Raw genomic sequence first — 44,157 nt, forward strand, 5'->3', positions numbered from 1 at the left:
GAAATACGCGAAACGGGGTTGTTCTATCTTTAAATTTAATTACGCAACAAAGCCGATGTAACATGTACTGTATTAGATGAAGATTTAATATCAGAATTAGAAGCTAATACAACGAAAGCACTTTTTGAAATAAAAATAAGAGAAGACATACTTGATAGGTCGATGGATATGCCAATATCTTCAGGGGCATCGTCTGTATTACTTCAGAAAAACGCATTGCTTATATTAATAGAGACTTCACAAAAATTGGCAAAGGAAGCCCCTGCTTACCGAGATATGATCGAGGAATTTCAAGAGTTTCTATCGCCTAGACCTGGCAGGAAAATAATAGGTTTAGAAAATAAGCTTATAGAAGGTAATCGAACTGATTTATTAGAAGATGCTGAATATTTGGAAAACAAATTTTCTAGAAAGGTATCTAAGAAACAGCTATCCGACAAAGAGCAGATAGTCTATTTTCATTGTTTGAGTAAGATAAACTCATATTTTAAGAGTTATATAAAACCATTAATAGTACAACAAGAAATAAATAGTAAGATTGATAATGAAATCCAAGATAGAATTATAACTCCCTTGTACGAAGAAATTCTTGTTGTTCAACCAATGTCAATGGAGATGATTAGAGGTATGCTCTATTTTTTGACTGGTAAGTGCCATTTGAGGTGGAAATAATGATAATATATCATCCATATAAAGATGCTAATCATTGTGCTTATAGACTGCTCAGTATTTTGAGTGCATGCAGCATTCCAGTGAGTATAAATTATCTTCATATTGCTGACTTCTATTATCTTTTCCCAAGTCAGTTGAAAAACATTGATAAGTGGCCTAGGAAAAATTCAATAATATATAATCATTTACATAGTATACCTGATAGTTATGAGTATATAGAAAATCCAAGGAAAATATTTTTTGAGTTAAAAACTATACGCGCAAATGTATTAATTAGTTTACTTTCAAAAGATCTCATTGAATACACCAGTGATAATCTCATTAAAATTAAACATCACCAACTTCCAGATCCTTTAGCTGATCAAATCGCGAGTGATGAATTTCGTAAATCATTAGAGTTCCAAGTTATCACCACGAAAATGAAAGACGTAAAATTACATGGTGAGTCTGGTTTGAAATCAAAGTCTGGTTTAATGGAGTACAGGTATGACCTATAAAAGATTGATGATTAACCGCTTCATTGCTTTCAAAGGCGATAAGGTGATGTATGACCAGCAATTCCATCAGGGGATCAACATCGTCAGAGGTGAACACTCTGTTGGTAAGTCTACCTTACTAGATCTTATTTTTTATGCCCTTGGAGGAGAGCTAAAAGATAGAGAGTGGAAGGAACCTATTGAAAAATACAATAAAGTTGTCTCTGAAGTCTCTGTTGACGATGCTTTATTAACTCTGACTAGAGGAATTGATACTACAAATAAGAAACCTTATATAGATGTATTTAATGGTTCTTATGAAGATAGCTTACGCAGTGAAGAAGGTTGGTTACACCTAGGCCCTACTCGAAGTGAAAACAAAATGAGCTTCTCAGAGTTTTTCTTTGAGGCGTTGGGATGGGGCCAATCAATTACATCTGATAGTAATAATCTAACGATGCACCAAGTATTAAGGCTTTTATATTTGAGTCAATCATCCGATTCTACGAAAATTTTTAGAAGTGAGGTTGATTCAAGATACGATAGTGCAAGTACGCGACAAGCTATTGGAGATTTTGTTCTTGGTCTTGATGACCTTTCTCTTTACGAAAGTAGACAACAAAAGTGGAAGTTGGTACGTAATATTGACTCAGTAGAATCTGATATTAAGTCCTATAAGCGTATTTTGGAGATTGATGAGTTAACATCACTGAAAGATTACGATGACGCTATCATGAAAAAGCAGAAAGAGCTTGAGATATGCGTCATAGATAAAAATAAAAAGCTTAGTGTGTCTTCAACATCGTTACCAGATGGTTTTACGGATAACATAACCGTTATATCGCAAGGTATTGCTGTTATGACTGGTGAAATAAAACACCTAAAAGAAAAAAGGTTATATATTAAATCGGAAATAACCGACTGTTTGTTATTTGAGAAAAGCCTCGAATTTAGATTGAAGTCTCTACTTGAATCTAAGAATACCTTTAGCTCATTAGGTGAAATGAGCTTTACATATTGTCCAAGCTGTTTCTCCTCTATAAAGGAAGTTGAAACGGAAGCGTGTAAATGTAGCTTATGTAAAAATGATATCCCTAAACACAGCTTAGAAGAAAAATATACAGAGACTCTCTCTGAATTAAAGTATCAACAAAGACAGAATAAAAAAACTATCGATAAGTTGAATGTTAGTTTAGAAGAAGTTAGTGGACTGCTTGCTAAGATCACATCTACTTTACGAGAGGAAGAATCAAAGCTTCGAAACGTGTCTACTTCAACAAATGAACGAGAAATCGTCATTGAAGAATACTCTAAGAAAATAAGTAAGCTTGAGAGTGAGTTAGATGAAAAAATAGATGATAAAGAAACATATCTAAGAATTGATAGCTTACTAAAAGAGAAAAAACTAAAAGAAGATGAGTTGTTAGTCATTAATCGACATATCGAAGAAAATGAAAGAAATAGCAAAGAACGGAGATTCAAGGTTCTTCAATCTGTATCTAAGACAGCGAAGCAACTGCTCGAAGCTGATCTAGGAAATGAGCATAATTTTAGGGAAGCTTCAGCTCTTAGCGACGAAATTAATTTCGGGAAAGATGAATGGTCAGTTGGCGGTCGAGTTACATTTTCTGATAGTTCGAATGTAATAAAGAAGAGTAGTTTGCAGATCTCAATGCTTAATCATGCGATTTTTGACAACGAATCAAGACTTCCTAACTTTATGATTTTGGATTTTGAATGTGGTGACCTTAATGCTTCTAGGAGCCATCAGCTGCAGAAAAATTTAATGGAGACACTAAAAGATAAAGGTGATTATCAAGTGATTATTACTTCCTCAAAGGCATGCCAGGAGTTAAATAACGAAAGTTATGGAGTTGGTCCTTACTATGACACAAATGAATATATCTTCGCCAAATAGGTATTATGCGGTGTAGGAATAATAAAGGGCATGCCTACTTTGTGTATGCCCTCATGATTTAACTACTTTCAACTGCTTTTCTGTTGCACCAAGTTGTGTACTGTTCTTTCCTAATAAACATCCTTGACCCGTCTAAAGCTTCACACTTTATAGTGACTATATTGATTGAGAGGGGCGCTTTCTGTGTTCCCTTTAAAGTAAGTAGAGAGACACTATGAAACGTTTAATTCTAAACATCACACTCTTGGTATTCATGGCACTTGGTAGCTTTAATGCCATGGCTCATGATTCAATGGTTAAGTACGGTATTGCGATATCTCACGGTAGCGAACAAATCGCGTATGGCAAAAGTGGGAGTGGGGATACGGCGCTGATCTTCATCCATGGTTGGAGCTTAGACAGCCGTTCAACACAACGTTGATGAAAGCGGTTCAGTCAGTGAAGTAGGGCGCTGTAGTTGTTAAAGGATAGTGGTTAATCGTTCAGAGAAAAAACCAAGGCCTCGCGTTTGCGAGGCCTTTTTGGTAGTTGGAGGTTTTGCTAGATACATTCATTTTAATTTGCGAGTAATGATCGCATCGTTCACTCGTTTATGGTCCTTAAACGACGGCCTCATAGTTATATAAATGCTCTATCAACCACCTCTAGATACGTAATTAGTACCACTGTTATTAGTAAGGGCTGACCGAATCTAGTGGTGCTTTCTAATGATAATAATTTTAACTATGTGTTTAGGACGTTCTGCTATGGCTAAGAAAATAATATTCATTCATGGTCGCGCTCAAAAGCCCGATAAAGCTCCCCTTCAAGCACTCTGGTACGAGGCCATAGAACATGGTTTGCAGCGAGATTGTGGAGACTCAAGTTCATTACAAGCTTTTAAAGATGTCGATAAACGGTTTGTCTATTACGGTGAACTATCAAACACATTGTTAGAGAAACCAACGGAAGACCCTGCAAGTCGACAGCAAGCGTTGTCTGAACTCAAAAAGTACAAGGCAAGCCAGTTCAATAACACAACGTATAACAAGGTATCTAAAATTGGTTTTCTAAAAGAGGCGTTAGCAGATACTTTTTCATCGCTATTTGGAAAGCTGGGAGTGGCTGAGACACTCATAACCAAGGTCGCGCCGGATATGGAGCATTATTGGTATGAAGATACCTATTTTGGTAGCGATGTCAGGCATAGGCTAATGGTTGAGCTGAAGGAAGCGCTTGATAATCAGGATGATGTGATGATTGTGTCGCACAGTCTAGGGTCGATGATCAGTTATGACGTGTTATGGAAGTTGTCTCATTACGGAGAGTATAGACACGACTATGGTGCGGATAAGAAGGTCAACTTATTGCTGACGCTCGGGTCACCGCTAGGCGATGAAAACGTAAAAGATAGGCTAAAAGGGAGCCGCTTGAAAGATGAGAAGAAGTACCCGTTAAACATTCAGCAATGGATAAACATATCGGCAGAAGATGATTTTATCTCTCATGACAGCAAAATTAAAAATGACTTTAAGGATATGCTCAAACTGGATCTGATACCCGGTGGAATGAAAGATATCCACCCAATCTATAACCTCAATATTCGCAACGGAAAAAGCAATCCGCATGCTTCCATCGGTTATCTCATCAACCCTAAATTCATCACAGTACTGGATGAATGGCTCTCGAGTTGATTTGGTTTACCATCTCAAATTGCTTCGCTGCTTGTTCGTTGGAACGCAGATAAAACAAGGCCTCGCGATTGCGAGGCCTTTTTGTGTTCCGACTAAAACTAAATATTAATCGAGGTTAACGAAAGCTTGGGATAATCGCTGGAATCCCCGGAAGAAGGCCAACCAATGCCATCACACCACTTAGCACAATAAACATAATGCCAGGCAACACCCAACGGCTCATTTTACTCAGTTCACTACTGCGTTCTTTACAACCGACTAAGCCTAAGTTATCCAACAGCATGGTGAGGGCCCAACCAAATGCTGGGTTAACGAGCGCTGAAGAAAATACAACAATCGCTGCCGATTGGGTGGTTTTTCCTTCACGCGTCATTTCCATGCCAGCTTCTAGCAATGGAACAAATACCCCAACAATGAGAGCGACACAAAGTACAGGTTGCCAGATAGCTAGATCCATCGGGTAACCCCAAACCGCGGCGATGATACAGAACAGAGCTGTGAGCAATGCGCCGGCAGGAATAGGGCGTTTAGCAATCGCCGCTGGTACGATGTAAGTACCCCATGAAGACGTAAAGTTAGTACCACCGAGCAAAGAACCGAACGTTTGGCGAATTGAAGCCGTGGTCATGGTGTCGTCAATGTTCATGTGTACTTTTTCGGTACGCTCTGGGTAGCTGATCTTTTGAAATACTTGATGGCCTAAGAAATCTGGCGACCACATCGCCACGGCTAGAATTGCAAACGGCAATACCACCATGAAGTGTTCAATCGTCGGTAGGCCAAGCATCCAGCCTGTATCTTCTCCCCACCAATACATAGGGTTCATGTTAGGTAAGCCTGGCTCTGTGTGGAAAGCGAATGGGGCACCCATGGCAAATGCAATCGTACCACCCAGTAAGCAACTAAGAGGCACAGCTAACCAACGTTTGCGGAAGTGTTCCAATAACGCGTACAAGATAATGGTGCAAAAGATGACGACAAACGCGATGTGGCTCATGCCAATTCCTTCAGCCCAAGCGAACAGCTTTTTCACTTGAGAAGCGGTTCCAACAAAGCCAAGGTAGAGCAATAATCCGCCACACACGCCTTTACTGGTGAGGTTGGCCAACATACTGCCACCTTTACTGATGGCTAAGATTAGGCCAAAAGCGCCAATCAGCAATCCAAACGCCATAGGGTGTCCGCCTGCTGCAACCACAATCGGAATTAAAGGAATGAGTGGGCCGTGTGTACCTGCGAGGTTCGCGGTCGGCAACAGGAAGCCAGAGAAAATAATAATGAAAACAGAGGCGATGAGGAGTTCATAACGAACGTTTTCTAGAATGAAGTCTTCATTTAATCCGAGAGCCCCAGCAAAGGTGGCTGCAATAGCGCCCACCATAACCACTTTACCAATGGTCGCCGCCATCGCTGGGATGGCGTCTTCTATCTCAAATCGATAATCTTTAAACGGCAAATTTGGACGCCAGCGCTTAGGCGACATGATTTGCAATTCGTGTTCTAGATACTGTTCTCGGGAATCAAATTCCGATCTTGGTTTATGTTGTTGTTCATAGGTGAGTTCATCCTCATGGACTTGAGGCTTCTCTGTTTGTATATGTGCGGACTCTAAAGTAGTGCTCATTTTGATTCCTTTCGTTCACACTCTGAGGTGTGTTATTCCAACAAACGTTGTTGACTCACGGCATGAAGTGAAAACAATGCGTCAACTTATCATTAAAAATTCATCAACATTTAGTTGTTAGTACCTTATACCAAACCAAAAAAAACAAATAGACTCAGTCGGTTAGACATTAGTCGTAGAGTCGGACGACTAGTATTAGACCCTGTAGATAGTATGTGTCTGTTTATTTGTAGGCGATGAGCTTTATTGGTAATAAATGAATATCTAACAAGAAATGCTTGGCGTTAAAGCATCAGATAGCATCCATCGATGAGTGGTTTCTGGGGTAACGTTTTTGGTTAAAAACTATTGATAATAATTCTCATTACGTTACCTTGTGGGCTCAAACACACTCATTGTTGCGGAGACCAACATGGAACACTCGGATATTACTCAACTGCTTATTCCAAAGAGCGATTGGGCATCGCCTGATCTCTTTCTCTATGAAGGGGAAGACAAACTTCATCTGAGCTTAGAAGGCGCAATTCAATACAGTGGATTGAACAGCATTGGTGGCGTGGTTCTGGGCTTTAGGATGATCCAACATGCGGTGCAACTCGCGGCGGGTGAGCAGTCTTTGCAACGTGATGGCATCAGTGTTTATACCGCGTTCCCTGGACGTGGTGCTCAAGATGCTTTTGAGTACACATGCCGCGCACTGCGTGATAGGCGCTATTGCTGTGATACCACATTGCATCACCCTGCAGCGCAAACCGGACAACGTGGTCAGTTCTTGTTTACGCTTCGCTTGAATGAACAGTCTATGGTGATGACGCCAGCAGACGGGCTTCCAAGAAAAAGCTATTTTGAGGCCGACAGACACGCACAAGAAGGTCGAGAGGCAGCATTGAGATGGCGTGATGAGAAGATTAACTTCGCCAATACGCTCTTGAGCTTGTCGCCAGAAGAGTGCTTACGCGTGTTGTAATTCTTTGTTCTCACTTACAGAATGAGCTCAAAAACACAATGAACAACAAGAGGTCGCTCGCTTTCAAGTGGGCGACTTTTTTGTATCAAGCGCTAACGGAAAGCAGATTCCTAGTCGCGCTTAGGCTTGCTGGAATGACTCACTTTTAGTTTAGTGCGGTAGTCTAAAGTCTATGAGTTTCAGCAATCAACTTAAGCTGCCCGATCTCAATCCGCGACACATTTAGGCACGCAGGTGGTGCAGTTTTCAAAGCATTACACAGCTTACACTGACACGAAGTGATATAATTTTTGCCCAAAGCTTTGAAGAGCTAATGAATTAAAGGATGAGTACGATGGAAAAAACGATCTCGTTGGTACTTGGCAGTGGTGGCGCAAGAGGCTTGGTTCACGTTGGAATCATCCGTTGGTTAATTGAGCATGGCTACCAGATAAAATCCATCTCTGGTTGTTCAATTGGCGCACTTATCGGTGGTGTCTATGCGGCGGGTAAGTTGGATGAATTTGAAGAGTGGGTCACCAGTATCGACCAATCGGATATGGCGATGATGTTGGATTTTTCATGGCAATCGAGTGGTATCTTCAAAGGGGACAAGATCATCGACACACTGCGTGGATTGATCGGTGAGATTTCAATTGAAGAACTGCCTATCCCTTATACCGCAGTTGCCGCTAACGTCGCCGATGAAAAAGAGGTTTGGCTGCAATCCGGTTCTCTGTTTGACGCCATTCGCGCCTCTATCTCTTTACCACTGTTCTTCACTCCTCATGTGATTAATGGCGAAGTGCTGATTGATGGCGGAGTGCTCAATCCCGTACCGATTGCGCCTACCTTTAGTGATAAGACAGACTTTACTCTGGCTGTGAACTTAGGTGGTGAACCTGAGATGCTTCAACAGGAAGTGATACCGGTTTCCCTACCTACCAAAGAGAGCAATTTGCATGAGAAGGTTGTTCACTTTATCGATAATCTAGGTAGCAGTGTAAAAAGTAAAATGAGCTTTAACTTTGCAGCCTACGACATTGCCAACCAAGCGTTTGATGCGATGCAATCGACCATTGCTCGCCAAAAATTGGCCGCTTATCCCGCCGATATTACGCTTGAGATCCCACGCAATGCTTGTGGCACCTTAGAGTTTGATCGTTCACAAGAGATGATAGATAGAGGATACCATTTGGCACAGGCTAAACTGGGCAATCGACTTTAATGTATTTGCTGCTGAGTATTTATGGAAACTGAACTAAAACTATCTGAACTCAAAGAATTGGTCACAACAAAAGATGTCATCGTGCTTACCAGCTCAGAAGTGGCTGCCGTATCTTGGCTGATAGAGTGCTATCAAGAGAACGCTGATATTCAGATTATCGAGAACGCACACCAGCTAGATACTGAAGCGATTGTGGCGCAATGCCGAGACAGCCTGAGTCAAAATAAAAAGGTCATCCTCACCGCGCAGTTTCGTAGCCAGCTTCCTATTATCAATATCGCTTCACTGTGTAATGAGAAGCGTAAATCACTAATCAATATTGAATTGTTAGGCTGGGACGAAGAAACTCGTCTTCCTCAGTCTTATACTAGTTTCTAGGTCATAGCAGTTTCTAGCTTATAGCGGTTCCTAGTTAACCGCATTCGCTATATAGCAGCCGTTTTAGGTAGCAGACAATGTAAGCGCATTACTTCAAATGTCTGCCGCCATCTAGGTGTAAGGTTCTTCCTGTCATGTAGTGACTGGCCAACACAAACTTGATGCCATCGATTATTTCCTCAAAGCCCGCTTCTGTGGGAATCAGAGCTTTCTTCAGCGCTTTGGTTTTGTATGCCTCATCGTCATGCTCATTAAACTTAATCATGGCTGGAGAGAGGGTATTTACTTTCACCTTGGGAGCCAGCATCGCAGAAAACGACAAAGTCAGGTTATTGAGCGCCGCTTTACTGGCCGCGTAAGCGATGTGTTTTTTACTGCCTTTTTCCGCAACGTAATCACTGATGTGGATGATGTCTGAAGTTTCATCGCCAGACATCAGTTGGTCTTTGAGTGTTAAATTGAACAGATAAGGCACGGTAGCGTGAATCGTCATCATCTGGTGCATGATTTGGGATGCATTGTCACTGGGATTGTTTTTGTTCTCAGGCTTCCAGTCTGAAGCGTTATGTATGACGGCTCGGAGTGTCTTATATTCTTGACCAACATAGTGAAGAAAACTCTCTAGACTACTTTGCTGATAAAAGTCTACATGCTGCAAGTCGGCTCCACTGTCGCGCAACAGTTGCAATTGAGGATAGTCGTTGCGATAAGTGCCAACCACTTTGAATCCATCCGCTAAAAGTTGCTGCGCCAGTGCGAAGCCGAGTCGCTTTCCCACGCCGGTTATTAATATCGTTTCACTCATCGTAAAAACTCAGCTCTGGTTTGAGGGTTAGTTTTAAAAATACCACCGAGAGCGGTTGTTGAGGTTTCAGAGTTTGCATCCATGACGCCTCTGGATTTAACGCAATAGTGAGTGGCTTTAATCGTCACGGCCACGTTTTCTGTTTCCACTAGAGTCTGTATCGCGACTAGGATTTGCTGAGTAAGGCGTTCTTGTACCTGAGGACGCTGAGCAAAGAATCGAACGATACGGTTGATTTTAGACAGCCCAAGAATCTTGTTTTCAGGGATGTAGGCGACTTCCGCTAAACCATCAATAGTAATGAAGTGATGTTCGCACGTAGATGTTAAGTCGATATCCGATACCTTAACCATTTCATCAACCGACATTTTATTTTCTATAACACTGATTTTCGGGAAGTTATCGTAATCGAGCCCTGAAAATATCTCATGGACGTACATCTTTGCAATGCGATGGGGTGTTTCAGCAAGGCTGTCGTCGGTTAAATCCAGCCCAAGCGTACTGACAACTTCCGTCAAAAGTCCTTTGATGCGGTTGTACTTCTGGTTGGGATTCATTTCGCTCGGTGTCATCGGAGTTTCAAGTCCTCTTGCGAGCAAAGCTTCTCTTACTTTTTCGGCTTCTGTGTTCAGCATGACGCACTCCTTATGAATTATTGTCGTTGTCTGCTTCATAGCTCAGAGTGAGCGAAACAGAGTCAGCAAAACGTAGTGCATGAGGCTTGTCGATTCTCACTTGAGCGTATTTCACCCAAGGATGGTCGATACAAATGCCGAGAACGTCACTGGTTAGCTTTTCCAAAAGCAGAAACCTTCCGGATTCGACGTGTTGAATGATCTTCTTGCAGATGTTTTTGTAGTTAAGCGCGTTGTCCACATCATCAGATAGGCAAAGGTTGTTAGCGGGGTAGTGGATTTCTGCGTTAATGACGATGTCTTGCTGCTTAGACTTTTCTTCTTCGTTGAAGCCGATGAAGGTTCTTAGTCTGAGGTTTGTAATAGTGATAATGGCGTTGTGATTCATAACAGTGTCCAATCCTTAGAAAGTGAAGTCAGTTACGTGCTTGTTTTAAGAAAAGATCAGTAAAGCTCAGGTGATTAAGAGTTCAGTCGTTCTTTTTGTAGCCGTTCTTTTTTCAGTCATGGAAAGGCTGAGTGAAACTGATATCGAAAGGGATGGGTTCGGTTTTTTGGCTCAATTGATCGAAGCTTTCCCAGAGCTGCTGAAATGAGATGTCTAGAGTGGGGTGGCGTTCTTGCGCGGCAATATCAACTAACGGCCTGAGTACAAATGCGTACTCGGTGATTTCGCCTCTAGGCAGCTCTACGCCATCAATAATGCCGACTTGATTACCATAAAGAAGGATGTCGATATCCATCGTGCGTGAAGCATAGGCTTTGGTCTGACGCTTGCGATCATTCTCTGCTTCGATTTGATGTAGAACCTGAGCCAGTTCGGCGACAGGGAGGTCACATTCAAACCCAACGACTAGGTTTAGGAAGTTGTCCCCCTCGAAACCGACAGGCTCGCAATCGTAGAAATTAGAAATGTGCAGCGGTGCAAAGCGGTCATTCAATGCTTTGAGAGACTCTGTGACGTGGTGTTCGCGGTTAATGTTGCTTCCGATGCTGACGTAGACGTTGGCCATAGTTTTCCTTCCTTTTAAGGAGCCTATACGTCCAACTCGCGAGGAAGATCAGCTATGTATCCTCTTAGAGGTTGGAGGACAAAAGAAAATACGGTTCTGCCGCAAATCGCGTCTGATAGTGATAGAATCCCCGCATCAGAATTATCGAGAATCTAGGTATTTATAAACAATGTTTATCCATCACGTTAACGGCATCGACTGGCTGGTGATTACAGCTTTTGAAGAACTGAAAACTATGTTTATCGAAGATGCAGGTCCAATCCCATCTTACTTCTCGACCGCCAGTGAATTGAGCCTGATTGATCAAGCCAAGCGCAGCTATGGATTTTTACCTAAACTCCGCGGTGTGATCACCGATACCGGCACGTATCAAAGTGAAAATCTTGACGAAGATTTGAACCCACAGCTTGCGTGTATCGTTGAAGGGCGAGGCCGAGTGTTTATCTATCACGGCGACTACGTGGCTTTTGTCGATGACGAACAAACCTTCATTACCCGAATGGACTGAGAGTGATTCAGTTGGTTTGGAGCGGTTAATTAATTAGCTAATAGGATAATTAGTTAATTGATTGCGATAAATTGCTCTGTACATAAAACTAAGGCCTCGTGTGTGTGAGGCCTTAGTTTTGAGGCTGTTACAATAAACCGATCTCTAACGGGTAATTGGATAGAAGTGTTCTAGTCCATGACAATTAGAGTCGTTACTATCCTTACCAGATATCTTCGATTAAAGAGTCTTTAAGCTGCGCAGCTGCGGCAATGTTTTCTTTCGACATGTACTGTTTCACGTCGATTATCTCTTTCTCTGCATCCGAGTTTCCGTATTCCTGCGCGACTTCAAACCATGCTAGCGCTTTAACAAAATCGCTCCATGTACCGTGACCATTACGGTAGGCGTAACCAACGGAATATTGACCATAATCGTTGCCCTGCATTGCGGCGTGAGTGTAATACTCTAATGCTTTTTTTGCGTCTGTAGTTTTGAAACCACACGGTTTTTTGTATCGCGTAGAAGAGTAAATATCACCCATCTTCACATAAGAAAGTGTATGTTCATCTTCTTCAATGGCTTTGCTAAATAATTGCATCGCTTTAGAGCAACTCTTTTCAACGCCTTGTCCATTTAGGTAAGAAATACCCAAATTGTACATAGCACTTGCATCGCCTAAGTTAGCCGATTGCTCAAACCAATACGCAGATTTGGAGAAGTCTTGAGTGACGCCTTGACCTTCATCGTATGAAAATGCGAGTTGATACATAGCGTCAGAATACCCCGCTTTTGCAGAAGCTAGGTAATAATCGTTGCCTTTCTTTAGGTCGATAGGTGTACCTTCACCATCAAAATACATTACGCCTAATGAGTAGAGCACATAAGGGTCTTTGCTGGTTTCAGCTTTGTGGTACCAAGCCAGTGCTTTTTCGTATTGCTCTTCGTAGTAATAATTATCTGCCAAGGTAATCATCGCTTTTACCTCACCAGATTCCGCTACTTGATTCATGTACTCATATCCGCGTTGTAAGTTCTCTTCATACATTGAATCTTCAATTAAAAGGTTAGCAGCCTGCATTAGCAATTCGTTATCGCTAGACGTTTCTGCGTTCTTTAAAAGTGCGAGTTCTTCGCCTTCAAAAGCTTCTATCTCAAGATCGTATGCAAAAGTGCTAGCGGATAGCAGCAGCGACAGTGACGTTAAAAAAGTACAACTTTGTTTTATCATTTAAGCCATTTCTTATATTAGTAATGTTTCACATGAATATAACAAAACAGCTTTGAAAATAAAGGAAATTTCGGGATATCGAAAACCGAATTCACGACAATGAGACCTAGGGCATCTCAATATACTGGAAGCAACCAAGACTGGTTAATAAACGTTGACCCAAGCGATTAACTCAATGGCTTAGGCGCGGAAATTAGGTGGCACTGAGTCAGTAGCAATGGACAGAGCTCTATATGTGCCGATAATGATCTAGAGGTCTTTAAACCCAAGTTATCGTGACACTCATTACCTGACTGGCAGCTTGGTCTTTGTTTTTACCTGACCGAAGGCGAAGCTGGATTCAATCGAAGCAATATTGGGCAGGCGGGTTAATTGCTTGCGGATAAACTGCTCGTAGCTTTTTAGCGACTCGCTGACTACATGCAATAGGTAGTCGTGATTGCCCGTCATTAGAAAGCACTCTAACACTTCATCAATCACTTCGATGTGCTGTTCAAAGTCTCGCATGTTCTCTTCTGTCGGCTTTTCAAGTTTCACCAACACAAACACATTGACTGGCAGGCCACACGCTTCTTGGTCAACACTGGCGTGATAGCCGCGAATAATCCCTTGTTTCTCTAATGCTCGAACTCGGCGTAAGCAAGGAGAGGGCGACAGTGCTACTCGGTCGGCCAACTCTTGATTAGTCAGCCGAGCGTTGCTTTGCAGTTCAGCCAGTATTTTCTTATCGATCTCATCCATTGGCATATTCCATCAATATTGAATTTAGTTTGGCAATATTATTGCTCAAAGTGTATGTCTTACTTCGTAAATAGCAATTTTTAGCATCTGCACAAAACTAAAATTAAAGGAGGAACAACCAGCATGGAATGACTTAGGAACTATGAATACTTCAACTCAACTTAGCCCGCTGCGTAAAACTACCAAACACGAACAAGCAGAAGCCCTTGCCATTGAGCAAGCCAAGCATTTTGGTATCGACCCAAACAGTGATTACGGCGTCACGCTTATCGAACTGGCGACGACACTGTACAAAGCCAATACCAAGACACACGATCTTTGGGCATTGACGGTTGATGGCCTTTCAGAGCTCGATAAGAGCGACCGAATCGCTTGGTTTAACGCCAAACGTTTTTTGTCATTCCAGATCGCTAAGATCCTCGACAATCTGCAAAACCCAATGCGCGCCACTTACCAGTCTATTGCCACCAATAATGGTAATTTTGCATCCAAAGGTGCGTATCCTATCTTCGATAATGTCGCTGCTATTTTCTCTGCGAGCCCTGTGATTACACGTACCGCGACCTATTTGTTTGCGTGTACAGAATGGATTGAAGATGCGTTTAATGGTAAGGAGCCGCTGCACGATATTTACTCTCGACTGCTTAACCCAACATCGATTTCACTGGCTAACCACATGGTTGATATTGAGGCAGGCTCTAGAGCCAATGAGTACCTCGCATGGAACTTTAACTCGGGGATGGCCGCTATTGATGGGTTGTTGAGCCATCTACTTGGGTATGAAGACATTGTCTTAGCTTCACGCAATATCTACGGCGGTTCTTACCAACTGTTGGAAGATTGGTTTGGCAAGCCTTCGAACCTGAATGTCGCGGTAGAGTGGGTGGATGGTTACTCCGGGGATGAGTTTGCGACGCGACTTGATGAGGTTGCCGATAAATACGCGGATCGAATCGCTGCGGGTAAGAAAATCTACGTCTACCTAGAGTCACCGTGTAACCCGCATGGATACGTGTTAGATGTTGCTAGTATCAGTAAAGCAGGTCACTCTCGTGGTTGGGACGTGATTGTTGACTCGACAGTGGGCACGCCTTTATTACACCCAGTACTGAAACGTGATGATGTGATGGAAAGACCCGATTATGTTATTCACTCTTACACCAAAGAACTGGCGGGTTCTGGCACCACAACTGCTGGGGTCGTGATTGGCCGTAACGAGACCATGTTTATTCCAAAAGGAGAGGAGGTCACTTTCACCAAACCTAACGGCGATGCGGCCACCATTCCATGGAACGAAACGCTGTTTTGGAATGTGTACTACATTAAGGGCGCATTCCTAGACGCAGACAAAGCGTTTGAAGTGCTTAATGGCATGAAAACGTATGAGATGCGAGTGGTGCAAAAAACGATTAATACACTGACTCTCGCGAAGATCTTTGATGCTCACCCAGACATCAATGTGTCGTGTCCAGCTTTGCCAGACAGCGATAACTATGAACACTGCCAGAATAACATGTACTTGGGTTTACCAGCGGCGCTTTTCACAATCGATATGGAAGGTAACGGCGACCGTGCACCAATCAATCGAGATGGGTTTAAACAGTTCTTCGACATGCTTGAGCCAGCAATCGGCATGCAAGTGAGCTTAGGGCAAACCAACACCGTGGCCTTGTGCCCAGCACTGACCACGCACTCAGAGCTCAGCGATGAAGCGTTAAATGAAGCAGGCATCAAGCCAACCACAATGCGTATCTCTATCGGCTTGGAAGATCCGCGAATGTTCATTGCTCATATTGTCGAAGCCGCCAAATTGTCGATTGACCGTAAACATCTCGACTTCTCATCTAGTTTCCCCTGTGGTGACAGTATCGATGAAATTTATATGCAAACCTACATGGATGTGCATCAGAGGTTTGTGAAGAGTTTACCGAAGTTTGAGCAACTTACTCAGTAAGCTGAGTTAATAAGGAAAGGTGACAATCACTTATTTGGTATACGGTGGCCTCTGTTGTAGTCCAGTCATGACACTTAGGGGGATGTAAAAATGCCGGCTAAGTCAGCAGGCATTCATAGATGCTAATTTGCTTAGAAAGCATAGAAAGCATAGAAAGCATAGAAAGCTTAGGAATCTTTGGATGTTTTAGATGCTTCGTGTTGTTCGACCATGAATACAATGGCTTGATCGCTTAGACAAGATTTACTCACATATTGGCGCTGCTTTCCAATATGAAGGATAAAGCCGAGATCGGTCTGTTCAAGTTGGTCGATGTCACGCCAAGCGATAGTATTGGTGGCTTTACGGTTTTTATAACTCACACCATCAGTATCCCCTGAAAAGACCACTTTACTGCCAGCACCTGAGCTGATTTTTTGTCGCCATAACCACCAGGTTCTCTTGCAATATACACTGAACGCTTCAATCACACTCAAAACGATAAAAAACCAGCCTACGTAGCCACTAGGTAACAGTTCAAACTCCAATAGAACCCAACCAAAAATAAGAAACAAAAATGCCTTTAAATAGGCTTTTGGAAACTGAGTCGGAAGGCTAGTTTGATCATAACACTCTGCGAAAAACGTTTTGTCGAGGGTGTATTCTGTGGTGAAACCGGGATCTTTAGGCATGTGTGGCTACTTTGTAGTTCTTTGTTGAGGCGCATTATATCGCTTCACGCTGGTTTGTCTTAGCGGTTTCAATCCTCTTTTGTAAATCAATAATACTGAATGCGCTTGTTCATGCCAGAGTCAGTTGTTATTTCAATTGGTGTTAAATGATGTTGTTGAGGATTTACTTCTTAACTTAAGTATCCATTCTGTAAATCTTATTTCTCATACGATAGTTATTGGCATATGCCAGTAATGGGGCGTATTCTGAATTCCTGATCATCAATAACAGGAAGTTACCATGTTATACGCAATACCTTGTCGCGACCTTCATGTCGGCAACCATTTTGCTCGTTCCCCACAGATCGCGATTGTCGATGAGCAACAACAAATAAAGCATCTTATTCCTTTGGTTGATTCAGACAGCCCGTGCAATAAGAAGAAGCAATGGATGTCCGTCGTTAAATCTTATGATGTGAAAGCTGTTGTGGTTCGTCACATCGGGAAGAAAATGCTGTCGCACTTGTTCAATCATGATGTTCGCGTTTTTACATCTAAAGGAAAAGCCGAAGTTACCACTCTGGATTTTAGCAATCTACAAGAAGTAACCGACCTCGATTATGGTCGCGAGTCGCGCAATAGCGGGTGTAGCAATAAAACGTGCGGCGAGAAAGGGCACAAAAAACAAGCTTCGATTTTAATGGCACAGCCTAATCAGCTAGGCGCTATTCGAGGGTTCCGTAAATGACCTTTTTGTTGACGCTATTGGGGTTTGTCGGAGTCGTTACACTGATGGCGATAGGCGTGATTTTTTCGCGCAAGCCAATCAAAGGCAGTTGTGGAGGACTCGCACAGTTAGACATTGAGCGCGAATGCAATTGCAAGGATGTGTGTGAAGGGCAAAGCCGAAAGTTGTATCAGATTACTGAGCCATCAAGCTAAGTATCAAGTTAAGTATCAAGAGTTCTCGCTCGCTGAGTTAAATAACTTCTGGCTAACACGTGAATTAACTGCCTTGAATCACCAACGCATGGCCGTTGACGATGCACTTGGCGACTTTGGTACGTGCTCGCTTAATGATGTTGCCGAACGTTTGGCGAGACACCTGCATCTGCTCGGCGGCTTCAAGCTGGCTCAATCCTTCTTGATCAGCCAAGCGTAAGGCTTCTAACTCTTCTAATAGCAATTCTTCTTTATGAAGCTCGTCCATAGGAACGCCATTAGGCTTAAAGCATGAGTAAGCCGCACGGGTACATAATTGACGATGTTTTTTTGGTCGAGCCATATCAATCTCTAGGAATCTAAGGGTACACAGGAATAAGGGTAAGTATGAAGGTTTTCATTCCTCACAACCATCGGCGTTGCCAAGTGTGCAGCCAAGGTTTTTTCGCAGACAGTCCCATTTGTTTTGAAGCTATTGGCGAAGGTGAGACTTTGGCTCAGTACGAAACGCTAGCTAAGCATGAAACGCCAGTTAAGCATGAAAATTTAACTAAGTATGAAGCTATAGCCAAGATTGTACCAACAGATAAAGCTGAGGGCTACGACGGTATTATGCAGGGGGGTATTGTTACTGCGTTACACGACAGCGCGATGTTGTATTGCTTGTTCCATAACAATATCAATGCGATGACGGTGAGTTTAACTTCTCGCTTTCACCATCCAATCGCCATTGGTCAGGAACTCGAAATTCGCGCTCAATGGGTGAAAAGCAGACGTAATCTTTATTTCCTCGAAAGCCAAATTACGCAGTGCGGGAAGTTATGTTCGTCGGCAAAGAGTCAGTTCATGTCAGCACCGCCTAGATTTGATCTGAACTAGAAGCTTTGTTCTTTTTGAAGTATTTGAACGCTGTCCAGACGGCATAAGCCGAAACACCTACGATCAACGCTGAGCGAAGTAGAATAGGTGCATCATGCTCAAGTTGACTAACATGCGGCACAATACTAGCGAACAATCGACTGGTAAAAAGCAGCCCCATTACTAACATAACAATTTTATTCATGTGACCTGCCGTTCAATAGGGTACGTTGCACAGAAACAATTATGGGGTGGGCTACACGGCCAAAAAACTATTCTGCTCGAAATAAAATCATGCGCTTCTCAAGCATGGTCGTCAACGCGATATCAGCTTAAAGCCAGTAAGCTAAAGTTTCGTTTTTGAAAGCGAGGGGGATTAAAAGTGAAGAGGGGATTGAAAGGGGGAAGAAGAGTGAGCCGCTAGGGCTTGTTCTTCAAACTAAAATGCCACCGCAAATCTGCAGTGGCATTTGAATGACAACAAACCATCATGTAAATCTTTAATTACAGCTCTAACAGTTTGGCTAATTCACGCTCTTCGAGCAGCTCTTCAATGCGTTGACGAGCCTTAGGCCCTTCTGCTTGTGCTTTGGTTGACTTGCCGGCTTTTTTACTGCGGCTCGTTTTTGTTTTTTCCTTAGTTGTCATCGGTAACCTTCCTTGTATTTTCTATCTTACAGGTTGCATGTCTCTTTTAGTGCTTTACCTGCTTTAAATGCTGGTGTTTTTGACGCTGAGATTTGAATCTCTTCTCCAGTTCTTGGATTGCGACCAGTGCGAGCAGCGCGGCTATTCACTTTAAAGCTACCAAATCCAAGGATAGATACATCGTCGCCATTAGCAAGCGTAGTCGAGATGCCTTCAACGAGTGCATTGAGTGCTGTGCCTGCTTGCTCTTTTGAGATGTCAGCAGAAGTTGCGATGTGTTCAACTAATTGAGATTTGTTCATGTTTTAAATTCCTTGTCGAGTTCGTCTGGCGTTTGGTTTTTGCAAACTATTGGTTAAATATGACCAATATGAACTGAAGTTATGTCATTGCTAGGATTGAACTTTGTAAAGTAACAAACGAAGTTGATTATAAAAACATATCACGCCTCATTCAATGCAAATCATTGACTATTACTTGTTTTCGGCCAGTTATGGACAGTGAGTCATGAAAATGAACATCGTTTTGTTTAAATTAATTCATGATATCAATCGAAAGTTAATATTTTTCTGTATGCAGAACAGACAAAAAAGCCCAGCGTGTGTGCTGGGCTCATGCTTTTTTGAAGCGGTTTTGTACTCGGAGCTAACGCAACGAAAATTATTTAGTAATAAAGATCTGTTCCGTTTCTAGCGAAGTCATCGAGCGAACTTGGCGCCAAATGTAGTAGAAGATACCTAACATCATCAACATACTTGGTATAGCGATGGCCGGGTAGCTGTAAAGTGTCAACTTACCCAATTCTTCATTAAAAGCTGCAGTACCTGCTGGGCTAGTCACAATCCAAGTCGCTAGAAAGTAGTTCATCGCAGAAGAAAACGCGAAGGTACTAGCGAATAGGTAGTTTGACTTCATTAGGCAACGATTAAACTCTGCTTGGTTACCAAACTGTCTTAAACGCTCTTCGATTAGAGATATGTTTAACAGTGCTGGCGTAAAGATAACTTTTTGGATAAACGGGTAGCGAGTGAAGGTTGAGCCAAGAACCGCTAAACCAATTAGGCCGGGTATTAGTGCTTCTTTTAATGCTAACCAACGAGTGTCGAGCTCGAAGAAGCCAATACCGCCGGTTAATAGTACGCTGACAAAGCCAAGTGCCGCGATGAAGTTAAACTTCTTGTTGCGGACTAACTCCATACCACCGTAAGCAATAGGGAAGGCAAGCGCGACAAGTAGTGCTAAGCCAGTTCCTAGGTGCTCCTCTCCACTGAACTTCATTAAGATGAATGAAGGAAGAAAGACGTTAAATACGACTTCGAAAAGAGGACTCGATTTTTTGTTTTCTGTGCTGCTCATAATTTCTAAATACATTATGTTATGGATTTATTCTCAGGGATTGTTGTTTACCTCGCTCAAGATGTAAAGCCTTAAGACGTCATGCTGTGTAACGACATGTGACATCAACGACATCTCTGAACTTATAGAACGCGTAATTCAACACTTTCGTGTCTGAGTTCTCGATTAACTTGGGGCTTATGGTGTGAAAGCAGTTGCTTGCTGAGTCAATTTATATGAACGCCATAGCTAAGCTTTCGCGTTTTTCTGCAGTGATCCACATTCATCAAGTTACCTAAGGCTGCAAACGCATATCCATATAATTGGAAACATGTACGGCAAGTTGCTTGTGATATTTTAGTTATGTTATAACATAACTAAAATATCACTCTTACTGAGAATAACGTTCGTATCGGTAAGAGGAAAACATCAAGCATGTATCAAGGAGATGACGTAATGGATGCCGTGTTAACGAAACCTGTAACAACCAATAATAACCAGCCACCTAACATTGGTTCTGCTGCGAGTATCAAGGAGCAGGCGAATCATGATCCATGCTTTAGCGCTTCTGAGCAGCCAACAGTGCTAGCAGACATCTATCGAAGCGATGTCAATATTGCGATTTGGCAGCGTACATTCGATGAAGATTTAACAATGGCAATCAGTGAATTTATCGCCTTGAATCCAAACTTCAGTAAATCTATGAGCCTGTCTCCAGACAACGCCTATGAGAAATTGGAGTTTGCTACCGACGAAACCGCATCTAAAGCACTACTAGAAAACATGGTAGAGCTGGTGGATATGTTCTGTTGTTTGTTTGATCTTGAAGAAGTAGGGCTCCGTTTAGCGGTTCTGAATAAAGCGATGTGTCCACGCTTCCATGTTGACCAAGTCCCTTGCCGTTTAGTGACTACCTATCATGGTGTTGCCACTCAATGGCTGCCAAACGACTTGGTCGACCGTACGAAGCTAGGAAGAGGGAGTAACGGAAAGCCAGATTCAGAGTCAGGCTTGTACAGTCATGAGTCGGATATCGAGCAACTTTCGAGTGGTGATGTGGCATTGCTTAAAGGGGAGCGATGGAGTGGCAACGAAAACGCGGGTCTGGTGCATTGCTCACCCGTAACTTCATTTAACGAGACGCGATTGTTGCTGACGTTAGATTTTGGTTAGTCGCGCTCTATTCGCGAGACGATTTTTAGAAGTCGTCGGCTTACCCCTTTTGTACATCCGGTTTTATACTCGTCAAACCTATTAATTTACGCCAACACTGTCAGCATAATGATGAGCAGCGCCGCTAAAGCTAGTACGCCTAACGCACGCCATTGAGAAACAAACGCAACACTGCCATTAAGTTCGATTTTTCTTTGGAAGCCAGTGACCATTGCCCAAGTTAATGGTTTTGAGCGTAATTTATAGAACAAAACGGCAAGGACGTGTACCGCAATCAGAGTTGGAAGTACTTTTATCATAGTGAGGTGAATGTTTTCTAATAATGAAAATACGGAGTCATTCAACCAGATATTTGCATAGGGTAAGTGATCAAGAAGCCCTGCTAAGGCTAAACCAGAAACACACTGAATAGTTAAAGCTGATAACAGTGTAACAACCATCCAACCGCCAGCAGGATTATGGCCTGGCTTTTCTTTTTCTTTTCCTAATAAATAACGAACTACTGATTTAGGTGATCGTAAAAACTGTCTGAACCGGCTCGTTTCGCTACCCACCCAACCCCAGACCAATCGCCAAACGATTAATGTCATAAGTGCTAGCCCAAGTTGAACGTGGGGTCCATTACCTGAAATGCCCGATGCCATTAACCCCATGAAAAGCGCCGCTTGCGTCCAATGGTATAGGCGAGTTGATAGATCCCAAATCTTCATAGTTTCACTCTCTCTTTTGTTTATTTAATCTCTGTTCGCTTTACAGTAATTTACACAGCAATAGTTGCAATTGCAACTATTGCTGTGTAAATTGATTTTATCAAGGAAACACAGGCATCAAAGAAACACAGACATCAGAGCAAAACGGAACATCGAAACGAATCATCGATGTCTGTATCGAAACCAGACAACAAAAGCTATATGAAGCGAGGAGAGATCAATATGAACAAGAGAATGATGCACAAGAGATTGGTGAGACTACTGTGTACTACAACCGTTTTACTTAGCACCCACGCTTTGGCATCACAAGATCATTCGAGCCAAATTGAACAGCGCCAATACGCATTTACACAAGTTGAAACCTTGATTGAGCAAGCCAAAGACTCATTAGATGGCAACGATACGAGTTGGCAGGTATTAGAAGAAACGAGTTTAGAGTTAACAGCTCATAGCGAATTGTTATTGACGTCATTTCCGGTGGGCAGCCAAGAGGGAAGTAAAGCTAAAGAGAGTGTGTGGAGTGAGCCTGAAAAATTCCAACGACTACTAAGTCAAATGAATCAAGGGTTCCAAGAACTCTATCAAGGTAGCCAACAAGGTAATGTATCACTGGTGGAATCAGGGTTAGAAGCAGCGCAGGCGACTTGTAAAAGCTGCCATCGTTCATATCGCTCACGTTGGTAATAACATTCAGTCCGCTCAACTAACTAACCCCATTTAACCAGTTAAAACTATTTATCCAAAAAGGAACAAAATATGAAAATGAGTATGTTTATAACACTAGCCGTTTCAATCATGTTTTCTGCTTTCACAAACGCAGCAGACTATGCCGTTGCTCTAGGCTACGCTGATGTGAATGTTCAACATTTGGGCTACAAACTGTCTGTGACGAATAACTAGTAGTCGTTGGTTATTGAGTTAGTATTGGGAAAGTGAAAATACAATAACTGACAAAACTAATAGTTAGTAAAGTAATTAAAGCGATTATTAACTAACCCCAATTTCGGTGAAATCTAAGTAATCGAATATAAGTGTTGATCTGATAGAAATAAGAATGCCGTTAGGTTTAAATGACAAGAAATAAAGGGCTGAACGTTATGTGTTGGGTCCTTTGCTATTTTTCGTCTAGGTAACAACGCTATGCTGAGCGTATTTAACTTAATTGCCCTCCAACAGGCTGTTCGGTATGATTTCTCATACAATCAATAATTTACTTGGTGAATGTCTCGCTATGCGTGCCCCTACTCACATATATTGCTGATATTAGCCTTGGATGGTTTATTAATTTATTTTAAAGCGTAAAATAAATGGTGCTTGCAAACTGTGTTGGTGACAAATTTGTCACCACGGTTTTTACTTCCAAATTATAGGTTTCCTATGTTCAAGAAACTCTCGCTTAAAAATAAGCTGGCGATCTCTGCCAGCATGGCCATTATCCTGGGGGGGATTTTGGTCGAAGTATTGTCTTTTCGTGCTTCATTGCAACGGTTGGATATTGAAGTTGAACAGCGCTTAGAAGGTGCATCAGCTTCTTACAATCAATATGTATCGGATTGGATCTTATCCAAAGAACGTGCGCTTACTTCACTTTCGAAGGAGTCAACACAAGAAAGCTTGGTGACTCACCTGAAGCAGGTTCGTGATTCAGGGGCGTTTGATAATGTGTTCTTAGCGTTCCCTGATGGCTCGCAAAAAAATGCGAATGGCGTAGTGTTGCCACCGGGCAATGATGATCCACGCGTATGGGGTTGGTACACCAATGCGGTTGCGAACCCAAGTAAGGTGTTCATGGATAACCCAACGGTTGCCGCGGCAACTGGGGCGAACGTTGTGTCGTTGGGTACTGCAATGCAACTGCATGGTCAGCAGGTCGTTTTGGGGGCCGATGTAGAAATTACCGACATTCTAAACAGCCTTGAAAAAGTGATTCTTCCAGGTGAAGGCTACATGTTTATCGCGACCAACAAAGGCACGGTTTACACGCACGCTGATACAAAGTTGCTGAACGAGAACATTAGCTCGCTAGGGCTAGATTTTGCTGATGTACAGAAGGCACTGACTAGCGGTAAAGACACGGCTATCGAGTTAAATGGCAGCGACTATGTACTGTACGCACGTGCGATTGATGGAACAGGCCTGATTACTATCAGTGTTGTTAATCATGACTCTTTGGTTGCACCGTTATTTGATGCTGTGTTTGGCCAAGTATTAGTGACACTGTTGGTCGTTATTGTATGTACCATATTGTTTAACCTGCTGTGTACTATTCTGTTCCGTCCGTTGAACCATGTGTCTCAAGCCCTGGCGCAGATCGCTAATGGTAGTGGTGATTTAACTCAGCGTATTCATGTTGAGAACCAAGACGAAGTAGGAGAACTAGCACAGAACTTCAACACTTTTGTAGGAAGTTTACAGCAGTTGATTGGTCATATTCGTGGACAATCAGAGCAGCTTAACAGCCAGTCAGAGAAAAGTACTCAGCGAGCGAATCGTTCGGTGGATGAGCTTAATCATCAACAGCAAGAGATCACCATGGTGGCGACGGCTGTAACGGAAATGGCGAGTGCAACGCAAGAGATTGCATCGCATGCTGAGCAAACCGCAAAAGCGGCACAAGACTCTGCGACAAGCACTAATAGCGGTCACGCCCTAGTTGTCGATACTAAAGGTTCTATCAATAACCTCGCCAATGAAGTGAACGAGGCGGGCAACGTGATCAGCGAGCTAAACAAGCATGCTCAAGAGATTTCAACGGTACTTGCTACGATTCAAGGTATTGCAGAGCAAACTAACTTGCTTGCTTTGAATGCTGCGATTGAAGCGGCGCGTGCTGGTGAACAAGGTCGTGGTTTTGCTGTAGTTGCAGATGAAGTACGTGTGCTTTCTCAACGAACTCACTCTTCAACAGAAGAGATAAAGTCAACGATTGATGTTTTACAACGCACAACGGCTCAAGCGGTTGATCTTATGGAGAGCAGCTCGAAACTGGCAATACATTCCGTCGAAGATGCCGACCGAGCTTCACATGCGCTAGAAGAGATCAACACAGCGGTGGCTTTGATTAGTGATATGGCGACTCAAATAGCTACCGCAGCAGAAGAGCAAACGCACGTGACGGGTGAAATTACTCAGAACATTACGACCATTAAAGATGTTACCGACCACTTAGTTGTGGGCGCACAGGACAGCTTAACTGAGTCGAACGAACTTAAGAGCCAAGCCGCTGGTTTAAGTGACAAAGTGGCGACTTTTAAGCTTGCTTAACTGTTTCACTCACTGATGCCTGATCAGTGAGTGATTGTTAAGCAATAAGTCAAAGCGACGTAGATTACGTCGCTTTTTTTGTATTTGTGAGTAATCAAATTATTTATTAATCAGTTTCTGAAAACTCTTTCAGCGCACTCATTGCAGCTTCTGCTTTCTCTTTCTGAACGAAGATATGGTCATGGTAATAACCAGCAATTACGTTGGCGCTAATGCCGTATGAACCTAGCTTGGTGGCAAAAGCCGCTGTTAATCCAACCGCTTCAAGACTCGAGTGGACCGATAAAGTTATCAGGCTAAATACACCGTCGAAGTCTAACTGAGCTTTGGTCGCAACGCCTTCTTCAAGAACCAGTGTTAAACTTTCCTTTTCACGAAAGGTCGCGATTGGTTCGAGTTGAACATAATCTCCCAATCCCCCGTCTACAGTACAAAAAACATAATCACCTTCAATGAGCTCTGGTGACATGGACTTTAGCAGAATGTCTAAATCGGTAATGGCGGTCATCGTCTTTTTCCCTGCGTAATTGCGTTTGTTTATGGTGTTGTATAATGCAGCCAAGATAGAATTTAGTTCTGCATAAGTAAAATTAATAATACTTATTCCACATCAGTATCGTTAATGTCGAGCTTGCTTGCATCTTGCAGATATTGAAAACGCACTGGTAAGCACAAGCAATCCAACGTCTGTTGATATCTGTGATTACATGAAGAAAGCATACCCACAACTCAAGGCAACAGAAGGCGATCTAGAACTGGGTGCCAAAGTGCTAAGTGGTGAGATGGAGTGGGACTAAACTCATTATCTCTGTTGTGTTTTAGAAAAGCCTGGAGATTGTGTTACATTTAAGTTGATACACAACTGGAGATATCGATGATCTGGCTTTCAGTGAAAGTACTACAGATTGGACTTGTCTATGGATACAGGAAGTATCAAAAAACGAAAAGAGCTCCTATGTAGGGGCTCTTTTTTTAGATGGCCTTGTTCTTATTAAAGTGAGACTTTTTTTTGGAACGTACAGTGTTGAAAGAAATGTTGTATTTGTCCGGTTTAATAACAGGCTATTCCTCTCAGTCTCAGTCTCAGTCTCAGTCTCCAACTCAACTTAGAGAAAACCAAAAAGAAAAAGTATGGCGAAAATAGAACAAGTTACCCCTCATATCGGTGCGCGAATCCATGGAGTCGATCTCGCCACATGCAGTGTGACTGAGCTCGATGAGGTTTATCAGGCGCTGATTACCCATCAAGTAATCTTCCTAGGTGATCAAGTACTCTCACCAGAACAACACTTGATGATTGCAGAGCGATTTGGACAGCTCGAGCTTGCGCATCCCTTCTTTCCTCGCGTCGAAAGCGCACCTCAGGTGAGTGTCATCGAAACAACCCGTGGTAATGCACCCATGGAAAGCTATTGGCATACGGATCTAACCTGGCGCAAAGTGCCATCGAAAGCTTCTTTGTTGCATGCTCAACATATTCCAAGCACCGGTGGGGATACGATTTGGTGTTCGATGACGGCGGTTTTCGAGTCATTAGATGAAGACATGAAAGCAAAACTGAGAGGGTTGTCTGCGACTCATTCGCTGGTGGCTTTCGAGGGAGTTGAGCCAGATCAGATAGAGCTTGATTGGCACAAATCACTACTTAAAACCGCGCAGCAAAATCCACCTGTAATTCATCCTGTTGTTCAGAGCCATCCGGAAACCGGTAAAGAAACACTTTATATCAATGAGCAGTTTACCCGTTATATCAACGAACTTGACCGACAAGAGAGTGATATTTTACTTAACCAACTGTTTGAAATTGCACGACGCCCTGAGTTTCAAGTCCGTTTCAAATGGGACAGGGGATCAATGGCTATTTGGGACAATAGGGTCACGCAACATTACGCGGTGATTGATTACGGCGATACTCCAAGAAAGATGCATCGCGTTACAGTGACATAATGCAAACGAAGAGGCGCAGCACTTGCTAAGGCGCGTTATTGGTGTAGGCGTGAGCGTATAAATCTGAATCACTTAGGGATGTTGTCTGAGTTAAAGTATGAAACCGAGACTTTATTCATCTAAGTCATAATAAAATCAAAAGCGTTGATACATATTTGATTGAAAGCTCACTGCTCTGAGGTGATGTGTAATATACTCAGCGGAAAACATAAGAACCAACATCAAATTTTAGACTTTGTAAACGTTAGGGCTTAGTAAATAAAGTATTTGTATGAACGCGATTCGTAAAGTTTATCAGTACGCAGAACCTAACCTAACCCTTGTGGGTTGGATGGGCTTTGTCGGTTTCCCTGCTTACTACATTGTATGGGAATTCTTGTTTCCGCAACCCTATGAAAATTTAGCCGTGCGTCTGTTTTGCTCGGTATTGTTCCTTGGGATTGTTGTTCGTAATCGTATTCCATTTGATTGGCGAAAGTACCTTCCGGCTTATTATCAAGTCGCTATTACCCTCTGCTTACCGTGTTTTTTCTTTTACATGCTGCTGATGAATAACTGGTCCAACGTATGGGTTATGTCTTTCATGTCGGCTATTTTCCTCCATATTCTATTAGTTCACGTCACCCGAGTGATGTTTGCACAAACCTTCGCCGGGATAGGGATTGCTACCTTGTGTGCGTGGGTGGCACAAGGCTTCTACTTAGAGCTCACCATGGATTGGACGCATGTGCCAATCTTCTTATTTATCTATTTGTTCGGTAACTTATTTTACTTCCGTAATCAGGTGGAACATGAGAATAAGGTGTCATTGGCGAAATCTTTTGGAGCTGGTATCGCGCATGAGATGCGAAACCCACTAAGTGGTTTACTGACATCTATTGATGTTATGCAGTCCATATTGCCGAATCCGAAAAGTGGTGGCCACCAAGGGCAATACGCTTTGAGTAATGAAGAAGTTATACAGTTACGTGAAGTGGGTGATGAAGCGATGGAGATTATTCACTCAGGTAACGAGACGATTGATCTGCTATTGACTTCAATTGATGAAAACCGAGTATCTCGTTCTACGTTCAAGAAACATTCAGCTCAAGCGGTGGTTGAAGGGGCGATAGATAGCTTTAACTATAAGCGCTCAGCTGATAAATCAGCGATCTCTTTAGATGTACAAAGCAACTTTGATTTCTTGGGCAGTGATACCTTGTTGAAGTACGTGATGTATAACTTGTTCAAGAACGCATTCCATCATCGCAGCCCTGAAGATTTTCATATTCATGTCACCATGTGCAGTGATGACGTGACCAATCAAATTATGGTTACCGATAACGGAGCTGGTATTTCAAACGATGTCATTCGACGTATCTTCCAGGATTTTTACACCACCGGCCAATCAGGTAACTACGGCTTAGGTTTGCCATTTTGTCAGAAGGTAATGCGGTCGTTTGGTGGAGAGATCAAGTGTAAGTCTGAGGTGGAACAGTGGACACAGTTCACGATGACTTTTCCATCTTTGATTTCTCACTCTGTGAACGAAATTAAGAGTGAGCTCACTAAGCTAAAGACAGTGTTGATGGTGAGTGACCAGAAAGTACTCTCTGATAAAATTACTGAGACATCACGTTTTATGGGGTTTGACCTCACCGTATTAGACGTTGTATCAGCACTTAAAAATAAGGAATATCAATTTGAGTTCGACTTGATTTTCGTTGATATGGAGAGCTTAGATTTAAGAGCCAATTACCTCGATAGAATTGAATCTTTGCTATCGTTCACTGAAGCGAGAATCATCTATTTGTATGAGCATCATCCCATTAAGCGTGTTCGTAACGTTGCTTTTGAACCGATTTGGGTGGAAACACAAGTTTGGCTACTGAATACCAAAGCCACCATCGAGCGCTTACTTTTCGATTCTAATTACGTGTTGCCATCGGTTGCTGTGAAACCACTAGAGGCGACTAATAAACGTACGATAATGGTGGTGGATGACAACGAATCTTTGCGCCGTTTTACCGCAATGTTATTGGAAAAACAGGGCTTTGACGTTGTACAGAAAGAAGATGGCCAACAAGCGTTAGATGCTTTGGATACCGAGGATGTTGATTTGATTCTGATGGATATCGAGATGCCAATTATGGATGGTATTGAAGCTTCTCGTCGAATCCGCAGTGCAGCCAAAGAATACTCTACAGTGCCGATTATTGCTCACACAGGCGACAGTTCCCCAGTGACATTGGAAAAAATGGAATCGTCAGGCATGTCAGATTTTATTGTGAAGCCAGCGGATAAAACCCGACTGTTCGATAAAATTGCACACTGGATTTGATTGGTTGTACCGTCCGGTTATCCAGCTGAACTAGATGAATAGATAAATAGATGAACACAAGAAAGAGCTCAGCAATTCGCTGGGCTCTTTTTGTATCGCGACATGATAGCGTCTATTCAGTCCTGCCGTTTGTGTTAGTTATAGAATTGGTGTGTACAGAGTTATACGAACTCTAACTCTGGGTGATGGTACGCTTCGTGACAAACTGTGAGCACATGGTCAATGTCTCGTGGTGTCATATCGGCATTCACTGAAAATCGGATGATGTTCTTGTTCTTGCCCGTAGCGGGGCGGCAGAACACCGCACCGAACACATTCCGTTCTTCAAGGAAGTCGCGCACTCGCTCTGTATTTCTCTCATTGCCGCACTCCAACGCAACAATTTGAGACTCGCTGCGGATATTAAAGCCAATTCGTTTTAGACCCGTAGTCAGCGATTTAGCACGCAGGAACAGAGCTTGTCGTTTATCATCTGCACTTTTGATTACCTCTAATGTTTTCTCTAAACGGACCACCTCTTGTGGTAACACGGTCGAGCTGAAAATCGCGGGATAAGCAACAAACGGTAAGGTTTCTGAAAGCAGTTTTGGCCCAAGGATCGCGCCTGCACGATAAGCAAAGGTTTTAGCCAAACTTACGGTGATGAAGTCGACTTGGTTTGTAAGGCCCAATGCGTGAACTATGCCGGCACCATTTTCCCCATGCGTGCCCAATGAATGCGATTCATCAACGACGACGGCACAATCAAACTCCTGCGCCATTTCGTAGATGTCGCGTAGTGGGGCGATGGTCCCAATGGTACTGTAAACCGAATCGACCACAATAACGCCTGAGCCGTGGCGCTCTAGCTGTTTGCGCAGGTGATTCATATTGTTATGCATAAACGGGTGGGCGAGGGCGCCTGCAGCGCGAATGCCTTCCCAAAGCGACATGTGTGCAAAGAAGTCAATGTATACAGGTGTGCCCGGTGGGCAGATGGTTTGCAATAGCCCAATATTGGCCGCCCAGCCAGACTGAGAAAGCAAACAGCTCTCCATTCCGACATAGTTCGCGAGCTCAGTTTCAAACGCAGGTTTAGACTCTTCATCTTGTAAAAAAATTGCAGACATCACTACGTTGTCATCGTGTTCGATAATCGCCGCTTGATGGGCGTCTTGAATCGGTTTGTTGTGTGACAGTGCTAAGTAATCATTGCTCTGCATCACGACGGCGTTGCGCTGAGGTCGTTTACCCAATACCAAGTGCTTTTGGCTTTGGTTCTGGGTAATGAGGTCTTGAATATAGAAGTTCAAGCGTTCTTCGATAAAGGAAGGTAGTGGTTTGTTTGTTGTTGTATCACTCATAATTATTCTCTTCAAATACGGGAAAACGCCAGCGCCGGCGGTTGTATATTGAAGTTAAAAAGTGATGTGTCATTAGTCAGTTTGCATAATTTTGTATGTGCTAGCAAACTCAGTATTTAAAGGTATCGAAGCGAGTCATTTTCCTTACGGTGCGGGGCTTTAACCTAGATCAGATAGGAATGATAGCCTTCTTTTTTATGATAGAAGGCTATTAAAATTCGGTGTTCTAGTGACCATGAAAAAGTCGATTCTGAAAAGCTTTGATGTCCTAGCTGCGTATTATGAACTGGCACGTATTAAGAACTGGAACGTATTAGCTATGAACGTGAATCAGTTCGATTAAGTCGTTCAATTCCTGCTTGGCTTTTCCCTCTAACGAGTAACCAATATTGATGCGTAAGCAATTGCTGTAAAGGTCATGAGTGCTAAACAGGTGCCCAAGCCTGATATCAATGTTGTGGTCGGCAACTGCCTGAGCAAAGCTTGATTGGTTCAAATTTGGTATTTGTAGCCAAAGTACCATGCCACCTTGCGGGTTACTTATCTTTACTCCTTGAGGAAGGTGCTGAGCCAAATAACTTAGGTATTGCTGGCGCAAAGAGAGAAGCTGAGTACACCTTCTTCTAACGTGTTTTGCGTATTGACCAGATTCGATAAAGTCAGCAACTGCAAGCTGAGTGGGTAGGGCGACGCCATAGCTTGCAGCAGAAAACTGAGCCTTGTATTCGTTAATGAACCTCCCTGGTAAGCACCATCCTAATCGGTAACTCGGTGACAAGCTTTTCGATATTGAACCACACCATAGTACATAGCCGCCTTTGTCGTAGTATTTCGCGGGGAGTGGAGTGTGTGAGGAATAAGAAAGTTCCAGATACACATCATCTTCAATGATCGGTACTTGATAGTGATTCGCTAATTCAGCAAGCTTTTGTTTTTGACTAGCCGACATGTTGATCCCTTGAGGGTTCATATGAGAGGTACAAAAAATCGCGGCATCGACTTGTCTATTCTTCAAATGCGCTTCCAATTGTTGCAAGTCGATACCGTCATCCAGAGATGGGATCTCGATGATTTGTCGCGACATCTTTCCGAGCAACTCCAGAATGCCGTTGAAACAAGGTGAACTAATCGCGATGGTGTCGCCTTCTTTGGTGCACGATTCAAGTGCTGCCTTAATCGCAGACATACAGCCTGCAGTAATCACCATCTCTTCAGGTGAAAAGTGTACATCGAGCTTGGCAAAGTGAGTGGATAATGCCTGACGTAACATTGGCTCACCTTGTGTATCTGGGTAATGGTTTAGCCTGCTGCTCATACGCCGAATAGCGCGGCGAAAACTGCGTTCCAGTTCAACAATCGACTGTTCATCATTGGCGGTGCTAGACACCCCTAAAGATCCATTGATTGAGTTGTGAGTCGATGAGGTTAGCTTGACGCTCGACACTTTACTTTCAAACTGTGCCCACTCTGGGGTTGAACGAGCAGGTTTATGAGGAGAAACAAAATACCCTGCTTGCGGTCGAGAGTGTATCCAGCCTTGTGATTCGAGTTCTTGGTAGCAGCTCACCACGGTCGACATGCTGATGGCTTGTTGTTTAGCTAATTGACGCAGCGAAGGCATGCGTCCACCTTCGGGTCTTTTCCCCGTTTCAATCTCATCAATAAACTGATTGGCTAGCTTTCTGTAGATGCTCATGGTCACGACCGTTGTTAACTGTACTGGTTTTTATTGTAAAAATTGTATCTGTACTGGTTTTGTTGATCAAGGGATACTCATTCAAAACAAAGGAGGGGTCAGTATGAAAAGAAATGATTTGTTGTTAGCGGTGTTCGTGATGGCAATTTGGGGATTCAATTTCTCGATGATCAAAATGGGTGTAACCAATGTTCATCCGTTGTTGGCAACCGCCGCGCGTTTCTCGCTAGCGGTGATTCCGGTGATATTTTTTGTAGCAAGACCGAATGTCGCGTGGCGTTATTTAGTGAGTTATGGCTTTGTGTTTGGTGTGGGCATCTGGGGCATGGCTTCATGGTCAATCACCGCTGGGCTCTCATCGGGGCTTTCGTCGGTGTTGCTTTCAACCAATGTGCTAATTGGTATGGCGGTTGGCGTGTGGGTTTTCAAAGAAAGTGCGTCGGTTCGCAAGTTAATGGGTGCGATGTTAGCCATGTGCGCGTTGGCGGTGCTGGTTTCCGCAGCAACGGGCAATGTCACTGTTAATGGCGTGATTCTTATTATGATCGCAGCGTGTAGTTGGACGTTAATGGGCGTGATTGTTAAAGCGTCTAAAACCACTCAGGCTTTTGCGTTTAACGTGTGGGGCATGCTATTTGCGCCAGTTCCATTAGTGTTGTTTGCGGTGATGCTGCACGGTGACCAAATTATTTGGCAGGCGATAGAACAATGGGATTGGAACGCAACGATTGCTGTGTTGTTTCAGGCTTACCCAACCACGCTATTCGGTTACTGGGTGTGGAATAAACTGTTAATTCAATATCCGTTAAGCACGACAGCGCCGTTAACCTTGCTAGTACCTATATTCGCATTGATCAGTGGTTACTTTATGTATGACGAAGTGCTATCAGTCGCTCAAGTTGTGGCATCTGTACTGTTTCTAGTCGGTATAGGTTTGATAGTGAAGCCTGCTAAGACAACCGTAAGACCTCTTAGGGAAATAAAGACGATTGATTGAGCGTTTTCTAAAAACACAGCAGAATAGCATTGTCGAAAGGATTGACTAATTCGAATTAAATTCTGAAATGATACAAATATCATATTTAATAATGGTTACTTAGTAACCTCTGTTGAGTTTGATATCAAATCAAGTGGCTGATTTTATTGGGTATAGGATAGAGGTCTCAAAAATTATCTTTCAGAACACTAAAGTTTTAAATTCTTATTATGTTGGGTTTTGCGGGATATAATATCACATCGTACCTGTTGGTTAGGTGTTTTTTAGCTATATATGTGACTTTACAAGGGAGTTATCTTCCTGATTTGAAAGAATAATTAAATTGATGAGATAAAAAAGTTGGCGAAAATCAGAAGCTTGGCATACACTTTCCTTGTAAATGACCTTATCTCATTGATTGAATAGGGTAAATGCTTTGGCGCTACTGAAGATGGTAGCAATGTATAACATAGCTTTGAGGAAAGTTTTATGGCACTCACTAAAGCCGATTTGGCTGAGAACCTGTTTGAAACACTCGGATACAGCAAGCGGGATGCCAAGGAAACGGTTGAAGTGTTTTTCGAAGAAGTTCGTAAGGCACTTGAAAATGGCGAACAGGTAAAACTGTCTGGTTTTGGTAACTTTGATCTTCGTGAGAAAAACGAGCGACCTGGTCGTAACCCGAAAACTGGTGAAGACATTCCAATTTCTGCTCGACGTGTTGTTACTTTTAGACCGGGACAAAAACTGAAGGCCCGAGTCGAAAATATTAAAATCGAGAAGTAGCCAAGCAATAGACCACGCCTAGCGTGGTCTTTTTGTATCTACGTCTTATGCATCATTTGCTGACTGTCTTGTCACTAGTTTCTCTTAGTGGTATCACCTTACTCCCTTTTCTTAGCTACCCTTCTCGTTAACCACCCTTTTCGTTAACCACTAATAGTGACATCCCCTATATTTTGCTTTCTGATACTAATGAACTAATGAACTAATGAACTAATGAACTAATGAACTAATGAACTAATGAAAGCAACGCGAGAGCACTAATAAAAAGAAAGGGCTGCGATTATGCAGCCCTTTGTCGTTCTTGTTTATGGTAAGCGTTTATGCCAGTGGTTATGCCGCTTTAATGTGCGTGGTAATGTACGGTTGCCATGCTTGTTGGTAAAGCTCTAAAGATTGGCGTCTTAGGCTATTGATTTGTGCCGCTTCGATATCGTTGATTGGGCGATGTTCTGCAATTGCGTGACGCTCAATGCCTTGGATGATTTCGTAGAGTTCGTGCTCAGGGCCACTTTTCACATCAGCAATCGCTTTCAAGTGAAGTTGAACCTCTGCAATGATGTTGGTTTTAGGTAAACGAACCAACAAGTTAAGGTCACGGTAGCCAGAATCGGCTGGTGACTTAAACTTGTTTTTCAGCTTAACAACGTCTGCTTCACGGCTTAGCGCTTCGTAAACTTCAACCAAGCTTTCTACATCGTTCGCGATGATAGTTGCACGGGCTAAGTCGGTAATTTTTGTTACATCACCATCAAGCTCAAGGGCGATTTTTTCTTCTGCACGAGCTTGAGATTTAACGCCAGCAAATAGCGCTTCAGAATTGGTGAGTAGGGCAGTACTTTTACAGATAGTTTCTAGTTCAGCTTGGCCTTGATGTGCTTTGCTGTACAGAATATCGAAGTCGGTGTAAGGCTGAGTCGGGCGTGAGTCGAAGGCTTTGATGCCGTAAAGGCCGCTCAAACTATGACGGAATACGTTTGATGAAACTTGGTTTTGCGCAGGAGTGCGCGTTTGATCAGTCGAACTTGTTGAAACAGGTGCTGCTGCGAATGCAGGCGCTCGGCTCAATACCAATAGCATTAGGGCCGTCGTACGGAGAAATACACTCATTCAAACTCCAAAATACAAGGTTACAAAAACGGGTAGTTAAAAGGGGTAACCAGTAACGCACAAGAGTAAAAACAGCTTAACTAAACTCACTACATATTAAATGGGGCTAGCTAAGACAGAAACCAACTCTAACGTTTAATATTGCTTTAAAATGTGAAGATATAGACAAATAATCCAACCGTTAGTTCCGCAATTATTAGAACTTTGAACTTAGCCAGTTTCTGATTTCATCGAAACCAATTTGGTACTTTAAACCAAGCTAAGGTTGCTCTTACCTCTCTATACTGTACCCTTGCATTATGACTGTTTAACATGAACGAAAGATGAATAATCCTGAATTTTGGCACAATAAATGGGCAGCCAACCAAATTGGTTTCCACCTCGAAGATGTAAACCCACTTCTGATTAAATTTTGGGAAAAGACTGAGCCTAGCTACGAGAAGAGTGTGTTTGTTCCACTTTGTGGCAAAAGTGAAGATCTGATTTGGCTAGCTTCAAAGCATGAAGATGTTCAAGGTGTCGAGTTAAGTCAGATTGCGGTTCGCGCATTTTTTGCAGAGCACCTTTACACCCCGACTGTGACTCAAATCAGTGGTCAGCACGAGCTGTATCAATTCGATGAACTGAACATCTACACGGGCGATTACTTCTCAGCGCCAATCCAGCCTGTCGATACCATTTACGATCGCGCGTCTTTAGTCGCATTGCCTGAAGAGATGCGCGTGCAATATGTAGAGCGTTTGAAGCAACTGTTAAAGCCAGGCGGCAAAATCTTATTGGTGACATTGGATTACGATCAAAGTGAGATGGCAGGGCCTCCGTTTAGCGTACCTAAGCTAGAGATCGATCAGTTATTTGCAGGTTATAAGATCACTTTGTTGAATCAAGATATCGCAGATGATGAACACCCAAAGATTGCGAAGAAAGGTTTGTCTCGATTCAGTGAAGAAGTGTATTTGATTGAGTCTGACGCTTAAGCTTAAGCTGAGTTTGCTTTTAAGCCAATAGCTAACGCCAACAGCTAAAACGAACAAAAAGACGGGCTCGATAGCCCGTCTTTTTTTATTGTTCAGATGTGAACTCGTGATTGTTCAGAATTGAATAGCTGGCTAGTAAATCACTTTTATTTTAGAAGCACTCTCAATTGCATCTTCAATCGCAGTCTCAGTGCTGTTGCGACGAGTAAGCGCCACACCTAGACGACGGCGACCATCGATATCAGGTTTACCAAACAAGCGAACTTGCGTCTGTGGTGCGTCTAGCGCCTCTGTAAGACCTTCAAAACGAATGTTGGTTGAAGTGCCTTGACCAAGGATAACCGCTGATGCACACGGACCGTATTGCGTGATGGATTTGATCGGCAAACCGGTAAACGCGCGTACGTGCAGTGCGAATTCCGATGAGTCTTGAGACATAAGAGTCACTAAGCCAGTATCGTGTGGGCGAGGGGATACTTCGTTGAAGATAACGTGATCGCCTTTGACAAACAGCTCTACGCCGAAGATACCGTGACCACCTAATGCGTTAACCACTTGTTCAGCGGTGTATTGCGCTGTTTTGAGTGCGTTGTCTGACATGACTTGTGGCTGCCATGATTCACGGTAATCACCATCTTCTTGGCGGTGACCGATAGGCGCACAGAAGTGAACACCGTCGACTGCGCGAACGGTAAGTAGCGTAATTTCGTAATCAAAGTCGATGAAGCCTTCAACGATCACACGACCTGCGCCAGTACGGCCGCCTTCTTGTGCGTAGTCCCAAGACTTTTGAATGTCTTCTTCTGTTTTGATTACGCTTTGGCCTTTACCTGAAGAGCTCATTACTGGCTTAACAACGCAAGGCATGCCCACGAATTCAACAGCGGCAGCGAAGTCTTCAAAGGTGTCTGCAAAGCGGTAAGGAGAAGTGCTCAGTTTTAGCTCTTCTGCCGCTAGGCGACGGATACCTTCGCGGTTCATCGTTAGCTTGGTCGCATTCGCAGTCGGAACGACATTTAAGCCTTGTGCTTCTAGCTCTACCAACTTGCTGGTGGCAATAGCTTCAATTTCAGGAACCACATAATCTGGCTTTTCTAGTTCAATGATCGCTTGAAGTGCATCGCCGTCTAACATGTCTAATACATGGCTACGATGCGCAACTTGCATCGCGGGTGCGTCTGCATAACGGTCACAAGCAATAACTTCCAAACCTAAACGTTGGCACTCGATAGCAACTTCTTTGCCGAGTTCACCTGAACCTAATAGAAGTACACGAGTAGCATTTTCACGAGTAGCAGTACCAAACATAGAAATTCCTTCCGATCTTTTGAACGATTGATTGAAAACGGGGTGATCATACTTATTTCAATGATAAAAGCAAACGTTTGCGCAAGTTGTTGCGTTAATTACAGGTATAAAAAAAGCAGCCCCGTTAAATAGGGCTGCTTATTTGAATTTTTGTTAATTAGATGTACTTAGATTGCTAAGTAAGTCACTGGAATGTCGGGATTAATCGCTTCTAATGTAGATTGCGTATCCGCTAGGTGACTGATGCTACCTTCGGCGATTTCAACCAAAGCTGCACTTTCAATTTGTTCAAAATCGAAGCCAGCCAGTTTAAGTTGAATTAACGCGACTTGCAGAGGAGGTAGGCTCGGGTTGAACGCTGCGTTTTCAGCGTAAGCACCCGTAAAAATTTCACCTGACGTCAGTTGTAGCGAAACACCACTTAGGTTTTTTGTGTAAGGCGCATGGCTGCGGTTTAGTGCTGCTAGCGCTTCTACAACAATAGGTGTTGTTTCTTCGGTCGTGTACTTATGATCAAGCTTTGTCATTAGGCCTGTTGTTACACCTAAATCAGCAGGGCCGAAAGAGTCAGGTAGGTATTCTTGCAGTGACATTTCATCACGCTGTGGTAATTGAACTTTAAGTTCTTTTGCCGTCGTCAATTCGTTCATGAATTGGCGACAGTGACCACAAGGGCTGAAGTTGATCGTGATATCAGAAAGGCCTTCTTCACCCTTCATCCACGCGTGGCTGATGGCTGATTGTTCAGCATGAACCGTTTGACCAAGTTGCGCACCTGCAATTTCCAAGTTTGCACCGAAGTACAGACGACCAGATAGGCCACGCACGATGGCACCCACATAGAATTCAGATAGCGGCGCGTAAGAATACGCAGCGGCAAAAGGAAGTAGCGCAATACGTAGCTCGTCATCCGCTAAACCACTTGCTTGCAGGAGGCTAGCAAATTGTTCTGGAGACAATGTCGCGTCAAAGTTGTCTGCTAATACGATGTCACTCAAAAGTGCTTTGATTGCTGTTGGAGCACTTTCCAGCGCCAGGGTAATACGACTGTTCATGTTGAATCCTTATTTGACCTTAGGCTTTAATTTTATGCAATGTGTAGGAATTTTCTGTGATAACGATCACTATTGTATTGTTGTTGTTACATTGATTTGCATAATTAGAGTGAGGTCACAGATGAAATCGATTGCAAGCGCAAAAACCATCGTTGATATCGCACTTATTGGCCTAAACAGGACGCGACTTGGCTGCTATTGCTGATTAAATGCGAATAAAAAGCCCAAGCAGGCACTGAAATCAACAGTATTCTGGTTGGGCTGATTCGTGTGGTGAGGTTTTAGTTAAGAATAGAGCCAAACCACGAGCGAAAATATACTCGGTGCGATGATTGAGGTAATGACGCCACAAAGCACAAGCGCTAGAGAGCTGAATGCTGCATCTTCTTGGTTCTTTTCAGCACATGTCGCAGTACCTAATGCGTGAGATACCGTGCCCATGGTTAAACCACGCGCGATAGGGCTCTTAATACCAATGAGATTGTAGATTGGATAAGCAAAAATTGCCCCAAATAGACCAACAATCAATACCAGTATTGCCGCAATCGCTGCTTCACCACCTAAATGGCTCGATACTTCCATCGCAATTGGTGTGGTGACTGACTTACCTAATAAACTCGCAATCAAACTCAAGTCCGCTTTAAAAGCCACTGCGATCAATGCTGTCGTTGTCATCGACATCACACTGCCTAGCGTGCAAGCAAAGGTGATGATGCGCCAGTTGGCTCTGATTTGAGGTAGCTGCTCATAAAGCGGATAAGCAAGGGCAACAACAGCAGGCTGAAGCATGTAAGTAATCCAGGTGTTGTCCGCATAGTAAGTCTCAAACGGTACTTTGAAGAACGTGAGTATCGGAATGATGATACCAATGCTGATCAGCAGGGGATTACACAGCGGTGAGTTTACTTTTTGACTTACCCAGCGAGCAAACAGGAATACCACGATGGTGAGTAGAATCCACATGATCAGTTACCTCTCGAAAGCAAGCGGTCTAAGAACCATGATAAAGACACCAACACCAACAACGTGCCGCCAACGGCGCTCGCCATAATTGGCAATGCGTTTGCGATAAGCATGTCGAAGTGATCCATCAACCCTACACTGATCGGAACAAACAGTAAGATCATTAGCCGGATAATCAAGCTTGCACCGGGTTGTACCCAGTGCGAAGGAACAATACCAATCACCATGGCGGCAAACAGAATCAACATGCCAAAAATACTGCCTGGGATTGAGGTATCCAAAAAGTGCTGTAACGCGTTACCTGCTGTAAGTGCACCTATGATTAAGGTGAAGGAGATTAAGCAGTAAACCAGCTGGATCAATCTTTCTTTCAAAGTGTTACGTCTCTTGATAATGGAATTAGCTAGCTAACTTTTCTACGTATTGATAAACCGCCTTCAAGATAGCCATTTTCTTCTCGTCACTTTCATGTTCGTGCGCGAGGTTTTCAAGGTTGACCATGTACTCTTCTAAACGGCACTCATAAAACTCACGACAATGGTTTGCCCATTTCAGTTGTTCAGCTTCGTCTAGCGTCCATGGGAAATGACGAGCACGGTAACGGAACAGTAACGGTTTAATACGTTCATCACCGAAGGTGATATCTAAAGCTGCCAAGTTATTTGGGTCAGTTTCGCGAATGATGTTCATCGCTGTTTTATCAGCAGGTGAAAAGAAACCGTCGTAAAGGTGGGTATCAACATCATCACTTTTTTCGTACTCGCGCTCTTGAGAGTACAGGCCAATGAGTTTTTCGCGGATCTCTGGGTGTTCGCGCAACAGGGCCAAGTTCTTCAAGCATTGTTGGCGATCGATGCCAATGGTTTCGGCATTTTCAGCCGTCAGCGTTTTGGCTGGAGCAAGAATAGGGCACTTGTTCAGTTGAACCAATTTGATTGGCACGGGTAGCTCGTCTTCACCCAGTTCACTGCGCTTGGTGTAGAGCCTTTCTCTGAGTTCATCAGCATCCAGTTCTAACAGTGGGCTTGGATCTTTAGCTAAATCAACCACGATAACCGCATTTTGATTGGTTGGATGCCAAGCCATAGGCACAACCCAGCTTGTGTAGTTGCAGTCACGGCCAAACATGCCTGACACGTGCATTAGAGGTGTCATGTTTACGATGTCGACAAGCTCATTCAACTTACGCTTGTGGCGCATGTTGTAGAGATAATCAAACATCTTAGGTTGTGCAGCTTTTAGCTTCTTCGCCAACTCGATAGTCGCAATAACATCGGCCATTGCATCGTGCGCGTTCTCATGTTCAATGCCGTTTGCCACAGATAAGTGTTCCAGTTTGAAACTTGGATAACCTTCTTCGTTCTCTGGCCAAACAATGCCTTCAGGGCGCAGTGCGTGAACAGCGCGCATTACATCGAGTAGATCCCAACGAGAGTTGCCGTTCTGCCAGCTCCACGCATATGGGTCGATGAAGTTTCGGTAACAGGTGTAACGCGTTACCTCGTCATCAAATCGAATACTGTTGTAACCAAGGCTTGTGGTGTTTGGTTTGGCCAACTCAGCATGGATCTTAGCGATAAACTCTGGCTCAGGGAGACCTTGTGAAGCCGCTTTCTGTGGCGTGATACGGGTGATCAGCGCAGCTTCAGGCGCAGGGAGGTAATCAGCAGGAGGTTGGCAATAGATAACCAGAGGCTCTCCAATAACATTGAAATCTTGGTCGGTACGAACACCCGCAAACTGACTCGGACGGTCTTTTGCTGGGCTAACGCCCCACGTTTCGTAATCGAAAAAGAAGTAGGTCGGCTGATTATCTGAACTCATTGAATTTCCTGAACAGTAAGCGTGGAACATTTACTGTGGCTGAAGGTTAGTTTTGTTCAGTATCTGATAGTATGCGGTACACGTGCAACCCAGATCACAAATAAATTGCCGTAAAACGGTGCTTTACTATTCAACCGAGCCGCGTGGGTATGCCTTTGGAGCGCATTGTGGCGGTTTGTTACTATCTATTACTCGTTTAATCTGACGGAGGCGAGAGTATCAACCGGACTTTCTGTTTCATGGTTAGCTCTCGGTTTCTCAAATCTTTGAATATAGCCTTCCATTCTTGAAAGGTGACGATTATAGGGTTAAAACTGTTTACGGGTTTGGTGACGCCGTAACGCACGGTTTCAATTTCAGGCTCGAACGTACCAAACAATTTATCCCAAATGATTAAAACACCGGCGTAGTTCTTATCGATGTACTGCGGGTTTTTACCATGATGTACTCGATGATGCGACGGGGTATTAAAGATGTACTCAAGCGGCCCCAAGCTTCGTATCCATTGTGTATGGACAAAGAACTGTAAACCTAGGTTGAGAAGGACCACAAAGATCACCCATTTAGGGTCGAAACCTATGATGACGAGCGGCACCCAGAACAGCCACATCCCAGCAAGTGGATACATCAAACTCTGACGGAAAGCTGTGCTAAAGTTCATCTGTTCTGAACTGTGGTGCGCGACGTGCGCGGCCCACATCCAGCGAACACGATGGCTTGCTCTGTGGAACCAGTAATAGCAAAAGTCTTGCAACACCATCAACACAATGAAACTCAGCACGCCCATGTCGATGTCCATTAAACGCCAACCAAACATCAAGAGATACAACTGCACGACCAATAACCCGGTGATCAAATCGGAGAGTTGATGCATTCCCGCAAGCGTGAAGTTACACATCACTTCTGAAAGTTTATAGCTGGAATTATCTGGCAATCGACCTTGCTTCTGACCGATAAAATACTCAGCCAACATGCACACCACGAATAAGGGCGCTAATACCAGCAGTAGCCATTCTGGGTGATTGATTAATGCGTCGATATTCATGTTTTATCCTTGTTGAGACGCTATACGCGTTCTTAGTATCAAGTTTACTTAGACTTGCTCGCCTGAGATTCAATCAGCAGAATTACGTTACCAGCGAGCAAAGTGATCTTCTGTTAGGCCAAGAACACCATCGAGTTGATGTGTCACTCCATTGTTGTCTTCAATCGAGCCAGAAAAGTGACCAATGAACTGACGAAAGTTACTCTTTAACAGCCATAAATTGAGCTTTTCGCTGCGGTTATTTAAGGGCGTAAAGGTCAGGTTTATACGTTCATCTTGTGATGTTATCTGCCAAGGCAAGTTCGTGTCTTGGCGACTGAACGTAAACTGTACCGGGTTAAGCAAGTGTCTGGTTCCATTGACCCATAACACGTTTTCGCAGCCTCCAGTCTCATTCACGCCCGCCGCGAGGTTTAGGCCAATATCTGTGCCATTGGATTGCGTGTTGATACTTGCCCAGCGCCAACTGGTCTCACGCCTCATGTAACCCGCTGAAAAGTCATAACCGGCACGAGCTTGTTGGAGAACGAGTGATTCTCCTTTGATTTGGATTTCACCGCTGATGCGCAAAGCATTGTGCTTTTGAGTGTAAGTCCAACCTGAATAACCCGTTGGGCTGCACATCGCCATGGGCAAGCTGTCGGTTTCAGGCTCTAAAGCGATATCGGCCTTGATGAGTATGGTATTCAATCGAACTTGCCATTGTCCGCCTTCAATATTAAAGATGATGCTTTGGCCTGCAATGTTTGTCGTGCCGTCAAATGGCGAAGCGGTAACTTGTTTATCAAACCCTAATGGCCTCAACCAAGATGACTCTTCTAGATGGTTGTTTTCAATATCGTACAGATAACAAAATGCCGAGCCTAAGTAGCGAATATCCGCGATTGCCACGCCGATAATGTGCGTTTCGGTGACGATGCTGACAAATTGAAATTGTTTGTAGTGGAAGTGCTTCTGCCAAGGGGCTGCTTTTGAATCCATCGAGTTTCGGTAGTCAAAGCTCTCGATGTTCAGGTGTTTGGGGATGTCATCGAAATGTCCAATGATCGGCTGACCATTAGAATCAATCAAACTGTGTGGGGCTGGGTTGGTTTTTATCATTGCGATGGTTCACATTATTTTAACAACTAAAGCCATTGTGCGATGAGTAGCGTAGAATTGGGAGGTCATATTCGGACAAGAGCGCGTTACCAATCACGATTTTGTCAGTAGTGTTGTTGAAGCTGAGTAGTCATGTTTATGGGAATGGGCTCGATATAAGGAGAGACTATTGGAGATTATCGCGGAGTATAAGCCGACCGGACATCGGCATCAGTTGGGTACATTAGATATCGCGCTGCTGTTGAATACGTTAGAGCAACGAGGTATCGATATTGAAAGGCTACTCAATGATGTTAATGCCGATCGTTTAAGAAGACTTGAACGATCTTGCAGTTAGCAGATAATCCC

48 protein-coding genes and 1 pseudogene are annotated in these 44,157 nt (G+C 43.4%); 24 read left to right on the forward strand and 25 right to left on the reverse strand.

The window, feature by feature from the left end; genetic code table 11:
* The first annotated feature begins 168 nt into the window (after positions 1-168).
* The 5 genes from AB6D07_RS16345 to AB6D07_RS16365 all read left to right on the forward strand — a co-directional run bounded on the left by AB6D07_RS16345 (position 169) and on the right by AB6D07_RS16365 (position 4,739).
* On the forward strand, positions 169-672 hold the full coding sequence (locus AB6D07_RS16345) for an ABC-three component system protein (RefSeq protein WP_372140733.1): 504 nt from the start codon (positions 169-171) through the stop codon (positions 670-672).
* Positions 672-1,169 carry an ABC-three component system middle component 5 gene (locus tag AB6D07_RS16350; RefSeq protein ID WP_017102697.1) on the forward strand — a complete coding sequence of 166 codons (498 nt, stop codon included), beginning with the start codon at positions 672-674 and terminating at the stop codon, positions 1,167-1,169. Before AB6D07_RS16345 ends, AB6D07_RS16350 begins: the two co-directional genes overlap by 1 nt.
* Positions 1,159-3,066 carry an AAA family ATPase gene (locus AB6D07_RS16355; protein WP_017102698.1) on the forward strand — a complete coding sequence of 636 codons (1,908 nt, stop codon included), beginning with the start codon at positions 1,159-1,161 and terminating at the stop codon, positions 3,064-3,066. Before AB6D07_RS16350 ends, AB6D07_RS16355 begins: the two co-directional genes overlap by 11 nt.
* A gap of 214 nt (positions 3,067-3,280) precedes the next feature.
* Entirely contained in the window at positions 3,281-3,487 is a 207-nt protein-coding gene (locus tag AB6D07_RS16360; RefSeq protein WP_017102699.1) for a hypothetical protein, read from the forward strand.
* Positions 3,488-3,812: 325 nt separating this feature from the next.
* On the forward strand, positions 3,813-4,739 hold the full coding sequence (locus tag AB6D07_RS16365) for a hypothetical protein (protein ID WP_029222869.1): 927 nt from the start codon (positions 3,813-3,815) through the stop codon (positions 4,737-4,739).
* A gap of 115 nt (positions 4,740-4,854) precedes the next feature.
* On the opposite strand, the gene AB6D07_RS16370 is transcribed toward AB6D07_RS16365, so the two are convergent.
* Complete coding sequence (locus AB6D07_RS16370; protein WP_012604176.1) at positions 4,855-6,363, reverse strand: DUF3360 domain-containing protein; 1,509 nt, start codon at positions 6,361-6,363, stop codon at positions 4,855-4,857.
* A gap of 412 nt (positions 6,364-6,775) precedes the next feature.
* Between AB6D07_RS16370 and AB6D07_RS16375 the strand changes: the two genes are divergently transcribed.
* The 3 genes from AB6D07_RS16375 to AB6D07_RS16385 all read left to right on the forward strand — a co-directional run bounded on the left by AB6D07_RS16375 (position 6,776) and on the right by AB6D07_RS16385 (position 8,915).
* Positions 6,776-7,330 carry a hypothetical protein gene (locus AB6D07_RS16375; RefSeq protein ID WP_009846993.1) on the forward strand — a complete coding sequence of 185 codons (555 nt, stop codon included), beginning with the start codon at positions 6,776-6,778 and terminating at the stop codon, positions 7,328-7,330.
* A gap of 334 nt (positions 7,331-7,664) precedes the next feature.
* A complete protein-coding gene (locus AB6D07_RS16380) occupies positions 7,665-8,537 on the forward strand; it encodes a patatin-like phospholipase family protein (RefSeq protein ID WP_029222870.1) in 873 nt (290 codons plus the stop codon).
* Positions 8,538-8,558: 21 nt separating this feature from the next.
* A complete protein-coding gene (locus AB6D07_RS16385; protein ID WP_017102702.1) occupies positions 8,559-8,915 on the forward strand; it encodes a hypothetical protein in 357 nt (118 codons plus the stop codon).
* 88 nt (positions 8,916-9,003) lie between these two features.
* Here AB6D07_RS16385 and folM read toward each other — a convergent pair whose 3' ends face one another.
* From folM to folK, 4 genes are all read right to left on the reverse strand, one after another.
* A complete protein-coding gene (folM, locus tag AB6D07_RS16390) occupies positions 9,004-9,720 on the reverse strand; it encodes a dihydromonapterin reductase (protein ID WP_017102703.1) in 717 nt (238 codons plus the stop codon).
* Complete coding sequence (folE, locus tag AB6D07_RS16395; RefSeq protein WP_017099742.1) at positions 9,717-10,355, reverse strand: GTP cyclohydrolase I FolE; 639 nt, start codon at positions 10,353-10,355, stop codon at positions 9,717-9,719. Before folE ends, folM begins: the two co-directional genes overlap by 4 nt.
* A 10-nt stretch (positions 10,356-10,365) precedes the next feature.
* Entirely contained in the window at positions 10,366-10,743 is a 378-nt protein-coding gene (folX, locus tag AB6D07_RS16400; RefSeq protein WP_017102704.1) for a dihydroneopterin triphosphate 2'-epimerase, read from the reverse strand.
* Between the two features lie 112 nt (positions 10,744-10,855).
* A complete protein-coding gene (folK, locus tag AB6D07_RS16405) occupies positions 10,856-11,368 on the reverse strand; it encodes a 2-amino-4-hydroxy-6-hydroxymethyldihydropteridine diphosphokinase (RefSeq protein WP_017102705.1) in 513 nt (170 codons plus the stop codon).
* A 169-nt stretch (positions 11,369-11,537) separates the two neighbouring features.
* Here folK and AB6D07_RS16410 point away from each other — a divergent pair, with 169 nt between their 5' ends.
* Positions 11,538-11,876, forward strand: coding sequence for a hypothetical protein (locus AB6D07_RS16410; RefSeq protein ID WP_009846986.1), 339 nt, complete (start codon positions 11,538-11,540; stop codon positions 11,874-11,876).
* 202 nt (positions 11,877-12,078) lie between these two features.
* Here AB6D07_RS16410 and AB6D07_RS16415 read toward each other — a convergent pair whose 3' ends face one another.
* Both AB6D07_RS16415 and AB6D07_RS16420 read right to left on the reverse strand, forming a co-directional pair.
* Complete coding sequence (locus tag AB6D07_RS16415) at positions 12,079-13,086, reverse strand: tetratricopeptide repeat protein (RefSeq protein WP_012604167.1); 1,008 nt, start codon at positions 13,084-13,086, stop codon at positions 12,079-12,081.
* 285 nt (positions 13,087-13,371) lie between these two features.
* A complete protein-coding gene (locus AB6D07_RS16420) occupies positions 13,372-13,827 on the reverse strand; it encodes an Lrp/AsnC family transcriptional regulator (protein ID WP_012604166.1) in 456 nt (151 codons plus the stop codon).
* A 142-nt stretch (positions 13,828-13,969) separates the two neighbouring features.
* Between AB6D07_RS16420 and AB6D07_RS16425 the strand changes: the two genes are divergently transcribed.
* Complete coding sequence (locus tag AB6D07_RS16425; RefSeq protein ID WP_017102706.1) at positions 13,970-15,781, forward strand: PLP-dependent transferase; 1,812 nt, start codon at positions 13,970-13,972, stop codon at positions 15,779-15,781.
* A 167-nt stretch (positions 15,782-15,948) separates the two neighbouring features.
* On the opposite strand, the gene AB6D07_RS16430 is transcribed toward AB6D07_RS16425, so the two are convergent.
* Positions 15,949-16,452 (reverse strand): YcxB family protein, encoded by a 504-nt coding sequence (locus tag AB6D07_RS16430; protein WP_017102707.1) that lies wholly within the window; start codon positions 16,450-16,452, stop codon positions 15,949-15,951.
* Positions 16,453-16,732: 280 nt separating this feature from the next.
* Here AB6D07_RS16430 and AB6D07_RS16435 point away from each other — a divergent pair, with 280 nt between their 5' ends.
* Both AB6D07_RS16435 and nqrM read left to right on the forward strand, forming a co-directional pair.
* Complete coding sequence (locus AB6D07_RS16435; protein WP_017102708.1) at positions 16,733-17,179, forward strand: NifB/NifX family molybdenum-iron cluster-binding protein; 447 nt, start codon at positions 16,733-16,735, stop codon at positions 17,177-17,179.
* A complete protein-coding gene (nqrM, locus tag AB6D07_RS16440; protein ID WP_009846971.1) occupies positions 17,176-17,373 on the forward strand; it encodes a (Na+)-NQR maturation NqrM in 198 nt (65 codons plus the stop codon). The genes AB6D07_RS16435 and nqrM overlap by 4 nt, the downstream gene beginning before the upstream one ends.
* Before the next feature lie 64 nt (positions 17,374-17,437).
* On the opposite strand, the gene AB6D07_RS16445 is transcribed toward nqrM, so the two are convergent.
* Positions 17,438-17,716: a DUF134 domain-containing protein gene (locus tag AB6D07_RS16445; protein ID WP_017096978.1), complete on the reverse strand. Its 279-nt coding sequence runs from the start codon at positions 17,714-17,716 to the stop codon at positions 17,438-17,440.
* Positions 17,717-17,760: 44 nt separating this feature from the next.
* On the opposite strand from AB6D07_RS16445, the gene AB6D07_RS16450 reads away from it, so the two are divergent.
* Positions 17,761-18,252, forward strand: coding sequence for a PaaI family thioesterase (locus AB6D07_RS16450; protein WP_017102709.1), 492 nt, complete (start codon positions 17,761-17,763; stop codon positions 18,250-18,252).
* On the opposite strand, the gene AB6D07_RS16455 is transcribed toward AB6D07_RS16450, so the two are convergent.
* From AB6D07_RS16455 to AB6D07_RS16470, 4 genes are all read right to left on the reverse strand, one after another.
* Positions 18,233-18,436, reverse strand: a complete 204-nt coding sequence (locus AB6D07_RS16455; protein WP_012604160.1) for a hypothetical protein — start codon at positions 18,434-18,436, stop codon at positions 18,233-18,235. The genes AB6D07_RS16450 and AB6D07_RS16455 overlap by 20 nt on opposite strands.
* Positions 18,437-18,735: 299 nt before the next feature.
* On the reverse strand, positions 18,736-18,879 hold the full coding sequence (locus AB6D07_RS16460) for a hypothetical protein (protein WP_009846967.1): 144 nt from the start codon (positions 18,877-18,879) through the stop codon (positions 18,736-18,738).
* 26 nt (positions 18,880-18,905) lie between these two features.
* On the reverse strand, positions 18,906-19,181 hold the full coding sequence (locus AB6D07_RS16465) for an HU family DNA-binding protein (protein ID WP_009846966.1): 276 nt from the start codon (positions 19,179-19,181) through the stop codon (positions 18,906-18,908).
* Between the two features lie 358 nt (positions 19,182-19,539).
* A complete protein-coding gene (locus AB6D07_RS16470; protein WP_017102710.1) occupies positions 19,540-20,235 on the reverse strand; it encodes a VC0807 family protein in 696 nt (231 codons plus the stop codon).
* 435 nt (positions 20,236-20,670) lie between these two features.
* On the opposite strand from AB6D07_RS16470, the gene AB6D07_RS16475 reads away from it, so the two are divergent.
* Positions 20,671-21,387, forward strand: coding sequence for a DUF1826 domain-containing protein (locus tag AB6D07_RS16475; protein ID WP_029222871.1), 717 nt, complete (start codon positions 20,671-20,673; stop codon positions 21,385-21,387).
* An 86-nt stretch (positions 21,388-21,473) separates the two neighbouring features.
* Here the strand turns inward: AB6D07_RS16475 and AB6D07_RS16480 are convergent, their stop codons facing one another.
* Entirely contained in the window at positions 21,474-22,097 is a 624-nt protein-coding gene (locus AB6D07_RS16480; protein ID WP_017096976.1) for a cytochrome b/b6 domain-containing protein, read from the reverse strand.
* A gap of 168 nt (positions 22,098-22,265) precedes the next feature.
* On the opposite strand from AB6D07_RS16480, the gene AB6D07_RS16485 reads away from it, so the two are divergent.
* From AB6D07_RS16485 to AB6D07_RS16495, 3 genes are all read left to right on the forward strand, one after another.
* A complete protein-coding gene (locus tag AB6D07_RS16485) occupies positions 22,266-22,781 on the forward strand; it encodes a cytochrome c (protein WP_017102712.1) in 516 nt (171 codons plus the stop codon).
* A gap of 72 nt (positions 22,782-22,853) precedes the next feature.
* Entirely contained in the window at positions 22,854-22,997 is a 144-nt protein-coding gene (locus AB6D07_RS16490) for a hypothetical protein (protein WP_017102713.1), read from the forward strand.
* 477 nt (positions 22,998-23,474) lie between these two features.
* Entirely contained in the window at positions 23,475-25,361 is a 1,887-nt protein-coding gene (locus AB6D07_RS16495; protein WP_029222873.1) for a methyl-accepting chemotaxis protein, read from the forward strand.
* A 106-nt stretch (positions 25,362-25,467) separates the two neighbouring features.
* Here AB6D07_RS16495 and AB6D07_RS16500 read toward each other — a convergent pair whose 3' ends face one another.
* Positions 25,468-25,869 (reverse strand): ACT domain-containing protein, encoded by a 402-nt coding sequence (locus AB6D07_RS16500; protein WP_012604152.1) that lies wholly within the window; start codon positions 25,867-25,869, stop codon positions 25,468-25,470.
* A 127-nt stretch (positions 25,870-25,996) separates the two neighbouring features.
* Between AB6D07_RS16500 and AB6D07_RS16505 the strand changes: the two genes are divergently transcribed.
* The 3 genes from AB6D07_RS16505 (at position 25,997) to AB6D07_RS16515 (ending at position 29,628) form a co-directional block, all read left to right on the forward strand.
* Complete coding sequence (locus AB6D07_RS16505; RefSeq protein WP_017102715.1) at positions 25,997-26,158, forward strand: hypothetical protein; 162 nt, start codon at positions 25,997-25,999, stop codon at positions 26,156-26,158.
* 334 nt (positions 26,159-26,492) lie between these two features.
* Positions 26,493-27,308, forward strand: coding sequence for a TauD/TfdA family dioxygenase (locus tag AB6D07_RS16510; protein WP_017102716.1), 816 nt, complete (start codon positions 26,493-26,495; stop codon positions 27,306-27,308).
* 271 nt (positions 27,309-27,579) lie between these two features.
* Positions 27,580-29,628: a response regulator gene (locus tag AB6D07_RS16515; RefSeq protein WP_017102717.1), complete on the forward strand. Its 2,049-nt coding sequence runs from the start codon at positions 27,580-27,582 to the stop codon at positions 29,626-29,628.
* A gap of 161 nt (positions 29,629-29,789) precedes the next feature.
* On the opposite strand, the gene cqsA is transcribed toward AB6D07_RS16515, so the two are convergent.
* Both cqsA and AB6D07_RS16525 read right to left on the reverse strand, forming a co-directional pair.
* Complete coding sequence (cqsA, locus tag AB6D07_RS16520; protein WP_017102718.1) at positions 29,790-30,971, reverse strand: alpha-hydroxyketone-type quorum-sensing autoinducer synthase; 1,182 nt, start codon at positions 30,969-30,971, stop codon at positions 29,790-29,792.
* 313 nt (positions 30,972-31,284) lie between these two features.
* Positions 31,285-32,667 (reverse strand): PLP-dependent aminotransferase family protein, encoded by a 1,383-nt coding sequence (locus tag AB6D07_RS16525; protein WP_017096969.1) that lies wholly within the window; start codon positions 32,665-32,667, stop codon positions 31,285-31,287.
* Positions 32,668-32,770: 103 nt separating this feature from the next.
* On the opposite strand from AB6D07_RS16525, the gene AB6D07_RS16530 reads away from it, so the two are divergent.
* Together AB6D07_RS16530 and ihfA are read left to right on the forward strand one after the other, a co-directional pair.
* Positions 32,771-33,664 (forward strand): EamA family transporter, encoded by an 894-nt coding sequence (locus tag AB6D07_RS16530; protein WP_009846953.1) that lies wholly within the window; start codon positions 32,771-32,773, stop codon positions 33,662-33,664.
* 468 nt (positions 33,665-34,132) lie between these two features.
* Positions 34,133-34,429 (forward strand): integration host factor subunit alpha, encoded by a 297-nt coding sequence (ihfA, locus tag AB6D07_RS16535; RefSeq protein ID WP_004734853.1) that lies wholly within the window; start codon positions 34,133-34,135, stop codon positions 34,427-34,429.
* A 330-nt stretch (positions 34,430-34,759) separates the two neighbouring features.
* Here ihfA and AB6D07_RS16540 read toward each other — a convergent pair whose 3' ends face one another.
* Positions 34,760-35,536 (reverse strand): RelA/SpoT domain-containing protein, encoded by a 777-nt coding sequence (locus tag AB6D07_RS16540; protein ID WP_017059130.1) that lies wholly within the window; start codon positions 35,534-35,536, stop codon positions 34,760-34,762.
* A 323-nt stretch (positions 35,537-35,859) separates the two neighbouring features.
* Between AB6D07_RS16540 and AB6D07_RS16545 the strand changes: the two genes are divergently transcribed.
* The gene (locus tag AB6D07_RS16545; protein ID WP_009846951.1) at positions 35,860-36,513 is read left to right on the forward strand and encodes a thiopurine S-methyltransferase; all 654 of its coding nucleotides are present in this window, start codon (positions 35,860-35,862) and stop codon (positions 36,511-36,513) included.
* A 132-nt stretch (positions 36,514-36,645) separates the two neighbouring features.
* On the opposite strand, the gene purT is transcribed toward AB6D07_RS16545, so the two are convergent.
* The 7 genes from purT to AB6D07_RS16580 form a co-directional block, all read right to left on the reverse strand.
* Positions 36,646-37,821: a formate-dependent phosphoribosylglycinamide formyltransferase gene (gene purT / locus AB6D07_RS16550; RefSeq protein WP_017102199.1), complete on the reverse strand. Its 1,176-nt coding sequence runs from the start codon at positions 37,819-37,821 to the stop codon at positions 36,646-36,648.
* A gap of 167 nt (positions 37,822-37,988) precedes the next feature.
* Positions 37,989-38,876: a cytidine deaminase gene (cdd, locus tag AB6D07_RS16555; protein WP_017102198.1), complete on the reverse strand. Its 888-nt coding sequence runs from the start codon at positions 38,874-38,876 to the stop codon at positions 37,989-37,991.
* A gap of 285 nt (positions 38,877-39,161) precedes the next feature.
* Positions 39,162-39,839: an LrgB family protein gene (locus tag AB6D07_RS16560; protein WP_017102197.1), complete on the reverse strand. Its 678-nt coding sequence runs from the start codon at positions 39,837-39,839 to the stop codon at positions 39,162-39,164.
* Between the two features lie 2 nt (positions 39,840-39,841).
* Positions 39,842-40,213 (reverse strand): CidA/LrgA family protein, encoded by a 372-nt coding sequence (locus AB6D07_RS16565; RefSeq protein WP_004734867.1) that lies wholly within the window; start codon positions 40,211-40,213, stop codon positions 39,842-39,844.
* Between the two features lie 25 nt (positions 40,214-40,238).
* A complete protein-coding gene (gene sbcB / locus AB6D07_RS16570; protein ID WP_017102196.1) occupies positions 40,239-41,663 on the reverse strand; it encodes an exodeoxyribonuclease I in 1,425 nt (474 codons plus the stop codon).
* Between the two features lie 196 nt (positions 41,664-41,859).
* Positions 41,860-42,708, reverse strand: coding sequence for a sterol desaturase family protein (locus tag AB6D07_RS16575; RefSeq protein ID WP_017102195.1), 849 nt, complete (start codon positions 42,706-42,708; stop codon positions 41,860-41,862).
* 87 nt (positions 42,709-42,795) lie between these two features.
* Complete coding sequence (locus AB6D07_RS16580) at positions 42,796-43,809, reverse strand: DUF2804 domain-containing protein (protein ID WP_017102194.1); 1,014 nt, start codon at positions 43,807-43,809, stop codon at positions 42,796-42,798.
* A gap of 169 nt (positions 43,810-43,978) precedes the next feature.
* Between AB6D07_RS16580 and AB6D07_RS16585 the strand changes: the two are divergent.
* Positions 43,979-44,104, forward strand: a pseudogene (locus AB6D07_RS16585) (AraC family transcriptional regulator); the annotation flags it as partial.
* Between the last annotated feature and the right edge of the window lie 53 nt (positions 44,105-44,157).

This window comes from Vibrio sp. 10N.239.312.C11, assembly GCF_041466065.1.
Lineage (GTDB): Bacteria > Pseudomonadota > Gammaproteobacteria > Enterobacterales > Vibrionaceae > Vibrio > Vibrio tasmaniensis_A.

Excerpts from the sequence above, each read along its gene's own strand:
- AB6D07_RS16345 (WP_372140733.1), top strand. The coding sequence starts at position 169 with ATGCCAATATCTTCAGGGGCATCGTCTGTATTACTTCAGAAAAACGCA.
- AB6D07_RS16350 (WP_017102697.1), top strand. The coding sequence starts at position 672 with ATGATAATATATCATCCATATAAAGATGCTAATCATTGTGCTTATAGA.
- AB6D07_RS16355 (WP_017102698.1), top strand. The coding sequence starts at position 1,159 with ATGACCTATAAAAGATTGATGATTAACCGCTTCATTGCTTTCAAAGGC.
- AB6D07_RS16360 (WP_017102699.1), top strand. The coding sequence starts at position 3,281 with ATGAAACGTTTAATTCTAAACATCACACTCTTGGTATTCATGGCACTT.
- AB6D07_RS16365 (WP_029222869.1), top strand. The coding sequence starts at position 3,813 with ATGGCTAAGAAAATAATATTCATTCATGGTCGCGCTCAAAAGCCCGAT.
- AB6D07_RS16370 (WP_012604176.1), bottom strand. The coding sequence starts at position 6,363 with ATGAGCACTACTTTAGAGTCCGCACATATACAAACAGAGAAGCCTCAA.
- AB6D07_RS16375 (WP_009846993.1), top strand. The coding sequence starts at position 6,776 with ATGGAACACTCGGATATTACTCAACTGCTTATTCCAAAGAGCGATTGG.
- AB6D07_RS16380 (WP_029222870.1), top strand. The coding sequence starts at position 7,665 with ATGGAAAAAACGATCTCGTTGGTACTTGGCAGTGGTGGCGCAAGAGGC.
- AB6D07_RS16385 (WP_017102702.1), top strand. The coding sequence starts at position 8,559 with ATGGAAACTGAACTAAAACTATCTGAACTCAAAGAATTGGTCACAACA.
- folM (WP_017102703.1), bottom strand. The coding sequence starts at position 9,720 with ATGAGTGAAACGATATTAATAACCGGCGTGGGAAAGCGACTCGGCTTC.
- folE (WP_017099742.1), bottom strand. The coding sequence starts at position 10,355 with ATGCTGAACACAGAAGCCGAAAAAGTAAGAGAAGCTTTGCTCGCAAGA.
- folX (WP_017102704.1), bottom strand. The coding sequence starts at position 10,743 with ATGAATCACAACGCCATTATCACTATTACAAACCTCAGACTAAGAACC.
- folK (WP_017102705.1), bottom strand. The coding sequence starts at position 11,368 with ATGGCCAACGTCTACGTCAGCATCGGAAGCAACATTAACCGCGAACAC.
- AB6D07_RS16410 (WP_009846986.1), top strand. The coding sequence starts at position 11,538 with ATGTTTATCCATCACGTTAACGGCATCGACTGGCTGGTGATTACAGCT.
- AB6D07_RS16415 (WP_012604167.1), bottom strand. The coding sequence starts at position 13,086 with ATGATAAAACAAAGTTGTACTTTTTTAACGTCACTGTCGCTGCTGCTA.
- AB6D07_RS16420 (WP_012604166.1), bottom strand. The coding sequence starts at position 13,827 with ATGGATGAGATCGATAAGAAAATACTGGCTGAACTGCAAAGCAACGCT.
- AB6D07_RS16425 (WP_017102706.1), top strand. The coding sequence starts at position 13,970 with ATGAATACTTCAACTCAACTTAGCCCGCTGCGTAAAACTACCAAACAC.
- AB6D07_RS16430 (WP_017102707.1), bottom strand. The coding sequence starts at position 16,452 with ATGCCTAAAGATCCCGGTTTCACCACAGAATACACCCTCGACAAAACG.
- AB6D07_RS16435 (WP_017102708.1), top strand. The coding sequence starts at position 16,733 with ATGTTATACGCAATACCTTGTCGCGACCTTCATGTCGGCAACCATTTT.
- nqrM (WP_009846971.1), top strand. The coding sequence starts at position 17,176 with ATGACCTTTTTGTTGACGCTATTGGGGTTTGTCGGAGTCGTTACACTG.
- AB6D07_RS16445 (WP_017096978.1), bottom strand. The coding sequence starts at position 17,716 with ATGGCTCGACCAAAAAAACATCGTCAATTATGTACCCGTGCGGCTTAC.
- AB6D07_RS16450 (WP_017102709.1), top strand. The coding sequence starts at position 17,761 with ATGAAGGTTTTCATTCCTCACAACCATCGGCGTTGCCAAGTGTGCAGC.
- AB6D07_RS16455 (WP_012604160.1), bottom strand. The coding sequence starts at position 18,436 with ATGAATAAAATTGTTATGTTAGTAATGGGGCTGCTTTTTACCAGTCGA.
- AB6D07_RS16460 (WP_009846967.1), bottom strand. The coding sequence starts at position 18,879 with ATGACAACTAAGGAAAAAACAAAAACGAGCCGCAGTAAAAAAGCCGGC.
- AB6D07_RS16465 (WP_009846966.1), bottom strand. The coding sequence starts at position 19,181 with ATGAACAAATCTCAATTAGTTGAACACATCGCAACTTCTGCTGACATC.
- AB6D07_RS16470 (WP_017102710.1), bottom strand. The coding sequence starts at position 20,235 with ATGAGCAGCACAGAAAACAAAAAATCGAGTCCTCTTTTCGAAGTCGTA.
- AB6D07_RS16475 (WP_029222871.1), top strand. The coding sequence starts at position 20,671 with ATGGATGCCGTGTTAACGAAACCTGTAACAACCAATAATAACCAGCCA.
- AB6D07_RS16480 (WP_017096976.1), bottom strand. The coding sequence starts at position 22,097 with ATGAAGATTTGGGATCTATCAACTCGCCTATACCATTGGACGCAAGCG.
- AB6D07_RS16485 (WP_017102712.1), top strand. The coding sequence starts at position 22,266 with ATGTCTGTATCGAAACCAGACAACAAAAGCTATATGAAGCGAGGAGAG.
- AB6D07_RS16490 (WP_017102713.1), top strand. The coding sequence starts at position 22,854 with ATGAAAATGAGTATGTTTATAACACTAGCCGTTTCAATCATGTTTTCT.
- AB6D07_RS16495 (WP_029222873.1), top strand. The coding sequence starts at position 23,475 with ATGTTCAAGAAACTCTCGCTTAAAAATAAGCTGGCGATCTCTGCCAGC.
- AB6D07_RS16500 (WP_012604152.1), bottom strand. The coding sequence starts at position 25,869 with ATGACCGCCATTACCGATTTAGACATTCTGCTAAAGTCCATGTCACCA.
- AB6D07_RS16510 (WP_017102716.1), top strand. The coding sequence starts at position 26,493 with ATGGCGAAAATAGAACAAGTTACCCCTCATATCGGTGCGCGAATCCAT.
- AB6D07_RS16515 (WP_017102717.1), top strand. The coding sequence starts at position 27,580 with ATGAACGCGATTCGTAAAGTTTATCAGTACGCAGAACCTAACCTAACC.
- cqsA (WP_017102718.1), bottom strand. The coding sequence starts at position 30,971 with ATGAGTGATACAACAACAAACAAACCACTACCTTCCTTTATCGAAGAA.
- AB6D07_RS16525 (WP_017096969.1), bottom strand. The coding sequence starts at position 32,667 with ATGAGCATCTACAGAAAGCTAGCCAATCAGTTTATTGATGAGATTGAA.
- AB6D07_RS16530 (WP_009846953.1), top strand. The coding sequence starts at position 32,771 with ATGAAAAGAAATGATTTGTTGTTAGCGGTGTTCGTGATGGCAATTTGG.
- ihfA (WP_004734853.1), top strand. The coding sequence starts at position 34,133 with ATGGCACTCACTAAAGCCGATTTGGCTGAGAACCTGTTTGAAACACTC.
- AB6D07_RS16540 (WP_017059130.1), bottom strand. The coding sequence starts at position 35,536 with ATGAGTGTATTTCTCCGTACGACGGCCCTAATGCTATTGGTATTGAGC.
- AB6D07_RS16545 (WP_009846951.1), top strand. The coding sequence starts at position 35,860 with ATGAATAATCCTGAATTTTGGCACAATAAATGGGCAGCCAACCAAATT.
- purT (WP_017102199.1), bottom strand. The coding sequence starts at position 37,821 with ATGTTTGGTACTGCTACTCGTGAAAATGCTACTCGTGTACTTCTATTA.
- cdd (WP_017102198.1), bottom strand. The coding sequence starts at position 38,876 with ATGAACAGTCGTATTACCCTGGCGCTGGAAAGTGCTCCAACAGCAATC.
- AB6D07_RS16560 (WP_017102197.1), bottom strand. The coding sequence starts at position 39,839 with ATGTGGATTCTACTCACCATCGTGGTATTCCTGTTTGCTCGCTGGGTA.
- sbcB (WP_017102196.1), bottom strand. The coding sequence starts at position 41,663 with ATGAGTTCAGATAATCAGCCGACCTACTTCTTTTTCGATTACGAAACG.
- AB6D07_RS16575 (WP_017102195.1), bottom strand. The coding sequence starts at position 42,708 with ATGAATATCGACGCATTAATCAATCACCCAGAATGGCTACTGCTGGTA.
- AB6D07_RS16580 (WP_017102194.1), bottom strand. The coding sequence starts at position 43,809 with ATGATAAAAACCAACCCAGCCCCACACAGTTTGATTGATTCTAATGGT.